Genomic DNA, 57,671 nt, shown 5'->3' on the forward strand with positions numbered 1-57,671 from the left:
CGCAATCCATCGACAACTCCGTTGCCATACGGCCGAATTCCGCCGGGCGGCCGATGCTCGGAACTTCCCCGGTCGCGTTGCGCGGAACACCGGGTTCTCTCTAGCCTCAGCGGGGAACGGTGCGATGAACGCGCCTGAGTGAAAGGAGCGCGACATGCCGGACAGCGCCGCAAGGAAAGCGGATTATGCCAAGGGCTTGGGAGGCGTCTCCTCCTTGGAGTCGGCCCGGAACCAGGTCGAGAAGGTTCAGAACAACGTCGCCGAGATCGCCGCGCGTTCGGGCGTCGGCGGCGACGAGGGCCAGGCCCTGCTGAAGCTCTTCCGCAGCTGGAACAGCGAGGCGCAGAAGGTCGTCGTACAGATCAGCACGATGGTCGACGCGCTCCAGGAGAACGTGACCTCCGCCAACCGTCTGGCGAAGGAGAACCAGGACTTGACCGAGGTTCTGAACAGCAAGACCAGCCAGGGTGTCTTCGAAGCACTGAGCTGACCCCACCGCGGTACCGGCCCCCTTCCGTGCGGCCGGATTGCGTGAGCTTCCCGGGCCTGGCGCCCGGCTTTCGAGAGGAGACGTCATGGCCGACGGCATCATCGACCTGCAATACCCCAAGGTCCAGCACGCCATCGAGGAGTTGATGGAGCAGACCCAGCTGATCATCACGACCCTCAACAACCTGGAGGACGAGCTGAGGCCGCTCGTCACCTCCTGGGAGGGCGCGGACCAGGAGAAGTACCGTGAGGTCCAGGCGGAGTGGGACCAGGCCACCAAGAACATGGCCCGGCTCCTCGGTGACAACGGCGAGCTGATCCGGTCCATCCACGACAACCACTCCCGCGACGAGCGCAAGAGCGCCGACAACTGGGGCGGCGTGCGGGCCCGCTAGATCCTTCCGGAGTACGTCACCGGGCAGGCAGGAGTCTTTGGACGTGCCCGGTGCGCCCACCCGGCACAAGGGCCCGTCCACCGGTCCGGCGGCCGTCCGTACCCGCGACGCCCGCCGGACCACCCCGTGCCCCCGCCCGGCACCGAGCAGCAGGAGAACGTCCCATGGCTGGTGAGAAGGCCGACGTCAAGCACTTTGACCTCAAGCAGATGGAGAACTTCCGGGACAACGAGGTGCACCCGGTGTACACCGCCGCCAAGAAGCACCGCGAAGAGGGCACATCCGACTCCCGTCCGCTCGGCGACCTCATCGACGGGCACACCACCGCGGACAACCTCGACCAGGACAAGCAGCTTCTGCGCGTCGGCAAGATGACCAAGGACCCCCTGGTCTCGGGGCCGAAGCTGATCGAGGACATCCGCACCGCGGCCGAGGCCATCGACACGCTGCTCGGTGACCAGATGGACCTGTTCAAAGAGCTGAAGGAAGCGCTCACCGACACCATCGACGAGGCCAACAAGACCAAGGACAAGAACCTGGACGCGATCGACGCCAAGACGCTGCTCCAGACCTTCGAAGAGGTCGACACACTCACCTCCGGCACCTCCGGCGGCACCGGCAGCTCGGACGACGACGACTCCTGAGCCGACTGAGAAACATCCGGCCGCGCACCCGTACGAGGACGTGGCGCGCCGGCACGGACGACAACCGACTAGAAAGGGTGCCCGGTGGCCACAGGGTACGACGAGAATTCCGGCGGTTACCTGGCATTTGCCACGTTGTTCGGCGGTCCCGCGGACCACGCGACGGACACATGGGCCACCCTGGTCACCCACATCACCGGGTATCCGGTGCCGGACCGTGCCACCGTCTTCGACACACTCCGCTCCGACCAGGGCGGCAAGCTCTTTCGGATGGACTTCCAGGAGCGTGGCCTCAGCACCATCAAGGAATCCGGCCTTGGGATGAACGCGGGCGAGGACTACGACATCTGGTTCTTCGATCGCGGTGACAAGTACGTGATCAAGCAGGCCAGGATCGTCTTCGAGGGCCGCGTGAAATCCGGCGACGAGGTCATCTTCGCCTCTCCCGACTCCGACAACGTGGAAGACGCGAAGGTCCGGGAAGGCAGCGAGTTCACGGACTACAACAAGGACAAGATGAGCACCGTCGCGCTCGCCCGGTACATGAACGGGCCGCGGGCGGCGCTCATGGCCCTGCTCGACGGCAGCACGGCACACGCCCGGTTCAGCGACCTGGGCGTCCCCGACTCCGACGTGGTGGACCTGACCTCCTTCGACGCCGCGGGGCGTTCCTTCGACTACGCCGCGAAGTTCTTCAAGGACCAGGCGCCGGTACTGAAGGAATGGGAGGACCGCTTCGGCGGGGACGACGCGAGCTGGAAGGGCGAGGCGGCGAACGTCTTCCGCGAGTTGCTGAAGAAGATCCGCGAGAACTACGACAACTACGTCGAGACCTTCAACTCCACGACGGGAACCGGCAGCGAGACCGGCACCGGCAACACGGTGTACTCGCGCGCCCTTTCACTGGGCCGCAAGTATCTGGAGGATTCCGCCAGAACGCTGCTCGAAGCGTGGCTGGACTGGGCCCAGTCCCCGTACTACGACCCGCATCAGGTGCTGCGCTACGTCCTGGACGACCTCGCCCGGTGGGTGGACCGGGAAAACGTCGCCAAGACGGATATCCAGTCGACCTCCAGCGCGTACTCGTACGTCATCAGCCACCAGCCACGGGACGGCTTCAGCCAGACCCACCCGGAGTACGGCGACCTCACCGACATGGCGAGCTGGGCCAAGGTCGGTGACAAGGCCGTCAAGACCTGGAACCAAGGCGTCGACATGTACCTGCGCAATGCCGCGGCCAAGGTGCAGTCCAACCTCAACAACCACTTCCTCGACCTCGGCGACGACTTCTCGGACAACGTGCCCAAGCCGAAGTCGACCAGCACCGCCGCGTCGGACTACGCGGACAAGAAGGCGGAGGACGCGCAGGCCGCGGCCGACAAGGCCGCCGCTGATGCCGCCGCGGGCGCGAAGAAGGCGGCTGACGATGCGGCAAAGCAGGCCGCGGATGACAAGGCCTACAACGAGAAGCTGCGGGACGAGGCGAACAAGCAGCGCGAGGACGACAGGGCGTACCAGGAGGAGCTGCGGGACGAGGCGAACAAGCAGCGTGAGGACGACAAGGCGTACGCGGAGAAACTGCGCGCGGAGCAGACCGCGGCGGCGGAGGAGGCCAAGGCTGAGGCCGACGCACAGAGCAAGGCCTTGACGGAGAGCCTCGGCGGCGTCAACGGTCCTGGCGGGGGTGGCCTCAACGGTCCCGGCGGGGGTGAGGGCAACGGTCAGAACCTCAACCTCGACGACCTACTGAACCCGGGCAACCAGAACAACGCGAACAACCCGGTCACCGAGAGCCTTGGCAGCCTCGGCGGCGTGAACAGTCCTGGTGGCGAGGGTGGTCTGAACAGCCCGGGAGGCGAGGGCGGTCTGAACAGCCCTGGTGGCGACGGGCAGCAGCCCGCCACCGTGCCCCCGGCCATCCAGAGCCTTGGCAGCCTCGGAGGGCTCAACAGCGGTGCGGGTACGCCCCTCAAAAGCCCGACCGGCGGCAGCACCCGACTCAACGACGACAAGGTCACCAGCGGCTTCCCGGACGGCAGCAGCACCGCCTTCGACCCCGACAGCGGCACGCTCACCACCACCCGTCCGGACGGCTCGACCACCACGCAGAACCTGGGCGACGGCACCAAGGTGACGAACCCGGACGGCTCGGTGACCTCGCTGGGGGACGACGGCAAGCTGACCACCACCTTTCCCGACGGCACCGTCCAGAGCGTCGACCCCACTACCGGCCAGGCGGTCAACACCGCCCCGGACGGCACCACCACCACCGAGAACCTCGGCAACCTGGGCAACCTCAACGGCGGGAACGGCGGGAACGGCGCGGGGGGCCTGGGCGACCTAGGCGACATCAACTCGCATATGGACACCGAGTCGATCGGTGACCTGGGCGACCTCGGGAACCTCAACAGCCAACAGACCGGCCTGGAGACCCCGACCGGCGGTCACACCTCGCTCGAAGGCGGCGACTTCGCCACCACGTACGCGGACGGAAGCAAGGGCAGCTTCGACCCGGACAACGGGATGTTCACCTCCACCGTCCCGGATGGCACCACGACGCTGACCGACCTGACCCACGGGGCGAAGGTGACCAACCCGGACGGTTCCGTCACCGCTCTCGACAACGGTATGCCGACCACCACCTTCCCGGACGGCAGCAAGCAGGTCATCGACCCGGACACCGGTATCGCCACCGTCACCGACCCGCAGGGTGACACCAGGACGATCGACCTGCACGACCTCAACTCGGCAGGGAACAAGGGCGGCTTCGACCTCCCCAACGGCCTGGGCGGAGGCGGTGGCGGGGGCGGCATCACCACCCAGGACGTGTCCCTGCCCGATCTGGGCAGCGGCGCCGGCCACAGCGTGGGTACCGGTGGCGGCGTGGGTTCCGTCGGTGGCGGCGGAGGCCTCTCCGGGGAGGGCTCCTCGCTGGACGGCCTCGGCGGGGGCGGGGCTGCTGCCCCCCTCTCGGACTCCACCTCCACTTCCCCCTCCACTTCCGCGGGAAGCCCGATCGCTCCCGCCGCCGGGGCCGGCACACCCGGAGCCCCCGGCACGCCCGGATCGCCCGGCATGCCGATGGGCGGAGGCATGGGCGGCATGGGTGGTGGGGGCGGCGAGAAGGGCAACGGCGAGCGGGTGCGCGCCGTATTGGTCGACGCGGTGGAGGAGAGCGAGCGACGCAATCGCCGAAGGCGCAGCTCGTGGAACCGCCAAGAGGACAGCGATACCTTCCTGGCGCCGGCCGCCCGGGTGGCGACCACCGGCGGCGACAACTCCGAAGGGGAGGCGGAGCCCGGCCGTAGGTCCACCACCTCCGCCGACTATCTGGAGGAGGACGCCGACGTATGGGGAACCGAGGAGGGCGGGACCCCGGCCGTCATCGGCCGATGACGGCCGGAGCCCCGGTGCGACCACCGCGGAGAGACGAATCCCATGTGGTCCCCGCTTCCGTAACGGACCCTCACCAGGCAAGATCAAGTGCGCAGTTGATGTACGTGCGGCAGGAACCGGACAGGCGCGGACCGAGCCCGGGCCTGCGGGGATGCCGAGGCGGAAGGGAGGCGTGGGCCTGATGGAACCGTTGGAGAAGCGTCTGGAGAAGGCGATGGCCGAACTCCGGACGGCCCAGGAGGCGATCGCGCGGACCGAGCGCGAGCTGCGGGAGTCGTCGTTCGCCGTGCTCTCATCCGACCGCGCGGTCCGCGCAACCGTGGGCCCGCAGGGCGAGTTGACAGGGATCGACTTCCTGGAGAACAAGTACCGCGACATGTCACCCCAGGAGCTGGCCGCCAGCGTCCTCGAGGCGGCGAACGCCGCGCGCCTGAAGATGAACCGCCATGTGATGAAGGCGATGGCGCCCTTCGCCGAGCCCAGCAGCGACGTGCCCGAGCTGAAGGGCTTCGAGATGGACTGGGAGCGCATCTTCGGTCCCGATGTGCTCCGCGAGGACAACGAGGGCACGGCACGCGGCGCTCAGCCGTCCCCTGCCTGGCGGGACGCGCTCGGCGAGGACGGGGAGAACTGACCATGGGAGAGCGGTACTACGTCGACCCGCAGCGCATCGAGGCCCTGGCGGCGCAGCTGGAGGAGATCGGCTCCCTGGCCAGGAGCATGACCGAGGAGTTCCTCGACGAGCTGGCTCCGACGGTCAAGTGGCCCGGCACGAGCGGCGATTTCGCGGAGAAGGCCAAGCCGCAGGAGCAGAAGGAGCGGCAGACCACCAAGGACACCATGCTCTCCATCCGCGACGCGCTGACGGGCATCACCGATGCCACGGTCAGCCAGGTCCGCATGATGAAGGGCACCCGCGACCGCAACATCGAGGACATCGAGAAGAGCAACAGCCGCCTCGACGCCGATGGGCTGGACGGCGGCGCGGGCGGGCATGGGCGCCGCTGACCACCGCACCGCAGTCCGCACCCGCACTTGCACCAGGCGGGGAGCGGCCGATCGGTCCTGCCCGTACGGTGCCAAGGGCGGCCCGCGATGAGCATTCACGTCTCGCCCGAGGTCAACGCGATGATCTTCATCCTCACCGGGGAGAAGCTCATCGACGCCGACGAGGACCTCGCCTACGAGAGCCGGCAGCCATACTCCGGCCTTGGCCGGAAGCTCGACAGGGTCTCCGCGCTGATCGACAAGTCGGTCCACGACATCGCGGAGTCCATGCCGGACGACCTGGCCAAGTCGTACGCCAAGGCGATGGGCATGCTCATCGACGACGGCGGCAAGAACTACCTGCGCGACTTCGCCGATCAGCTAGAGAAGATCGCCGAAGGCCGCCGCAAGATCTCCATGGACATCATGGAGTCCAAGTGGCAGGTCATCGCCGAAGTCATCCGGTTGCTCATCGAGATCGCCATCTATCTGGCGATGTCCTTCTTCACCGGGGGTGCGTCGGCGAGTCAGATCATGATGGCCAAGCTGCGCAGCCGGTTTATGATCCTCACCACGCTCAGCCACCTGCTCCAGAGGCTGCACATCGCTCCCTCGCTGACCGAGGCGTTCGCCGAGGCGTTCACCACCTTCGCGGTGCGCCTCGCGATGATGAACTTCGCGCCGAACGACCGCCGTCCCGACGGCTTCGACTGGAACGACATCCTCAAGTCAGCGGCGTTCGGCGCCGCCGCGGGTGGCCTCACCAGCATCTTCAACGGCTTCGCGAAGAACATCGTCGACAGCTACGACAACAACTTCCTCAAGAACGGCCCGGACCGCGACTTCAAGAACAACCCCGGCGGGCCGAACACCTCGAACACCTCGAACACCTCCAACATCTCGAACACTCCGGAACCCGACCTCAAGAACAACGGCCCGGACCCCAGGCCGAACCCCGACCCCGCCCCTGGCCCCACACCGAAGCCCGGCCCCACCCCGTACGGGAACGGCCCCAACCTCACGAACAACCCCCTTTCCTTCCTCAACAATCCCAACCTGTGGCGGAACAACAACCTGCTGCTCAACAACTCCGGTCGGCCGGGTGCCCTGGCCGGTCACTACGGGATCAAGGGGACGGCCGACTTCATCGCGGCCGGCTCCGGCGAAGCGCTGGCGGAGATCCTGATCAAGGGGGCCTTCGACGGCGATTGGTCCACCAGCTGGTCCACCTTCGTCGGCGCGGGCATCAGCAGCCAGGTCGAGTCGACGCTCAGCGACTCCGCGGTGAACACCGGCGCCGAACTGCGCAACGCCATCGACAACATGCGCGATCAGCCGCCCACCGTCTCCGGCGCTCCCTCCGACTCCGACACGCGGAACCCGGGCGGCTCCGAGAACTCTCGTGAGGGCGACGGTCCTTCGGGGCGGGGCACCTCGGGCGGTGCGGGATCCGCACTCACCTCGCCTCCACCGGCCACCCAACAGAACACCGGGCAAGGGGAATTCACCGACAGCCAGTCGCCCCCGCCCTACTCCGTCGAGAGCCCGCCGCCGTACACCACCCTGCCCCCGCCGTCCTACTCGCCGGGCCCGCTGCCCGTGACCGCCGCCGAGAACGCGCTGTGGCAGCAGGTCCACCAGGGCCCCGCCGAGGCCCGCGAGCAAGCCCTGCACGACCTCGCCGCCCTGCGTGGCTCTCAGCCACCTGGCAGCGCCGAGATCGGCGTCCGCGACAGCCTGCACGGCAACCTGTCGCAGCTGCCCGAGGTCAGGGTGGTGCCCGCCGGGAACAGCCCCGCCGGACAGATCGACACCGACGAGGTCCGCCGGGCCCTGGGCGGCTTCGGCACCCCGGTCACGGTGGACACCCCGCTCACGGTGGACACTCCGGTCACAACCGCCCCGGAGACCCCGGTCGTGGACGCCCCGGAGAACGACGTCCGGTCCACCCCGGGCGAGGTCGGCGACGAGCAGGGCAACCGCCCGGCTGACGTCACGACCGACGTCCCGGTACAAGACACCGGAGGCCCCGAAGCCTCCCAGAACCCCGCCGCCTCCACCACGCCCGGCCCCGCCAACTCCGCACCACCCGGCGCGGGCACCGGCGCCCTGCCGGGTGGTGCCCCGGCCGTGGGCAGCACCCCCGCGCCCTCCACCGGGCAGCCCCAGGGCGCCCGTACCCCGGCCGGTACGGCCCAGGTGGACGGCTCGCAGAGTTCGGCCGACAACGCCCCGCATACCTCGCAGCCCCTGGAGAACACCCCGCCTCCGGAGACCATCGCACCGGCCGGGAACATCGGTGCACCGGACTCCGCCGAGGGCGCTCTCCTCCCGGATGCCGCCGACGCCGCCGGCGCTCCGGCGAAGGTGAACACCACCGGCTCGTACGCCGACACGGGCGAGGCACGCGAGGTCGGTGACGTACGCGACAGCAGCGGCCCGGGCGACGCGAAGGCCGGCCCCGCCCCAGGTGCCGGACGCCTCTCGCCCACTCAGCCGGTGCCGTTGACGATCGTGGTCTCGGAGGTGCCGCCGCCGGGCGAAGGGGCGCCCGAGGCGGCGGAGTTGCTGGACGGGGCCGGGGTCGACCGGGTCGTCGTACTCGGTCCCGCGGTCGCGCAGGGCGAGGCGGGACGCCCGGTACGCGCTGCCGTAGAGCTGACCCGTGAGGGGCCGCCGGGCGCCCCGGTCCGGGTCCGCCCGCTCACCGGGCCACCCATCGCCGTGAACACACCGGATGCCGCGTTCCCCGGCGCGGACGTCCTGCTGCCGCTCGCCGACGCCCTCGGGCCGGTCCCCTCCGCCAAGGGAGGGCCCGGCACGCAGAGCACCGCGACGACCGGCGGCGACACGATCGCCACCGCCCCTCCCGCGCGCCCGAAGGTCGTCTCGGAGGCGCCAACTCCCTTGGATGGAAAGAGAGGCGGCCCGAACGTCACTGCCATCAGCACCCCCGCCCCCGCCTCGGCCAAGCTCGCCACCCTGTCACGACCCTGGACCGAGACCGCCACCGACCTGCACCTGGAGTCGGGCCGAGCCGACGGCGGCACCCCGCCCCCGCCGCCCACCACGCGGGACGCGGCCACGCTGCCACCGGCGGCGCGGATCGTCGTGCGGCCCGCGAACAGCGGCGATGCCGCCGACGACGTGGACGGCTCCACGCGGCCCGCCGGCGAGCCGGTCGTGACCCCCCTGGACGGCCACGCGGTGCCCGTCGCGCAGCTGCGGCGCTGGGTGCCGGACGCGACCGTCAAGCCTCAACCAGGGCGTGCCGTACAGACGTTGACCATCTCGCAGAGCGCGTCCGAGGACGGTACGGCGCACGGTGCGGGGCGTCGCGCGCTGCTGGGCCAGGACACCTTCCGCGGCGTGCGCACCACATCATCCGATCCGTCTCCGGGGGTCACGGTGGGCCCGCCCGCCCGCCGTACCGTGTTCACCGGGCCGCCTGCCGCCCTGCCCGGCTCGGGCTCAGAACGGGGCGCCGACTACTTCGCGGGGCACGGCACCTCTCGTACCGTCACCCTCGGTACCGAGGACGCGGCGCGCCCCACCGTGAAGGTCAGCGGTGTGCAGCTCGGCGAGGTGCTCAAGTCCTGGTCGGGGGAGGGTGATCAGGACCGGCCGCTGGTGCTGTTCTCCTGCGAGACGGGACGGCAGCCGGAGGTCGCGGGGCTGCCGGTGGCGCAGCACGTGGCGAACCGTACCGGGCGGCCGGTGTACGCGCCCACCACCGAGGTGGGCACGGCCCGGGACAGGGACGGCGATGTCCGCGCGGTGCTCACCGAGGGCCCGGACGGACCGGGGCGCTGGCGGCTCTTCACCCCGGAGCCCAGCGGCGGCGACCTGGACGTGCTCGCGCGCGACGCCGGCCTGCACACGGGACCGGAACCGGCCGACGCCTTCGCCAGGGCCCGCACCCTCCAACAGGTCCGCACCCTCCGCGAAACCCTCGGCCCCGACGCCGAACAGCGCCCCGAGAACCGGGCGTTGCTCGCCGGCCTCGCCTTCGTGGACGGCCTGCGCTGGCTCAGCCCGGACACCGCTGCCCGCTACGGCGACGGCCGGATGACCCCGGACCTGCTGCGCCGGATGGTCGTCGACCGGGCAGGTGCGACGGGCACCACCACCGATCCGGCCGCCGATCCCACCACCGAGCAGTACACCGAATTCCTGCGCGCCGCAGGCGAGTTGCGTGGCACCGCAGGGTCCGGCACCACGCTCGACGCTTTGCTGCCCCCACCACCGCCCACGCTCCCGCCGACCACCCTGGTCTCGCCGGAGGACGTGCGGGGTCTCGCCTACGCGCCCTCCGCGCAGATCACCTGGTCGCTCTCCAACGCCCCGCTGCCACTGTCCGAGCTGGGTCTGAGCTCCGAGGGCACCGCCGAACTCGCCCGCCGCAGGCCCGACCTGACGCCCGCGTCGAGCCGTCCGGAGAGCCTCGCCGAGGATACGACCCTCCTCAGCAAGGACGCGCCCGGCACCACCGCGGACACCTTTCACGCTGACGGCCTGGCCTTCCGGCGTCTCGACACCCCGGGTGGCGGGAACTGCCTCTTCCGGTCGCTGCTCGACAGCGCGCGCAGCCAGGACGTACCGCCGCCGTGGGCCGCGCGGAACGTCGCCGGTCTGCGCCGTCTGCTGAGCGACCGGATCACCGGGACCGAACTGGGCGACACCGCGGCCATGGCGTTCCCTGACCCGGTGTTCACCGTGGTGGACGACCTGCGGATGCGCGCCGTCGCCGGGGTGCGGGACCCGGCCGAGCGGAGCCGGATCACCCAGCTCTGGAACCAGGTCGCGCAGGACGTCGTCAGCGACGGCGATGCCGGCGAGTGGCAGCGGATCCTCCGGGAGAGCGACTACCCGCACCTCGCCGACGTGGCGCCCACCCCGGCCGACGCGTGGCGCCTCGGCGCCGGGAAGCTCGTTGCCTCGGCGGCCGAGCTCCCCGCGCTGTGGGCCTCGCCCTTCGCCGACCTGCTTCCTGAGGCCCTTGCGCACACCCTCGACCTCGACCTGCGGCTCGTCCAGCCCGACCGGCAGGCGCCGGGGAGCACCTTCGTCAACACCCTCAACCCGGCCGGCCAGGGCGGCGCGCTGCACCTGGCCTACAACGGCACGGACCACTTCGACGCGCTGGTCCCGGCCTCGGCCCCGCTCACCCCGACGCCGGACCCGGCCACCACCCAGGACCCGGCTGACCCTGCCCCCACCGCCCCGGACCCGGACGGCTCCGACCCCTTCGGGGAGTGGCTGCGCGGCATGGGCGGAATCGCGAGCCTCGACGAACCCGACGCCGAGGCCCCCGACCGAGGCGACCCGGTACCGCTGGAGACCCAGCTCGAACGGCACCGCCCGGCAAGGCTGCTGACCGGGCAGGACGCACGGCCGCCGGGCCCGGTACCGCACACCGTCGCCTTCGAGGACGGCAGTCGACTGCCCACGGTCCTGATCAGCCCGGACGTCGACCCGGTCGACGCCGCCTCGGGCGGCCGGACCGACGGGACCGCGCGGAGTCGTCCGACCGGCCTCTTCACCGGCCCGGGCAAGACCACCCTGCGCTCGCCCGAGCAGGTGGCCGACGAGATCCTGAGCAAGCTTCCGGACAAGCTGCGCGCCCAGTTCGACGAGGCGGAGCTGCTGCGCCTGCTGACCGAGCAGCCCGGCGCCTTCACCGCCCCGCGCGGCGCGCGATTCGTGGGCCGTGAGAAGTCCGGGGTCGGCCATGAGATGACGGTCGAGGCCATCCCGTACCACCGCTGGGAACGCTTCGCGAACGTGGACGGCGCCACCGTCCGGATCGACACCATGCGACGAGGCCAGGCCGGTACGGGCGGCGGGCGCAGCGTCGGCTTCGGGCGACGGATCGCGGGGGGCCTTGGCATGGGCCCGCCGCTCAACTGGCTGCTGAAGATCGGCTTTTCGCTGGGCTGGACCCGCAGGACCGACTATGCCCAGGGGACGCAGGCGTACAACCAGTCCGAGTGGCGCAACTGGGAGGGCTCGCACCTGCACCTGGACGACGTCCACTACCGGGTGCGGGTGGACCGCGTCACCGAGGCGCCGAAGACGACCGGCCCGGACGACCGGCCCGGCCGGAGCACCGCGCCCGACGTTCGGGCCAACTCGCCTGTATCAAGGCCTGGTTGGCAGCGTTCCCAGGTGCACACCGCGGAGTTCGCGATGCGCGACGGGCTGAGCTGGCGGCTGCCGGACGACCTCACCGTGCCCTACAAGGGTCCCCGGCGGGCACCGGAGACGCTCACCTTCCCGGACGGGATCGAGCCGCGGATCACCGACACCACCGGACTGCACCTGACGGACCCGCCGGAGGACATGGCGCTCGCCGTCTTTGGAGCACGGCCCGGGAGTTCGGCGCACCGCACCCTGGTCTCGTACGTCCGGCCGACGCGGCTGCTCGCCCTGTTCGGCAGGTTCGCCGGGCCGGTCACCGGGCCCGAGCTGACCCGGGGCAGCGGACAGCACCCGCTGGGGCACCTGATCGTGGAGCGTTCGGTGCCGCACCGGGCCACACTGGTCACCGAGTCGGTCAAGGCGGAGGTGCGCGAGCTCACCCAGACCACGTACCAGAACGAGCGTGGCCACGTCCGTGACACCCGCCTGGGCCTCCAGGTCACCGCCGGGCCGAACTACACCCTTGCCGGTGGCGAGACCGACGTACGCATCCAAGGCGGCCCGCTGGTCCGCGCGGACCTCACCACCGGGCGCGGCCACTACCTCGGCACCGACGCGGCCCGGAAGACCACCGGCCGCGTCCGCAATCACCCGGTCGCGCTCTACCGGGTGGAGCGAACCCTGATGGTGCGCAAGCCCGGCGAGCTGCCGTCGGCGGCCCGGCCGGTCCGGGTGGTCAGCCTGGACTGGATCTCCACCCAGGACGCGCGCCGCCTCGCGGGCTGGGACAGCCGCACGCCCGGCCAGGCGGGCCCCGACCCGGACGCCGAGCCGCCGGTGCCGTGGTACCTCACCCGGGAGGACCCGGTCCACCTGAGCGGCCAGGTCCGAGCCGAGGGCTTCCGCGCCATCCGCCCGCAGCCCCAGGCGCAGACTCAACCTCAACCCCAGATCCAGCAGTCCCAGCAGTCCCAGCCGCAGAACCAGCAGTCCGCCCCCCAGGACCCCATGCGCGCCTTCGCGGACTCGGTCCTGGACACGCTGCACAGCTCCTACCCCTCGCTGTTCGTCCCGCCGTCGATGCTGCGGCACCCGCGGCTGGCCAAGTTCTGGTACGGCGACGGGCGAATGCGGACCGCGCTGCACAACGACCGCCAGGTGCGCGAGGCGTTGAACCGGCCCAGCCTCGCGCAGAGCCTGGACGACCTGTCCACCACCGGAGTGCCTGTCACCCTGACCGAGGACGGCAAGGTGCGCCGCGGTCACCACACGCTCATCCTGCGGGCGCGCCTCACCGACCGGCAGTTCGAGAGCACGATGAGCGAACGCTCGCTGCGCAACGGGGTGATCGGCACCGAGGTGTCGGGTCAAGGGCAGCAGGCGTCCACCACCCTCTCCGGCGGTGTCGAGCTGGGCATCTCGCCGCGCGACCACAACAAGGTGCCCGAGGCCGGGCTGCCGCGCCAGGCCGGCAACGTGGCAGTCGGCGTCCGGCACGCCAGGACCGACCAGAAGGCGACCAGGAACACGGTCGCGGTCACCCACGACCACCTGATGTTCCAGACCGGCGCCGACCTCTACAGCTACGAGGTCGAGTTGAGCGCCTCCTTCGAGGGGCACCGCCGCCCGCGCGGCTGGGCCCGGCTCGCCTCGGTCGGCCTGCTCGGCGCGGGTGTCTTCGTCAGCAAGGTCGAGGAAAGGCCGCTGTTCACCCGGGGCCACGAGACCGTGGGCCGGGTGGAGCTGGCCGTGCCCGTCGCGCACGGCTCCGAGCGCCACGCCCCCGCCGACCCGCCGCCCGCGGGTACGGCACCGGCGACCACGGCCCCGGCCGCACCGCGGCAGCTCTCCTCGACCGAGGCGGACCAACTCCTCGACGGCACCCGCCCGCTGCCCAGGACGGACTCGCCCGACCGGCAACTCGCCCACAAGCTGCTGAGCGTCCCGCACGTGGTGCTCAGCGCCGAGGGCGGCCCGCAGCGCCAGCAGCTCGTGCAGGACACCGCCGACCGCGCCTCGGGCACCTCCTGGCACGTCAGCGCGCCCGGCGCCCCCGTGCGCACCGCGCTGCGCCGGGCGATGGCGAACCTCAGTGTGGCCGGTCAACTCGGCCAGTACCTGGGCCCGTTCGGATCCCGCGTCGCCGGACTCAACGGGGCAGGACCGTTCCGGACCCACTACCTCAAGGCGGCGGTCCGCGGCGAACTGGGCAACTTCCGGGTCAAGAGCGACCCGAAGCCGGCCAGTCTCGAAGCCACCATCGGCAACGAGCACCGCGTCATGGGCGGCGCGAGCAGCGTCTCGCACACCACCGTCGGGTTGCAGGGCGCCGACATGCCGCTACAACAGGCCCCGGGGCAACAGGCGGTGGTCGGCTCCTACTCGGCCGCCCTGCAGTACGCCTGGGGCAAGGGCCGCAGCGTCTCGCAGACCCTCACCCGGGGACGCAGCACCACCCTCTCCTACGCGGGGCGGATGTACCTGGTGGTCGCCGACACCGCCGAGACCGTGGCGGTGCGGGACCGCTGGACAGCCGCGATGGGCGCGGTGGGCACCCGCGCCGGGGCCCGTATCAGCTCCGCCGCAGGACGGCTCTCCGGACGCCTCGGTGAAAGCCTCGCCCCGCGCCGGGCCGCCGCCGCGCTCCAGCGCATCCGCGACGCGGTGATGTTCCACCTGCCGATGCAGGACGTGATCGAGGCCGGGCTCGCCCCGGACGGCCTGGGCACCACCACCCCGCACAACCTCGGCGGCGGCTACCGGGTGCCCCCCTACCTGCGCAGCCGCCGCTTCCCCACCCACCCCACCGGCCAGCTCGACGCCGGCCCCGCGGCCCAGCAGCTGATGGGGCAGCTGGAGAAGATCGGGGTGCCCTCGCACGACCGGGAGCAGGTCCTGCAGCGGCTCTCCCCGGACTTCCTCCGCGCCCACCAGCATGAGCTGACGACCGACGGGATGACCCTGCCGGTCCGCTACCGCGCCTGGTCCGACCCGTTCAACCTGCCGGTCGGCGGCAGCCCCGGACAGCTCCGGTTCAAGCTGACCCCGGTCACCACCACCGTGGACAGGCTGCGTACCGGTTTCGAGCTGGAGGACTACCGCAACATCGCCCGCGACGACGCCGACAGCACCTCCCAGGACCGCGGCGCCGACGTGACGCTCAGCGGGGGCCAGCGTGCGGCGGACAGCGGCATTCTCGTCGCCAATCCCTCGCTCCAGGGCACCGCGGCCAAGCAACGGTCGAGCGTAGGGACGCAGACCGCCGGCACCACCGCGATGCCGAACATCGCCACCACCCAGGCGCACGCCGAGATCGTCACGAGCTACACCCTGACCGTCACCATGACCGACGCGACCGGTGATCCGCTCGCCCCCCATGTCGCCGCCGCTCCTGTCGGCAGCCTCCACGAGATCCTCCCGGTGAGCCTGCTCACCCCGGACGGCGACGGCGCCGACGGCGCGCTCACCGAGCAGGACGTGCCCCAACCCGAGCGCGCGGTGCGGATGCTGACCGCCGCTCAGGCCCGCCCGGAGTCCATCGCCGCCTGGCGCACCTCCGCCGGGGACGGCACCGGCGGCGCCGACCCGGACGTCCTGCCCTTCGACGACCGGATCGGTTCCGGCATCCTCGCCGTGGACATCCGCGGCGCGGCCAACGTGCGGGACGCCCTGACCCTCGCCACCGCCCGCGCCGACGGCTCCGGTGACGGCGACCTCGGCAAGCGGCACACCGGCACGACCCTCGACGCGCGCGTACGCATGGCCCGCCTCACTCCGCTCACCGGCGTCGGCACCGCGCCCGCCCAGGCCCAGCAAGAGGCCACCACGCAGGGCGGCCTGACCGCCGGCTTCCGCGAGGCGCTGGGCGCCGGCGGCTCACCGCTGCCCGCCCAGGCCTCCGCCCGCCTCTTCGGTCAGTCCCACACCGCCGACTCCCGCATGTACGCGAAGATGCACCGCCGCGGCGCCCGGCTGCTCGCCGTGGAGAACAAACCGCGCATGGAGGCCATGCAACGGGCGAAGACCTCCGACGCACTGGAGGCCGGCATCACCGACAACGTCGAGGGCGCGGTGGGCACCGCCCCACTGGCGGGCAACAGCAACGCCGGCCTCACCAACCCGGGCGCCACGGTCCCGATCGGCGGCACGAACGACGGCACCACGCTCAAGGGCGCCGCGGACACCACCCTCGGCGACCACATCAAGGTCGTCACCGACCGGAGCATGCTCTTCGCGCTGCCCGTGAGCTGGCTGTCCGTGGCCGAAGTCGACCACCGGGCCACCGACAGCCGACCGTTGCGCACGCTCGGCAAGGCCAGGCGCGGGCCACGCGCCGCCGAGGCCGAGACCATCGCCCTGGTCTGGCTGCGCGAGGACATCGCACGCGACCACGGCCTCCTGGACGACACCACGTTCACCGACGAGGCCGTCGCGGCCTGGGACGACCAGGCCAAGGCGGCGGCCGACCTCGCCGAGGCCGAGAAGGGCTACTACGACGCCCGGGCGAGGGCCCGGGAGACGTGGCTCGACCTGAGCGCACAGGAGCAGGACGCGCTCGGTGACGACAACTCCGGCCCGCCGGCCGACCTGCCGCAGGACGCGGTCTGGTCCCCGGCCCTCATCGCCTGGCAGGCCGCCCGCCAGGAGGTCCACCGCTGGGAGCAGCGCACCGACGCCGCCGCCGATGACCACCACCGGCTGCACCTCGCCGCATCCCGCCTCACGGCCCACTACCAGGGCTCGGCCTTCGTCCCGGTGCCGGACCGGCCGCAGGAGTACGCCGAGCCCACCTGGCGCTCCGAGGCGCCCGAGCCGTACGTCGTCACCGACGGGACCGATTCCGCCCCGCGCACCATCACATCGCCGGACGGCACGACGGTGCGAGAGGTGCACGACATGCCGCACGACGGCGCCTCGTTCTTCCACGCGCTGCTCGCCGCCGCCGACCGGGGCCGGCTGCCCCACCTGCTCGGCACCGAGCTCGCCGGCCGGTTCGCGAACGCCCCCCATGACCCGGCGGTCACCGAAGAAGCCATCGGGGCCGCCCGCGACTGCCTCGCCTGGGAGTTGGGCGAGGACGGTAACGAGGACCTGCTCGACGCTCTCGCCCTGGACGCCGCGGACACCTTCACGCAGGACGAACTCGACGCCGCGGGGGTGGAGTTCACCCCCGCCCAACAGGCCGAGTTCGACGCGTTCGGCCGGCTCCCGCAGACCTTCTGGCCCACCCCCGCGCAGCGGGTCGCGCTTGCCACCGCCGCTCTGTCCCGCCCCTTCGCGAGCGAGCCTTCCGCCGGCGAGTCCGCGCCGAACGACACACAGCACCCGGACGGCGAATCCGCCCCGCCCGAGCGCCGAGCGGGCGACCACGGGGGAGCCGACCTGCTGCCCGCTCTCGCCGCCCGCGTCCTGGGCACCCCGCTCACCGTGGTGACCGGCGAGGGCCGCGAGCAGCTCTTCCTCCCGCACGGCACCGACCCGGCCACCGTCGACCCGGCCGCCGACCCGGTCCTCTTCGCCACCGGCGGCTTCTTCTCCGCCGCGCTCCCGCCCGGCACGCCACCCCCGGCCGCCACCCCGCTGCCTGCCCCGACGACCGCCACCGGATCCGGTACGGAGACCGGGACTTCGGGCACCGACTCCACGAGCCCGGCACCGGAGCGGCAGACCCCGAAGCCGCCCGCGCACCGCAGCCACGCCACCCCGCCCTGGCTCCCGCCCGGCGACAGCACCGGCCCCCGCTACCGCCTCGACCGCGACGGCGTTCTCACCGCACCCGACGGCGCCACCTACACCCAGGGCACACCCACCGGCCGCGGCAACGGCTTCTTCGGCGCGCTGTCCACGACCTTGCGCCGGGCGGCGGAGCAGCCGGGACTTGACCGCAACGAGATGGGGCGGCTGCGCAACCGTGCCGGGGCGTCACCTGCCCAGCTGATGCGCCTGAACGGCCTTCCGGGCGACCCGGCAGAACGCGACTCGCTCTTCACACCCCCGCCCCTCCGGCCGCGCCCGGGCATGCCCGCGCCGAGCCAGGAGGCCCACGACGGCCACCTGCGCCGCCACCTCGCCGAGGCCCCGTGGGGCCCTGACGCGGACCGCGCCGTGTCCGAGTGGGCGGCAGCGGCGACCGCCACCACCGTGACCCTGGTCGACGAGAACGGCACCGTCCACACCTATCCCGGTCCGTCCCCCGACAGCCCCCACCTCCGGCTCCGCCGCCGCGGCGGCGACTTCGTCCCCCTGCTCCCGCGCACCCCGGCACCCGCGCCGAAGGCTCCCGAGCAGAAGGGGCCCGCGCCGAAGGGGCCGGAGACACAGGAGGCGTACGAGCTGAGCACGCTGTCCGGCACCGGCGCGGACTCGGACGCCGCCCTCGGTTCGGATGCGGTGCCCGCCGTGCCCGCAGTGCCGGAGCCGGTTCTTCGTCCTTTCAAGTTGGGGAATTTCGAGTTCACCAATTTGAATCAGACGGAGAGGTATCTGGACAAGGCGATCCGGATCATCGAGTTGCTCGATGAGCACGGCACCATCAAGGACTATGTCGATGGCCGTCCTGTCCGGATCACGTTGCATGTGCGGACGACCGAGACACCGGCCGATGTACGTGACTTCGGCGAGCGGGGCGTTGAGATCGCGCTGGCGAGTTACTACTTCGAGAAGTACGACATCGGTTACATCATGGGGATGCTGGCCCATGAGATCGGTCTGCATCCCCTGGCCTCCCGCAATGCGAAGATCCCTGAGGAGGAGGAGTTGTACCGGGGCATGCCGCTGCTGGTGCCGGGACTGGAGACCTTGAAGACGCCGCGTTTCATGAACACCGAGGGCGCGGGCCAGGAGGACCATGTGATGGCAGCCTTCCCGCACACCCTCCGGCACGGCATCTACCGCGACATCGTTGTGGAGATGGCAGGGGTGCTCGCGCAGCACGCGCGGGTGGGCGTGGCGGGCGCCAAGGCCAAGGACGTCACCGACCTGATCGACACCTATCTGATGGACCTTGCCTCCATCGCGGTCACCAACGACCACCGGGCGAGGGCGATCACGGACCCCAGCTACACGGCAAGGGTCTACAACGCCTACAAAGCCCAGTTGGCTGAGCACCTCGCCCAGGACAGTCCCGTCCGCGCCCTGCTGCCCGCCGACAAGGGACGGTTCGGCGTCCTGGGAGACTTCGCCGCACTGGCCGCCGCTGTCGGAACGAACAACCGTGGCGACAGCATCCAGCGACCCCTCACGCAGGGATAGACCGGCGCCAACATCGGCGAGGCAAGCTCACGCCCGGGATCCTACTGGTGGGGGAATACGGAGCCCGTGCCTGAACCTTTGAATGCGGTGGCACGGTCCGCCGCCGACGCTCTCCGGCATGTGACCGTCCGAGCCTTGTCCGGACGACGAATTGCGGTGATCACGCGATGCAGGCAGTGCGATTTCACGAGTACGGCGGGATCGATGTGCTGCGGGTGGAGGAGGTGGAACGGCCGGTGCCCGGTCCTGGGCAGGTGCTGGTCGAGGTCCGCGCGGCCGGGATCCAGCCCGGCGAGGCACATATCCGCATGGGCGCGCTGCACAAACGCTGGCCGGCGGCGTTCCCCTCCGGGCAGGGCAGCGATCTGGCAGGGGTCGTGGTGGAAGCCGGCCCGCAGGTGCGCGGTTTCCAGGTGGGGGACGAGGTTCTGGGCTTCACCCATCGGCGGGCCAGCCATGCGCAGTTCGTCGTGGTCGACGACGTGAATCTGGTCTCCCGCCCGGCGGGTCTGGCATGGGACGTGGCCGGATCGCTGTACGTGGCCGGCACGACCGCCTACGCCACCGTGTTCGCGGTGGACCCCGGACCCGACGACACGGTCGTCGTCTCCGGTGCGGCAGGCGGCGTCGGATCGCTCGCCGTGCAGCTCGCGCGGCGCCACGGAGCCACGGTGATCGGGCTGGCGAGCGAACGGAACCACGCCTGGCTGAAGGATCACGGCGTTCTTCCGGTCGAGTACGGGCCGGGTGCAGCCGATCGGATCCGACAGGTGTCGGGCGGGAAAGTCGACGCGTTCATCGACACGTTCGGCGACGGCTACGTGGCGCTGGCGGTGGAGCTGGGCGTGCGGCCCGAGCGGATCAACACGATCCGCGACTGGCAGGCCGCGGCCAAGGTCGGTGCGCAGACCCACGGAGAAGGCGCGGCGGCGTGCGCGGTCGTGCTCGGCCAGTTGGCCCGGCTCGCCGAGCGTGGCCGGCTGGAGGTGCCGATCGCCCGCACCTATCCACTGGACCAGGTGCGAGACGCGTTCCAGGAGCTGGAGCAGCAGCACACCCACGGCAAGATCGTGCTCCGCCCCTAGCCCCGGCTGCTGCGGTCAGTGCGCCGCTTGGCCGGCGCGGTGGTGTTCGGCGTTGATGCGCTGTGCTTCTTGGAGTTGGTCTTCGAGGATGACGATGCGGCAGGCGGCTTCGATGGGGGTGCCTTGGTCGACGAGTTCGCGGGCGCGGGCGGCGATGCGCAGTTGGTAGCGGGAGTAGCGGCGGTGTCCGCCCGGGGAGCGCAGTGGGGTGATGAGGCGGGCTTCGCCGATGGCACGGAGGAAGCCTTGGGTGGTGCCGAGTATTTCGGCGGCTCGGCCCATGGTGTAGGCGGGGTAGTCGTCGTCATCGAGACGGCCGAACGAGTCGTCTGCTGTCATCGCACCTCTTCTGTTCTCTGTGGAACGCGTGGAGGGGCCCGGGTGCTGTATCCGCACCCGGGCCCCGAAGGAACTGCTACACCATCTGCCGACCCTTGTCCTGCGTCGGCCTTCTGTTTCCGCCGACCCGACCGAACTGCTGCCGGGGTTGCGGGGATCGCGGTTGCTTGACCGGAGACCACCTCACTATCGATGTCCTGCGGTACCCGGGCCCAAGACTTCCGCCCGGGCGATCCTGATGGCGCCTGGCTCCTCCGTTCTTTCCCTCTGAACCAGTTACCTGTCGAACCTGTACTGCTCGTGGTGGCCCCTGATCACTGCGGGCCACCCGGTCCGGTCGTCAGTCCCGTCGCCGTCCTGCAACTGCTCTGGCTTCGAAACTCCACCACCGCACCGTCCTGCAACTGCACTTGCGGGTACTGCTGCCCGGCAGTTCATCTCTGCCGGGCCCTGCTCGATCTCGGCTACGAGAGAAACCATAACCACACCACCACCCAATGTCTACTCCAGCCACCATAGATTTTCGGGTGTTCGACAGTGAGGTAGTCGGCTCCGAGCGGTGGCAGGGGCAGGGACAGGGGTGGCCGCGGCTTGTAAAGTGCCTGATGGTGAGGGCAGTTGACCTTGCGGCAGCGCCCCGAGCCGCATATGACGTCGGGTCAGCGGGCCTGGGTGACGGAACTGAGAGGGAGCGCATGAGGGTTGAACTTCCGCCGGAGCCGGTGCACTTCGTCAACCGTCACGACGAGCGTGAGCGGGCGCTGCGCGCGGTGGAGGAATGGCGGGGCCGCTCCCGGCCGCTGGTCGTGTCGTTGAGCGGACCGGCGGGGCTCGGCAAGTCGGAGCTGGCGTATCTGATCGCCCGGACCGTGCGTGACCGGTACTCCGATGGGGTGCTGTCGGTCGACCTCGACGACTTCCGGCTGGACGGCGTGCTCGATCCCGGCGATGTGCTGGCGCAGCTCCTGCAGTCCCTCGATGTGGAATCCGGCCTGGTGGCCCGGCAGTTCCAGTCGCGTTGCAGGCAGTACTGGCGCAGGACGGCGGATCTGAAGCTGGTGCTGATCGTCGACAACGCCCGGTACGCCTCGGAGATCGTCCCTCTGCTCCCGGCCTCGGGCGCGAGCCTGGTGATCGTCGCGAGTCACGGCCCGCTGTACGACCTGGAGGACGGCGCCGCGGTCGATCTGCAGCTGAGGCCGCTGGTGGAGCAGGCGGCGACCGAACTGTTGGGGTTGATTGTCCGCGACGACCGGCTCGCCGCCGACCCGGCGGCGGTACGTGCACTGGTGAGCCTGTGTGACGGCCTACCCGCTGCCTTGCACGTCGCGGGCCGCTGGATCCGCTCGCACCGACTGCGGGCGCTGTCCCGTCTGGTCCCGGAACTGCGAGGGGAGTGGGACGAGAAGGGAGTGCCGGGCGTCGAGCGTGTCTGGGACGCGGCGTACAACGCCCTGTCCGACGTGGCGGCACGGCTGTACCGGCTGTTGCCCCACCACCCGGTGGCGTCCTTCACGTTGGATTCGGCCACGGCTCTGCTGGGGCTTGGGCCGGACGCCTGTCAGGAGGCGCTCGAAGAGTTGGACCGGGCCGGAGTGCTGGATCTGCGCGCGGTGCCCGGTGGCGGGGAAGGCCGCATGCGTCTGCCCGGGCCCTTACATGCGCATGCCCTGCGCAGGTCGCGCTGCGATGCGGGGGCGGGCGAGGTAAGAGAGGCACAGATCCGGGTGCTGCGCTGGTACGTCCGGCAGGCCCAACGGGCCGATCTCTTCGCCGCCGGGCCTCGTCTGGTGGTGACGGACCGTATCGGCGTCGAGGCGGACGCCCCCGACGTGGCCCTGCCGGATCCGCGGGCGGCGCCCGACGACGTATCCCGCACCGCGGCCGTCGAACGCGCGACCCAGTGGCTGTTCGAAGAACGGCATGCCCTGTTCGGCTGTGTTCGCCTCGCCCACGCGCTCGGCATGGACGCGGAGGCCGTGGCCATGTCGGAGCCCGTATGGACACTTGCCCTGGACCATCCCGGCCAGGCCGAGGTTGTTGAAGTGGTCCGGCTCGCCGTCGATGCCGCGGTCCGCCACGGCGGCAGCGCGGCCTGGATCGTGCGCACGCGGTGCCAACTCGCCCGGCCGCTTTGGGAGTCGGGCGAGTTCGCCGAAGCCGGGGACCAGCTCGACGCCGCCGCGGCGGCCGCGCGGCTGCTGGGCGCGACGGAACGGGACCGCAAGCTCGCCGCGTCGGTGATCGAGTTTCAGGGGATGCTCAAGGGAGCGCGCGGACACTGGGCGGCAGCAGTGGGCGACTTCGCCGATTCCCGCGACGTACATCGCGCGATCCCCAACCCGTACGGCGTCATGCTGCAGACCTACCGGATGGGCGAGGCCACCGCGCGGCTCGGTGAGACAGAGGCCGCGCATCGTCTGCTGGCCGAGGCGCACCTGGCGGCCCGCGAGCAGCGTCGTGAGCGGATGACGCAGCGAACCGGGTTCGCGCTGGCCGGCGTACTGAGGCGACTCGGCAGGCTCACCGAGGCGCAGCGCCTGTACGAGGAGGCTCTCGAGGGCGCGCGAGGCCGGGGCTCCGGGTTCGACCAGGCACGTGTGCATGATGCGATGGCCGACCTGGCCGCCGAGGACGGGCGGCCCGGGGATGCGGAGGAGCACCGCGAGGCCGCACGCGGGATTCGGCGGCGCAACGGCCTGGCCTAGCCGCTCTCCTAGATCTCTTGCTGGGTTTCCTCGGCCGTTGCCGGGCGCAGGCGAACAGGTAAGGCCCGCTCACCGATCACGCACGTCAGCAGCGCCGCCTCGGCCGCCGACCGGACTTCGTGGGAGCTCAGCCAGGCGTGCACGGCCGAGGTGGCGGTGGCCGGGTCCACGTGCGCGTTGCGGCCGTTCTCGGGAAGGGGATCGACTTCGACGGCGTACGGCCGGTCGTGACCACGCACGCGCAGCAGGCATCGTCCAGGGGCGAGGATGGCCGCGACAGTGCGACAGCCCGGGTATTCGGACAGAGTGTGCCGAGCCCACCCGTCGAAGGTCCATGCCAGGTCAGCGCCTTGGACGGGGTGGCCGAGCGGGCGGCGGTACAACAGGCCGGCAGAGCGCGCGAGTTGCTCGCCCGCCATGCCGTACTCCACGGCGAGGTGATGCCCCGGCGTGCCCATTCCGGCGGGATGGCGCGTGATGTGGATCCCTTCGGCGGTGAACTCGGCGTGCACGTCGAACGCGGAGGGAGCGCGGGCAGGCGGTGCGGGGGGAGGCAGCGGCCGGCCGGGGCTGTGGAAGGCGGGCGGGGCGAGGTCGAGCAGGGAGTACAGCTCGGCGCGCAGCCGTCGAAGGGCGTCGCCCTGGTGGCTGAAGGCGGCCCGGGCGGCCGCATGCGCGAGCCCCGGCCGGTAGGCCCGGAGAGCGTCCTCGGTTTCCTCGGCCGGACCCAACTCCGGTATGCCGTTCAGGAGTACGTCCATGGGGCTGCCGTGGATCAGTTCATCGCCGCCCCGGCACGCGGAGATGACGGGTCTGTCGCCCGCGGCCGCGTAGTACAGCGCCGTTGAACCGTGATCGGTGACCAGGGCGTCGGCGGCGATCAGGACGGACGCCCACTCGTCACGAGGGCGTGGCAGGAGCATTCCTGCGGCGAGGGCGGGTTCGAGCCGCTGTGTCATCTCGTACGAACCCAGCCTGCTCCACTCGTTGGGATGGACGATGAGTGCCAACTGGTATTCGTCTTGGGGGAGTTGAGCGGCGAGCTGTGCGGGAAGGCCAGGGCGTCGCCGGATCAGGGACTCGGGTCCCCAGGTGGAAGTGAGGGCGAGGAGAGTGCGAGAGCCTGTGCCAAGCGCGGCGCGGTAGAGGTCGCGGCGCGAGCGCGAGGCGAGGACGCGTTCCACAGTGGGGTCGCCGATGACCTTCGCGTTACGCGCCGCCTGCGGGGCCACCGCGGTGAGGCGGGCGATCTGGTCGGAGTGGGCCAGCACGTGCAGAGCGATCGGTGTGGCGTCGTCGGATCGGCGCAGGTACGTCGGGTCGAGGCCGGATGCCGAGTCCGCCGAACCCTCGTACGGAATGGATTTGTTGAACCCCGCTCCGTGTGGCAGGAGGACATGCGCGCCGCGCAGCTGTCCCAGCTCTCCCTTGGGGCTCGCAGCGATGACCAGGTCGAAGGTGTGTTCCTGGGCTTCGCTCCAAGGTACGGTCCGGCCGCCTACGGCCTCGATGACGGACAGCGCGTCGGCGCCGAAGTCCGAGCCGGGAAGCAGAGTGAAGAGGCGGGTGATCCGGTCGTCACCGGACAGGGTGGGAATCACGTCGAGCAGGCGATAGAGCGCTACTGCTGACCGCGCGGCAAGGAGCACGGTCCTCTGCCCGTCGCCCGTCGCCCGTCGCCCGTCGCCCGTCGCCCGTCGCCCGTCGCCCGCTAATTCTCAATTCTAGGGGGGATGGTGGGGCGGCGAAGTCGTTTTCGCAGATCGGAGGTGGTTCTTGTGCGTCGTCCGGCGACATGATCCGATCCTACCGTCGGGCGTTCATCGGGAACTGGGCGAGGGGCAGGGGCCCGGGAGGGGAGCGATATGAGCGAGTGGGGAGTTGCGCTGATCGCCGCGGGATCGGCGGTGGCCGGCAGCGTCGTCACGGGCTGGTACGGCCGAGCCGCCGGGATCCGCCAGGCCGAAGCGGCTCGTCACGCGGGGGACCGGCAGGCGGAGGCGCTGCTCGCGTCGGTTCGGATGACGCTCGGGGCGGAGGCCGGGCGACGTGTTCATGATCTGCGGCGTCAGACGTACGCCGAATTCCTGGCAGCCGCGGAGAGCCGCCTGCTCGCCGAGCGGACGGGCCATGGGCACAGCGATGACGAACTGCTGTTGTACACAGCGTTGAGTGCGGTGGCCCTGGCGGGCCCGGCAGAGGTTACTGAAGCGGCGCGCCGTCTCGTCGACTCTCTGCGTCGGCACGAGGGGCCGGATGAGCTGCAGCGTGCGAGGGAGGCCTTCATCTCGGTTGCGAGGGCGGAGGTGAGTGGGCCCGAGGGCTGAAACGGAACTGGCCGGGGGGTCTTTGGGCCAGGGCCCGCGTCGTGCTCACGCACGGCAGCGTGGACAGGCGAGGGGCCACGGCGTCAGCGGCTCGGCTCACGCCGCGTGCCCGGCGGAATGGTGTGTCAGGTCATGGCGAGTCGGTCCACCAGCAGCTCCACCCTCGGTTCGATGTCCTCCGGCGGTAGCCGTCCCGCCCGGGTCAGGGTCGCCAGGCCGTGCAGGGACGCCCAGAACACCTCGGTGAACAGCCCCGGGGCGACGCCTTCCCCGGCGACCTCGCCCAGGCTCTCGAGGAGCGCGGCGAAGGCGTCCTTGAGAGGTTCCGGGGTGTCCTCGTCCGCGAAGGCCAGGCCGCCGTCGAGCTGGAACAAGGCGTCGTAGACAGCCGGGTTGCGTGCGGCGAAGTCGAGGTAGGCGCGGGCGAGGGCGGCGACCCGCTCGCGCGGGCTGTTCGCCGTGGAGGCCGCGGCCCGCACCGCCACTGCCATCTCGGCGGCGCCATCGAGGGCGACGGCGCCGATGATCTCCCGTTTCCCGCGGAAGTGGCTGTAAAGGACGGGCTGGCTGTATTCGATGCGCTCGGCGAGCCGACGGGTGGTGACCGCGTCCCAGCCCTGCTGCTCTGCGAGTTCGCGGGCTGTCGCCACGATGAGGCGCTCGCGCTCCGCCCGTTCGCGCTGCTTGCGTTCCTGTACCGACATGATTCGATCCTAGCATCGCTAGACAAGCGAGCGGCAGTAGTACTAGCGTTGCCTCATCTGCTAGCAACACTAGATTTCAAGAGGGTCATCATGCTCAACGCACTTGAGGTCGTCACCACCGTGGTCGTCGGCGTGATGGTGGGGGTGGAGTTCTCCGTCGCCTTCGTCATCAACCCGATCCTCAACGCACTCCCGGAGGACAGCGGCCAACTCGGCCGCGCCCACGGGGGCCGGATGCTCGGCGCCGTGATGCCGGTCTGGTACATCACCTCGCTCGTTCTCGTCGCGGTCTGGGCCATCGCCGGATGGCACCACCACGGCACCGGCCTCGTCATCACCGCCGGCGCGCTGCTGATGCTCAGCGTGATCATGTCGATCCTGCTCCTCGTCCCGATCAACAACCAGGGCAAGACCTGGACCCCTGAGAACCGGCCCGCCGACTGGAAGGAGCAGATGAACCGCTGGGACCGCTTCCACTACGTCCGCGTCGCCGTCATCATCGCCGCCTTCGCCCTGCTGGTCGCCGCCCTCACCTGAGACCGCGGGCTCACCCGCCCGGTCGTCAGCCGCGACCGCTCGGCCGTGCGCTTGAAGTGCGGCACCCCAACCTCCAAGCGGGCGCCGACCACACCCACTGATCCATAGCGAGAGGAAGTGCCGAGAATGGCCAAGCTGCAGAGTCTCGACCCGCACACGCCGATGTTCGCGCAGTTCAAGGAGCGGACCGGGCCCATCGTCCTGGCCAACACCTTCTTCGTCCCGAAGGAGAGGACTGAATCGTTCCTGGCCCTCTTCCGGGAACAGGCCGAGTTCATGAAGGCGCAGCCGGGGTTCGTCTCCCTGCGGATGCACAAGGGAACGGCGGACAGTCAGCTTCTGATGAACGTCGCGGTCTGGGAGTCGACCGAGGCGCTCGCCACGGCATTCGGCAACCCGGAGTTCCAGCGCTTGGCGGCCGAGTTCCCCGACGACGTCGTGTCGTACCCGCACATCTTCGAGCAGATCGACGTATGACACGGCAGTTGTAGTCGCAGGAGGACAGCCGGAGAAGCCGATCCGCCGGTGGCGCACCTTCCGCGGGGCGCCCGACTCGCAAGGAGAGAACAATGTCGCTGAAGAACATCAACACGGTCCTGGCATCCGCCTTCATCCTCTTCATCCTCTGGTTCGGGACGGAGTTCATACTGAGCCCGGAGATGACGGCGCCGAACTTCGGCCTGTCGAGCTGGCCGTCCGGCGACGGCGACGGTTTCCTGATCGTCAAGGGAATCCGCGACGTCGTCTTGGCCCTGGTCCTGGGCATCCTGCTGGTGACGGGCCACCGCCGGGCGCTGGGCTTGGCGCTGCTGGTGGAGGCCCTCGCCGCGTACGGCGACATGACCACCGTCCTGGCCCACCACGGCTCCGCTGCCACCGCGTTCGGCGTCCACGGCCTGACCGCGACACTGATGGTGGTCAACGGCCTGCTGATCATGCGCGAGACCCGCAAGGTCGCGGCCGCTCCGGCGATGCCCGCCTATTCTGTGTCTACAGTGAAGTAGTCGGTCTGCTTCGCCGTGGACGATCGGTGGGAGGAGAGTGCGATGACGGACAGCGCCGGTGAGCGTCGGCCTGCGGGGGAGCTCGAGGCCAGCGTTCTGGCCGCACTGTGGGCAGCGGGGAAACCGCAATCGGCGGCCCAGATAAGGACGTCGATACCGCAGTCGCTGGCCCGCACCACGGTGGCGACCCTCCTGGCCCGGCTGCACGAGAAGGGGGTGGTCGACCGCCGGCCGGGCGGGCGCGGCTTCGTCTATTTCCCGGTGGAGGACTCGCACGGCCTTACGGCCCGCCGGATGCACCGTGAGCTCGACCAGGACGGCGACCGCAGTACGGTATTGGCCCGGTTCGTGGAAGGGCTCAGCTCGACCGACGAGGCGGAGCTCAAGCGCCTCCTGGAGGGAGACGGCCAATGATCGCCCTGCTGCTGATCCCCCTCGCCTTGCCGTGGATCCTTCCACCGCTCGCTCGACGGACAGCCGATCGTGTGCGGCCCCGGATCGCCCTCTGGGCCATCACCGTCGCCGCTGCCACGCTGGCCGTCGGGGTGGTGGCCTGCCTGGGTGCGTTGCTGCTGCCCCTCGCCCTTGCAGTCCCTCAGCTGGCTCCCATCACCGAAGTGGTCCAGCCGCTCCGGGCCGGTCCGCAGCTGTTGGTCCTGGGCGTTTCCACGCTGGCCGCCGGTCTCCTCGCGGTCACCTGCGGCACCGTTGTCCGGCGCACGGCATCCGAGGCGCGGCGCCTGCGTGCTGTCCATGGCGTTGTTGCAGGCCTCCCGCACGCGGGAGGCCTGTGTGTCCTGGACGACCCCCGCCCCGACGCCTACGCCCTCCCCGGCAGCCTCCGCGGCCCGGGACGGATCGTGGTGACCACCGGCATGCTGCGCGTTCTGGACCGGTACGAACGCCACGCCCTTCTCGCCCACGAACGTGCCCATCTCGCTGATCGTCACCACCTGTTCCTCGCCACCGCCAAGCTCGCGGGCTGGTGCCATCCGGCGCTGGCAACGGTCTTCCCGCAGGTGTCCTTCGCCGCGGAGCGAGCCGCGGACGAGGCCGCAGCTCGGGTCGCCGGCGACCGGAGGGTCACCGCGCGGGCCGTGGGGAGGGCGGCCATGGCCACCACCCGGAGCCGCGAGCAGACCGGGCGGCCCCTTCTCGCGGCCGGTGCCGCTACGGGGCCTGTCCCCGCCCGGGTCAAGGCCCTCCTCGCTCAGGCACCGGCCCGGCGCGTCGTTCCCGCGCTGCTGGCCATGGTCCTGCTGTGCGCGGCAGCCGGCACCTCCTCTCTGGCAGGGGCCGATCTCCTGCACCGTGGCGTCGAGGTCGCCCAGGGCGAGCAGCCGTCCGGCTGAACACTGGCGGAGTGGGCGCGCTTCCCGCATGGTGGCGCGGCGGCTGCGGGAGGAGCCCGGTCGGCCGGAGGGGTGGCGGACGTATCAACCGGCCCGGCGGCGACGGGGCAAGGGCTGGTATGTGGTCGGCCTGGTCGCGGTCGGCCTTGCCCTGACGGTGGCGGTGGCCCCGGAGAGCGTGACGGCGTGGTTCGGGGGCGTCGGGGGCGCACCGCGCGGCAGAGTCGGGTCGTCCGGGGCAGCCTCCGGCGACGGAGGCCGCGGCCCAACGGCCCACGCTGGACGAGCCGTCGCACGGGCGACGGGCTGGATGAGCCGGGCGCAGGTCGCACACGCCCTCACACGGACCCGGGACTTTCTTGTGGCCTCCAGTCTGGATCCTGGGGTGCTGCGCGGGGAGCGGCCCGGCAAGGCGATCGCGTTGATCAATCCGCATCAGGCCGATTCGAGAAGTCGAAGGTGCGACTCGTCGGGGACGTGGTCAGGACGCGGGGCCGGATCACCTTGCGGGAAGGCAGTCGTACGCGCCGAAGCGGGCAGCGAGGAAGTCGCCCGTACCATCGTGCGCCGCGAGACCGTCATGAGCTGGGACGACCCGGCGAAGGTGGTCACCGAGGCGGGAACGTTCTCCCTCGTTTCCTACAAGGTCGACACCACCAACGGCGGCTGCGACACCTTCACCGGCTACTTCACCCCCCCAATTCAGCGCCGAGCGCCGTGCGGCCGGTGAGCTTTCCCGAGCCCGGGCGGACGGAGCCCAAGCCGACCGGGCCCAGGTCGACCGGGCCCAGGTCGGCCTGGCGGATCAGCGCAGTCCGGCGAAGAGATCGTTCTCGGGTACCGCGGCGCTGGTGGCGTCCTTGACCCGTACGTAGGTCTCCATGCCCATCAACTCGCCGAACCTCTCCTTGCCCATCTTGAGGAAGAAGATGTTCTCGCCCTGACTGGCGTGCGCGGCCAGCGCATCGAACTTCTGACCGCTGAACGCGGTGGTGTCCACCCATGTGGTGATCTCGTCGTCGGGGAGGCCGATCTCGGCCATCGCGGCGGCCTCGGCAGGATCCGGCTCCGGCATGTCCGGATGGAACTCGCGCATGATCTCACCGAACCGCTGCATCGCCGAGCGGGGCATCGTGGTCCAGTACACCTTCGGTGTCAGCGTGGTCATCTCCAGCGCTGCCATCGTGATGCGGTGGGCCTGGATGTGGTCGGGGTGGCCGTAGAAGCCGTTCTCGTCGTAGGTGACGACCACATCGGGGCGGTAGTGCCGCATGAGCTCGGCGAGTCGGGCGGCGCCTTCCTCCACGGGGGTCCGCCAGAAGGAGCCGGGGGCGTCGTTGCTCGGCCAGCCCACCATCCCGGAGTCGGCGTAGTCCAGCGTCTCCAGATCGCTGATCTTCAGGACGTCACAGCTCGCCTCGAGTTCTCGACGGCGCATCAAGGCGACGGCCGCCGGATCGTGCCCGGGATCGCCCGGTTTGACACCCCCCGGTCCGTCACCGCAGCCGCCGTCGGTACACGTCACGAGAACCGTCCGGATGCCCTCCGCCGCGTACCGCGCGAGGACTCCTCCGGTTCCGGTGGCCTCGTCGTCGGGGTGGGCGTGCACTGCCATGAGCGTCAGGGGCCGGTCAGTCATGAAACAGTCCTCCGGTAGAAAGTAGAAATACGTCTTGATCCAAGTGCGCGGCGGGCGTACCGCGGTCCTGGGGCCCGGATCCCGGCGGGGCGGACGACCCGGTGGTCTCCGTGTTCCCCGCCGTGCGGCGCCGGCCCCTCGGTCGATGCAACCGCGCCGACCGGACCGGATGTTCCCACCGCGGCCGGCCGGCTTGCCAGGCACGGCCCGGAGCCGAGCCGTCCGCCCGGGATGACTCGCACCGGCCGGGTGGGCGTCCCACCGCGGCTCATGTGGGTGACATCTGGGGTGAGGCCGTGTCGCCGACGCCGGAGCGGTTGATGCATCAAGAGCATCGACACGTACCGGTGCACTGGGACTCGTTCCCGCGGCTGGGCGTACGGCTCGTCCGGCGCCGTACCGCCGTCGGCTCGATGGGTCCCGGGTACCCCTCCCATCTCTAGGAGACATTCATGCGTCGCATTGCGATCGTTCTCGTCGGCATCACAGCTGCCGGGTTCCTGTCGACCGTCCCCGCAGCCGCCAATGACGGCCCCTCGGGCCACATGGGCTACGCGACCCACAATCTGGGTGGCCCCGCCGGGATCACCGACACCGCAGGATTCGCTTCCTTCAGCGACTGGATCGGCCACGACGGCAACTTCGGCGACGGCTCGTAACGACGCCTGAGCCCTCGCATACACGACGAAACCCCGGCGGGGAGATGCTCGCCGGGGTTTCGCCGTGCGTGGCCCTCACCGGTTTCCCCGGGCAAGCGATCCAGAACCAAACATCCGGATTGTTGGTTAGGGTGGCCTTGGCCCGATGGGGACGGCCCTTGCGGGCCAAGTCAGGTACGACGGGGCGCCGTTGGTGGGGAGTTCCCGGGACGCGGTATCGCGGTAGCGGCGGGTGACATGGCGTCAACGACCCTGAGGGGAGGGGAAGGTGCATCGCATCTGCCGGATGGAGTGCGAGTGCGGCGGTGTGCGGGCCTTTCTCCGTCTCGGACCGCGCGCGGTGGGCCTGTGACCCGCCGGTCGTCGCCCGCGGTGCTGCCCCCCTCGCTGCGCGCGTGGCTCGGGCCGATCGCCGCCCTTGCCGCCTTGGTGGTCGTCGTGCTCGGAGTCCTGTACGCCGGTCACAGCGAGCCAGGCAGGGTGGACCGGTGGATCATCCAGCCGACCGCGGACAGTGTGCGGCCGCCGTGGCGGAACGTCGCTCTGGTCACGGACTTCTGGGGAGAGCCCGCCGGAGCGGCGATGCTCGTCGTGGCCGCCGTGATGGGCTGCCTGCTGCTTCGGCGTCCTCGGGCGGCGGTGCTCATCGTTGTCGGCGTCGGCGTGACCGTGGGGACGACCACGCTGCTCAAGTTCCTGGTGGGACGCACCATCCACGGTGACGACAACCTGTCCTATCCGAGCGGGCACGCCGCTTTCCTCACCGCGCTCGCCCTCATGGTCGCGCTGCTCGCGACCGGCCGGCTCGGCCTCGGCAGGACGGCCGGTACGTCACTCGTGCTCGCCGCGGCGCTGGTCGCCGGCGCCGCCATGGGCTGGGCGCAGGTCGCCCTGGGCGCGCACTACCCGACCGACGTCCTCGGCGGCTGGTGCACCGCGCTCGCGGTGGTACCCGCGACCGCGTGGCTGGTCGACCGGACGGCCGACCAGCGGGGCGATCGGATGGCCGACGCCGGTCGGCAGCAGGAAGGCCGCTGACGTCACGTCACGGCACGTCACGCCGTGCGGCGGAATACCGGCTTCACCGGCCGCCCGCCCACCCAAGGCGTCGGGTCCGCGGCGTCAAGTGCCTTCCGGTACACCGCACATGCCTGGGCCACCACGTCCACCGTGCGGTCGATGTCGGCCTCGCTGAGCGCGCTGCTCACCACGAACGACGGTGCGAGCACCCCGCCCGCCAGGAGCCGGCGCAGGAACAGGGTGCGGTACTCCTGCGACGGCTGCCGGTTCTCGTCGAGGGTGGCGTAGACCAGGTTGCTGGCCCGGCCCCGGACGACGATGTGGTCGTCGACGCCCGTGTCGGCCGTGGCCTCGCGGACACCGGCGGCCAACCGCTCGCCGAGAGCGTGCAGCCGCGCGGTGACGCCGTCCTCGACGTAGGTCGCCTGCACGGCCATCGCGGCGGCAAGCGAGTGCGTTTCCGCACCGTGCGTCGTGGACAGCAGGAACACCCGCTCGCGGGAGTGGCGCAGCCCGCCCAGCTCCATCAGCTCGCGGCGCCCGGCAAGCGCGGAGACCGCGAATCCGTTGCCCAGGGCCTTGCCGAACGTGGAGAGGTCGGGGACGACGCCGTACAGACCCTGCGCGCCCGCCTCGGACCAGCGGAAGCCGGTGATCATCTCATCGAAGATCAGTACGCAGCCGTGCCGGTCGGCCAGCTCGCGCAGGCCCGCGAGGTAGCCCGGCGGAGGCTCGGTGTGGCCGGCGGCTGGTTCGAGGATCAGGCAGGCGATCTCGCCCTGATGGCGAGTGAGCAGCTCCTCCGTGGCGGCCAGGTCCCCGTACGGGAACGCCACGGTCAGTTCGGTGGTCGTCGCCGGAATACCGGCGGACATCGGCGTGGTGCCGATGAACCAGTCGTCGACGGAGAAGAACGGATGGTCGCCGCAGATGGCCACCCGCGGGCGCCCGGTGGCGGCGCGGGCGAGGCGCACCGCGGCGGTGGTGGCGTCGGAGCCGTTCTTCGCGAACTTCACCATCTCGGCGGTCGGTACGGTGGCCAGGAAGCGTTCCGCGGCCTCGACCTCCACGATGGAGGGCCGGACGAAGTTGCTGCCGCGGTCGAGTTCCCGCCGCACCGCCTCGGTCACGCGTGGGTGGGCGTGGCCGAGGCTGACCGACCGCAGGCCGGAGCCGTACTCGATGTAGCGGTTGCCGTCGATGTCCCACACGTGGGCGCCGCGGCCGTGGCTGATGACCGGGGCCAGGTCCTCGGGGTACTGGTCGTCGCCCTTGGCGTAGGTGTGCGCGCCCCCGGGGATCATGGCGTGCAGCCTCTCGTTCGCCGCCCGCGACCGGGGGAGGCCGAACTCTTCGGTGTCCACGCGTACTTCACCCTTCCTTGTGCTTCAGGACCTCGGCGAGGCTCGGCGCCGCCCGGTCCGCTTTGGACATCAATGTGACCGGCAGCGGCCAGGGAATGGCGAGCTCCGGGTCGTCGAAGGCGATCGTCGTGTCCTCGGCCGGATCGTGCGGGCGGTCGATCCGGTACGAGATGTCAGCGGTCTCGGTCAGCGCCTGGAAGCCGTGCGCGCACCCCGCCGGGATGTACAGGGTCACCTGCGTCTGGCCGGACAGCTCGAAGAAGGCCCGGTTGCGGTGCGTCGGCGAGTCCGTCCGCAGGTCGACGACGACGTCGAAGATCTTCCCGTACGAGCACCGCACCAGCTTGGCCTCGCCTGCGCCGGAGCGCAGGTGCAGGCCGCGCAGCACGCCCTGGACCGAGCGGGACACGCTGTCCTGGACGAAGACGTTCGGGTCGAGGCCCACCGAGCGGACCACGTCGGCGTCGAACGTGCGGCAGAAGAAGCCGCGCTCGTCGGCGTACGGCGTCGGTTCGAACAGGTACGCGCCGTCGATCGCCGGGACTTCGGTCGCTTTCATGGAGTCTCCTGCGTGGCGTGTGCGTGGGTGTGGTCAGTCGCCGGGAAAGCGGCCGCGGTCAAGGCGGTGAACTGGTGCTCAAGGCGCCGGGTGGCGGCCAGGTTCCGCTCGACGAGAGTCCGCCGCAGCTCGACCGACCGCTGCTCCAGCGCCCGGAACTGCTCGAGCAGCCGGTCGGCGTCGACCTCGCGGGCCGGGTGGCAGTAAGCGGCAAGGCCCATCTCAGCCATGAGCGCGTCGCTCTTCGCCGCATAGCTGAGTGCGAGCGTCGGCGTGCCGACCTTCAGCGCGCACACCAGGTTGTGGTACCGGGCCGCCACCACGGAGTCGGCGGCCGCCATCTCCTTCATCAGTTCGGCGAGCGAGGCCGCATCGGCGGCGGTGACCAGCGGTGAGTCCACCGCGTCGAGGATCGCGTCGACCACCGTCCGGTCGACCTCGTCGCCGATGAGCAACCGGACAGGTCTGCCGTCCTCGACCAGCGTCCGGACGAAGCGGGTCGTCCCGTCGAGGTAGCGCCGGTGGATCTCCTCGGCCCGGGCACGGTCGTCGTCGCCGCCGTGGAAGGCCATGACCCCGACGCAGACCGTGCCCGGCGGACCCGATGGCTCGCCGGCCCGCAGCGTCGGCGACGTCGGCAGGGCGAAGGCGAGGTCCGGGTGGACCTCGTCGCGTGCGGTGTCCACGCCCATCGCCCGCATCGCGTCGCGGGACAGCTCGTCCCGGTACGACCGGTAGGTGGCGAGCCGCGCCGACCAGCGCACCAGGGCCCGGGTCGCCCGGTTGCCGATCGGCCCGGCGCCCACGCCGACCAACGCGACCCGGGTGCGCAGCAGCCGGCCACTCGCGCAGAGCAGGAACAGCGAGTACGGGAACCCCCACGGCCGCAGCGGCAGCGTGGCCTCAAGGACGCCCATGCCCGGCACGATCACCACGTCGTGCCGGCGCACCCAGGCGGCGGTGCGGACGACGTCGACGAGTTTGCCAAGACCCTTGCCCGCGACCGCGCCCGCACGTGACGCGGTCCGGTACTCGCCGCGGTACCAGTGCAGCCGCGTCGCGGGGATCCGGTACCGGGCCGTGACGACCTCGGGTCCGCCGCACAGCGCGTCCACGACCGCCTCCGGGTGCTCGGCGCGGAGGTACCCGAGCACGGCCTCCAGTGATCCGTCGTTGCCGAGGTTGCCGGAGCCGAGCAGGCCGAACACCCCTACGCGGGCGGCGGTCACGCCTGCCGCCCTTCGCGACTCTCACGACCGGCGACAAGGGCGTCGACGGAGACAGTGAGTTGGTCCATGTCGGCCGGGATCCTGTCCTCGACCCGCTCGCCCGCGCCCGGCCGGGCGCGGCTGGTCATCCACGCGGCCAGGTGGCCGTAGCACGCGCGCCGGTCGGCGGCGGACAGCGGCGCCCGCCGGATCGCCGCGACGAACCCCAGGACGTACTCGGCGAGCAGCCGGGGCGTCGGGTGCAGCGGGCCTGCCCGGCGTGGGTCAAGGTTGACGCACCGGGAGCGCTTGGAGGGGTTCGCCCGCTCGGCGCGGTTGGGGTGGTCGCGGCGGAAGTACAGCAGCTCCGGCACCTGGTGGAAGGGCCCGTGCAGGGCGATCTCGGCGACGAACGTGCGATCCGCGTGGTGGTAGCTGTCCATCCGCTTCACCCGGCGCAGCACGTCGGCCCGCATCACCCCGTAGAAGTCGTCGCCACCGGGCTCGAACAGCAGACTGCGGAAGCGCTCCGGCGCATGCGGGGAGTCGGTGGCGAGCCCGTACTCGTAGGGAACCTTCACCTGGCCGTCGCCGTCGATGACCGCCTGTCCGCTGTGCGCGAGGATCATCTCCGGCCGCTCGTCCAGCGCCTGCACACAGCGACGCAGCAGGTCGCGGGCGTAAAGGTCGTCGTGCGATGCCCACTTGAACAGCTCGCCACGGCACTCGTCGAACACGTAGTTGTGGTTCGGCGTGGCGCCGAGGTTCCGGGGCAGTCTGATGTACCGGATGCGCGTGTCCTGCGCGGCGTACTTGCGGCAGATGTCCTCGGTCCCGTCGGTCGAGGCGTTGTCGGAGACGACCAGCTCGAAGTCCTCGTAGGTCTGGCCGAGCAGGGCGTCGAGCGACTCGGCGAGGTACTCCTCGCCGTTGTACACGGGCAGGCCGATGCTCAGCCTGGGTTGGGCGGTCATGGCGTCCTCACTTCGGGGATGGGGTTGTGATGGCGCTCGCGCAAGGCGGACCGCAGTTGCAGCCACCACACGGCCGAGCCGCTGACGGTCGCGGCGGCGACGCCCCAAGCGGAGCCGACCGTCCCGGCGAGAGCCGCACCGCCGAGCCCGCCGCCGACGTAACAGGCGGAGGCGAACAGCTGGCAGCGCAGGCTGCGCCGGGCCGCGCCGAGCGCGCGAAGACCGGCCGCCGCGCCGGTGCCGAGGCCCGCGCCGGCGACGCTGAAGGTGACCGGCACGATGAGCTCCGATGCGGAGCTCCAGACGCTGCCCAGCACCAGCTCGCCGAGCGAGTCCGTCACCAGCAGCAGTGCCATGCCCCAGAGCAGCGCGGCGGCAGCCTGTCCACCGCCGAGGAGGAGGCAGAACCTGCCGAGGCGATGCGGGGCGTGTCGTAGCACCCGTGCGGCCTCCGGGACGGTGACCAGCGAAAGACCCATCAGCACGGCGAGGAACGGGCCGAGCAGCAGCTCGGCGCCCCGCACCGCACCGACCGCGCCGACGCCGACGATCGCCCCGAGCCCGTACGCCCGCAGCTGGCTCGCGCCGCTGAGGCTGACGTTCTCGATGAGGTACCGGGTGCCGAGATCGCGCTGCTCGCGCAGCCACCCGCGCACTTGGGCCAGCCGCGGCCGGATGCCGGACTGCAGGCAGCCGTACGCGGCGGCCACCGTGGCGGACGCGCCCCAGGCGAGCACGAAAGCGGCCACGCTGCCCACGCGGGCCGCCACGACCATGGCAGGGACGAGCGCGACGCCCCACACGACGTCGTTGACGAACGCCTTCCGCCCGGTGCCGGCGGCGAAGAACGAGAACCGCCAGGCGTCCTGAAGGAGCAGCCCCGGCAGCACGACGCCGAGGCAGGCGAACGCGGGCCCAAGCCGTCCGCCGAGAGCAAGCCCGGCCACCAGACACGCCGCGCCGATGGCGGAACCGATACAGAGCGCGGTACCCGTCGACCGGGCCACCGCCCCGCGCCAGGACGCTTCCGAAACGGCACTGAAGCGCACCACGAGCGGGTCGGTGGCAAGGCCGCGGGAGACGTTGAGCACCACGCCGTACGTCACCCAGGCGAGGCTGAACACGCCGAAAGCGGTCAGCCCGAGCGAGCGGGCCACGTAGATGCCCACCACGAAGTTGCTGATGCTGGAGGCGGCTTGGTCGGCGAGGCCCCAGGACAGCCGGCCGACAAGGGCCCGCTTGGCGGATCCGGCCGGTGCCGTCGTCTCCTCCTTTTCGGTGGGCATCGCCGTCATTCCTTGAGCAGCCCGGCGCCGTGCAGGGCGTCGGCCGCGGCGGCCACGGTACTGAACGGCAGTCCGGACCGCTCGGCGACGTCCAGCAGACTGTGCTCGCCGTCGGAGATGCTGAGCATCCAGAGCATGGCCATCTGGGCCTGCTTGGTGTCGCTGCGTCCGCCGAGAGCGTCGTACAACCCGCGTCGGCCGAGCTGTGGTTCGCCGTACGGGCTGAGGTTGACGTAGCGCCGGTTGCGGTCGAGGACGGCGAACGCCTCGCCGCAGACGGCGAGCGTGTCCGCCATCGCCTGCGGGGAGACGAAGTCCGGGTTGTCCGCCGAGGTGTGGTACTCGGGGTACCCGGAGTACGGGGTCCGGCTGAGCGAGCCCACACCGAGATCGAACCCGGGGGAGCAGTACTGCCGCTCGTCATAGCCGTACGGCGTGAACTCCGTGACGCGGTGCGGGCGTTCGGAGGCGGTGAGGACGTGCCGCATCACCCGGTCGATCTCCGCGTCGCCGCGCCTGCTCTGCTTGTACGTCAGGTCGCCCCGGTCGCCGGCGCAGGCCAGCACAAGCCCGTGCTTGACCTGGTCGATCCGCTCCGCGTTGCGCGCCAGCCAGGTGATCGCCCCGACGGTGCCGGGCGCGAAGATGAACCGGTAGGTGTAGTACGGCGTCTGCTCCGCAAGCGTCCGGGCCAGGAACGTCGCCACCGCGATGCCCGCCAGGTTGTCGTTGGCAAGCGACGGATGGCAGACGTGGCAGGAGACGATCACCTCGTCGGCGACCTGCCCGGGGACCACGTGTTCGGCGTAAGTGAGGTGGCCGTCGGCGAGGGTGGAGTCGACGCGGACCTCGTAGTCGCCGTCCGGCAGCGCGTCCAGGGTCTCCTGGGCGAGGCAGAACCCCCACTCCGGCTTGTAGTAGCTGGTGCGGTACGGCACCCAGGACGGGTGGTCCGGCAGCGTGTGGAGGTGTTCGCGCAGCTCGGAAAGCGGCATGGTCCGCGCCACCGGCACGCTGTAGCCGAGCACGTGCAGGCTGGACGCGGTGAAGTCGACGACGCGGTTTCCGGCGCTGTCCGCGACGTACGCGTCCCGGATGTTCCACTCCTGCGGCACCGTCCAGTCGAGCACCTGAGTCCCGGTCGGCACCTCGTGCACCGTCAGCGGGATGTACTCGCCGACGATGTCCAGGGTGGCGCGCACACCGTCCCCGGTGATGCTCCGGCACAGCGGGTACAACCGCTCCACCAGGGCGTGCATCTGTTCGCCAGGATCCGTCATGCGCGCCACCGCAGGGTGTCGTCGACGGCGCCGGCTTCGGTGGCCGCGCGCAGCACGGCGAGGCGGGTGAAGCGCCGCTCGAAGTCCTCCCGGGTAAGACCGAACTTCCGGTAGGCGTCGGCGAGTTCGAGTGCGCCCTGCTTGACCGTCCACTCGCAGTCGAAGCCGGGAATCGCGGCGCGGAACCGGGAGAAGTCCACCCGGTAGGACCGCGGATCGGCTCCGTTCTCCCCGGTGATCACCACCTTGGCGCCGGACACCGCCTCGGCGACCTGCTCGGCGATCTCGGCGACCGTGACGTTGTTGACCTCGCTGCCGATGTTGAACGCCTGGTCGTGCACCGCTTCCCGCGGCGCGGTCAGCGCGGCCGTGAAGGCCCGTGCGATGTCGGCGGCGTGCACGAGCGGGCGCCAGGGGGTGCCGTCGGAGAGCACGAGCACCTCGCCGGACAGGAGCGCGTGGCCCACCAGGTTGTTGAGCACGATGTCGGCGCGCAGCCTGGGGGAGTAGCCGAAGGCGGTGGCGTTGCGCATGAACACCGGACTGAAGTCGCCGTCGGCCAGGGCGTGCAGGTCGTCCTCCACCCGCACCTTGGACTCCGCGTACGGCGTCACCGGGCGCAGCGGGGCGTCCTCGGCCACCAGGCCGCTGCCGCCGGAGGCGCCGTAGACCGAGCACGTCGACGCGTACAGGAAGCGTTTCACCCCGGCCTCGCGGGCCAGCCGGGCGAGGTGCACGGACGCGTGGTGGTTGATGTCGTAGGTGAGGTCCGGCGCAAGCGCACCCAGCGGGTCGTTGGAGAGCGCGGCCAGGTGGATCACGGCGTCCACCCCGGCCACATGTTCGGCCGTGACGTCACGCAGGTCCACCCGGTGCCCCGGCGGGTCCGCGGGCGGCGGGCCGAGGACACAGTCGGCGAACAGGCCGGCGTCAAGGCCGACGACCTCATGCCCGGCCGCCGTGAGGACCGGGGCCATCACGGTGCCCAAGTAGCCCTGATGTCCGGTCAGTAGTACGCGCAAGGTTCATTCCCCCAGGTTGAGCGTGAGTTTGGTGACGGCGAACGCCTCGGCGTATCGCTCGTGGCATTCGATGCCGCGGATGCGGGCGAGACCGAGGAATGCCTCCCGGTCGTACCAGGGCCGGTGCCGCTGCGAGGCATAGTGCTCCTGCAGCAGCCGCACCTTCCGTTCGGCGACCTCCATCGACAGCGGCTGATACGCCGCCGGGCGGCCGAGATCGCCGTCCCACTTGACGATCTCGTAGCCGAGTACGAGGTGGTCGCGGAACGCGGTGGTCATCAGCTTCGCCAGGCCGCGGTGGTCCTGGTGCGCGTCATCGGTACGCGGGGCGAGCACGAGATCCGGCTCGGTCCGCGCCCGCAGCTCCTCGACCGCGGCCTTGGCCTCTTCCCACTGCGCGGGCATCCGGCCGTCCGCCAGCTTGAGCACGGTGAGGCGCAGATCGGCGCCCGGGCAGAAGGCGGCGAGCGCGGCCTGCTCCTCCTGCTCCCGCTCGCTGCCACCCCCGGAGAGCACCATTACGTCGACGCGGATACCCGGCCGCGCCAGGCACAGCGTGAGCAGCGTGCCGCCGGCGCCGATGGCGACGTCATCGCAGTGCGCGCCCACCGCGACGATCCTGTTCAGGGGCCCGGCCCCGAGCCGTATCACGCCCGCGCCCCCGCGCCGTCCCGCTCCCACACGGCCCACGGGCGATCGCCCCGGGCGTAGCCGGCGTCGAGCGCGGCCCGTTCCTTCACGGTGTCGGTCGGCTTCCAGAAGCCGCGGTGCTGGTACGCAACCGCCCGGCCGCGCTTGGCCAGTTGGGCGCATCCGTCAGCGACCAGGTCCCCGTTCTCCGGGATGTGGTCGAAGACCTCCTGGCGGAGCACGAAGTAGCCGCCGTTCTCCCACAGCGGCAGTTCGCTCACCGCGGTGATGCCCCCCACCAGGTTGTCATCGCCCAGGTCCACGACGTGGAACGAGGACTGCGGCGGCACCACCATCATCGAGGCACCGGCGTCGCTCCGGGCGAACCGGTCGATCATCTCCGGCAGCGGGGCGTCGGTGAGTACGTCGGCGTAGTTGGCGAGGAACATCTCGTCGCCGTCCAGGTGGTGCCGCACCCGGCGAAGGCGTTCCCCGATCGGTGACTCGATGCCGGTCTGCGCGAACGTGATCGTCCAGTCCGAGATGTCGGTGGACAGCAGCTCGGTCCGCCCGCCCCGCAGCACGAAGTCGTTGGACGCCGTCTCCTCGTAATTGAGGAAGAAGTTCTTGATGTGGTGCGCCCCGTACCCGAGACACAGGATGAACTCCGTGTGGCCGAAGTGCGCGTAGTAGCGCATGACATGCCAGATCAGCGGGCGCGGACCGACCATCGCCATCGGCTTGGGCACGTCGTCCGCCGCGCCGCTGCGCATCCGCATCCCGTAACCGCCGCAGAACAGTACGACCTTCATGCTGTCACCTCTTTCAAGGACGCGGCCTCGACGATGCTCAGTTCCGGGATGGGAAAGACGAGCCGGCCGCCCCACTCGTGCACGAACGACAACTGCTCGACCAGCTCGGCCCGCAGGTTCCACGGAAGGACGAGGACATAGTCCGGTTTGTCGGCGGCTATCCGCTCGGGCGGCAGGATCGGGATGCGCGTGCCAGGCGTGAACCTGCCGTGCTTGTAGGGGTTGCGGTCGACCGTGTACGCGAGCAGGTCGGGCCGGATGCCGCAGTGGTTGAGCAGGGTGTTGCCCTTGCCCGGAGCGCCGTAGCCGACGACCGTCTCGCCGCGCTCGGCCGCTGTGATGAGGAACTTGAGGAGGTCCCGGCGCACCTTGGCCACCCGGGCGGAGAACTCGGCGTACCCCGACAGCTCCTGGAGCCCGGCGGCCTTCTCCCGGGCAAGCACGTCGGCCACCCGCTGACTCGGCTCACCGGCCACCTCGGCAGGGCGGGCCCACAGCCGGATGGAGCCGCCGTGCGTGGACAGCAACTCGACGTCCACGAGGGCGAGTCCGCCGCTCGCGAGCGCCCTGATCGCGGACGCGACGGTGTAGTACTGGAAGTGCTCGTGGTAGATCGTGTCGTACTGGTTCTCCTCGATCAGGGTCAGCAGGTGCTGCACCTCGATGGAGACCCAGCCGTCGTCGGCGACCAGGGCGCGAAGCCCCTGGGTGAACCCGACCACGTCGGGGATGTGCGCGTACACGTTGTTGGCCACGACCAGGTCCGCCGGGCCGTGCTCCTTACGGACGGCCGAGCCGGTGTCCGGGCTCAGGAACTCCGTGACCGTGGGAACACCCGCCTCCCGCGCCACCGCGCCGACGTTCACCGACGGTTCGATGCCCAGGCAGCGGATCCCCCGGTCCACCATGTGCCTCAGCAGGTACCCGTCGTTGCTCGCGACCTCGACCGCGAACGCGTCGGGGCCAAGACCGAGCCGCTGGACGGCGTCGGCGACGAACGTGCGCGCGTGCTCCACCCAGGAGGTCGAGAAGGAGGAGAAGTACGCGTACTCGCTGAACGTCTCCTCCGGCGTGATCAGCGGCGGGATCTGCGCCAGCCAGCAGTCGGTGCAGACCTGCAGGTGCAGCGGGTACGCCGGCTCCGCCTTGTCCAGTTGGTCCGCGGCGAGAAAGCTCTCACATGGTGGCGTCGCCCCAAGGTCGACGACGCTCGCCATAGCTTCTGAGCCGCAGAGTCGGCATCGTGTCATGTGCTTTTCCCATCCCCCCTGCTCGCGCGGGTGTTTCCGCCGCGAGGCAGTGCTGACCGACCCGCGATCGCGGCTCGGTACTCCTCCAGCAGGCGCTCAAGCCCGACAGTCGGGCTGAAACCCTGTTCGTAACGGCGCCGGGCGGCCTCACCCATCTCCTTGTTGCGGGCAGGATCGGCCGCGATCCGGCGTATGCGGGACGCGAGCGAGGCGGCCTCGCCCGGCTTGTGAAGGAGCCCGGTCACGCCGTCCTCGACGAGTTCGACGAAGGCGCCGTGACCGGCGGCGACGGCCGGGACCCCCGCCGCCATCGCCTCCACGACCACCAGGCCGAACGCCTCGAGCCACGTCGAGGGGGCCACCACGGCGACCGACCGGGCGATGGCCTGCCGGCACTGGTCCGGGTCGTACAGGCCGACGTATCGCACGTCGTCCCGGCCGGCCGCCCAGGCGGTCACCTCTTGTTCCAGCGGCCCCGTGCCGGCGATCACGAGCGGCACGCCCACACCGCCGTCCGCACCGATCTCGTCCCACGCGGCCATGAGCAGCCGCACGCCCTTGACCTCCGCGAGCCGGCCGAGATAGAGCAGGTGCTCGCCGTCGCCCACTCGGACTGCGCCCGGATCGGGCACGAAGTTGTGCTTCACCGCGAGGCGTTCGGCCGGCATGCCGGCCTTGACCAGGACGTCGCGCTGGGCCGCGGAGATGCAGAGGAACCGCTCCACGCCGGACCACCACCGCCGCCGGTTGACCGACAGGCTGACCGCGAGCGGCACTGTCGCGAGCCGGGAGTTCCGGTAGCAGCCGTGCCGGACAGCGGGCAGGGGTGCGGAGCCGACGCACTCGGTGCACGGCCGGCCGTCCCGCTGGAGCGTGCCGGGCGGGCAGACCTGGGTGTAGTTGTGCAGCGTGGCCACGGCGGGCACGCCCGCGTCGGCACAGGCGGCGAGCACCGCGGGCGACAGGAGCGGGAAGACGTTGTGTACATGGACCACGTCCGGCCGCTCGGCGCGGAGCCGGGCGGCGAGTTCCGTGCGGACCGCCGGGTTCCACGGCACGAGGAGCGGCACCGCGGCCTTGGCGAGGAGGGACAGGGCGGCGATGTCGTCGCTGCGCCGCTCGAACACCTCGACCCGGTGGCCGGCCGCGCGCAGCAGCTCCACCTCCTGGTCGACGACCTTGTTCTCCCCGCTCGGCTGCGCCGAGGAGTAGCGGTTGTGTACTACGAGGACACGCATGCTCAGAGTCACCTCCTGGCCCATCGCGGGACACGTCGTCGAGAAACTTCGGCCATCGGCAGGGGAGTTGCCGCGACGGGTACCGCGAGCAGTGAGGCGGCAAGCGCCAGATGCAGCAGATACGGCGAGGCGTCGCCAAGACCGGCCTCGGTGTACGACGCGATCGCGCAGTAGCTGATCAGGAAGATCGCACAGGCCCTCTCCAGCGACGGGGGCCGCAGCAGCGCGACGCCGCCGAGCACGGCGATGAGCGTCGCCACCAGTGCGACACCGACCAGACCCTGCTCGTTGTAGACGGCCAGCCAGCTGTTGTCGATCGGCAGCCCGCCGAACGACTTGTCGCCGAGGCCCACGCCGAACACCTGCTCCGAGGCCGTCCGGGGCGCGGCAAGGAGGGCGTCCCAGACCTTGGCCCGGCCGGTGAGGCTGGACAGGTTCTCCTCGCTCTGTCCGCGCAGGAACCACGTCTGCAGTGCGGAGGCGAACCCCACCGCGGCGACCGCGGCGATCACCACCGCCCAGGTGAAGAAGCGGCGGGCGGCGGCACTGGTCAAAAGGAGCGAGCCGATTGCCAGCGTGAGCCCGACGATCAGGCCGAGCGTGGCCGTGCGGGTATGGGTCAGCGCCAGCAGGACGAGTGACGGCACGATGACCACCGTCGCGCTGGTCCTGTCGGTCCTGCGGCCCAGTACGAGCAGCACGGTGAGCCCGATGATCACCGCGGCGTACTGGCCGATCTGCGGTGGGGTGAGCGGCCACAACGCGCCGACGAGCCGCCCGCCGTAGATCTCGGGCAGGGCCGCGCCCGGTGAGATGACCAGGCCGGCGGCCACGGAGCCGAGCACCGCGAAGTACACCCGGATGTGGTGCCGGACGAACGTCAGATCGCCGTTCCACCAGCGGCTGAGCAGCCACAGCGTGCCGACGAAGAGAGCAAGCCGTGCGCAGCGGAACAGCGCGCCGAACCCGGACTCCAGATGCACGCTGGAGAGCACGCTCGGTACGAGCAGCAGGGTGAGCAGGAACAAGAAGGCGCCCGCCCGGATGCGCAGTTGGAGATTGACCGCGAGCGCCAGCGCGAACGCGGCGACCAGCGCGGCCATGGTGACCATCTGGATGAGGGAGCGGGGCAGCGGGATGATGGTCTTCGCCCCGGCGGAGCCGAGCGTGTTGAGGATCAGCAGGCCCCAGGCCGTCCCGACGAGCTTCGGCGTGTGGTCCGCGCCCACCTCAATCACCGTCCCGTATGCGGAAGGTGCTGCCCGTGTCCTGCTGGTACGGGCTGGACTGCCACTGCCTCACGTCGAGTACCCGGCTCGGGTCGTGGGCGACGAACTTCCATGGTCCGAGGTAGACGTTGTCGCGCCAGCGGTTGTGCTGCTTGCGGGTGATCGCCTCAGCCACCCGCTCGCCCTGGTACGGCGACCAGTCCGGATAGGTGCCGTAGTTGGCGAGCACGGCCATCCGGTCGCACTTCACCGTGCACTTGACGACGGACTTGTCGAGGACGAAGCGGTTGTCATGGATGTCCACCCGCTGGGTCTTCCACCGGCAGTCGGCGTAGAGCGGGGCCTTGGCGATCGCCGGCTTCGCGCAGCGGTCGGTGTTCTTCACCAGCAGCGTGCAGTCGCCGGACGAGGTGTTGGCCGGGCTGTTGCAGAACCGGTCGGCGTTCTCCCACAGGGTGATTCCGGACCAGTTGTTCTCCAGCACGTTTCCGTAGAACTCGATCTTGTCCGTACGGGCTTTGACCCGTGGTTCGCCGCCGGACTCGGACAGGTAGATGGTCGCGAACGGGAAGTTGTCGCCGCGCTCGGCGTATCTGCGGCCCTCGACCCAGTTGTTCCGCCGGATCGTGTTCTTCCGGATGACCGCGTTGTAGCTGGTCTCGTAGATCAGCGCGGCACCGTCGTTGGTCTCAAGGACGTTGTTCTCGATGCGGAAGTCGTTGTTGTTGGTGTCCGCCCACAACCCGGTTCCGCGGTTGTCGTGTACCCAGTTGCCGCTGATGTCGGCGCCGTTGACGGCCCAGAACTTGATGCCTCCGGTGCAGCCGCAGCCCTTCCGCCGCCGCTCCCAGTTGCCGGTGTTGTTGCCCACGATCTCGTTGCCCTCGACCACCAGGCCCTTGATGGAGTCGCCGGACTTGTACGCGTTCATACCGTACTGCCCGTTCTCGCGCAGGCAGTTGGCGCGGACCTTCTGCTGGGAACCGGCCATCAGTCCGGCGGCGGAGTTGTTCTGGATCGTCGAGTGCTCGATCACCCACCTGTCGGCCGAGTCATGGTTGACCACGCCCTCGTCGTGCGGCGCCACGAAACGTTGCACGGTGAGGTAGCGGATGGTGACGTCGCGGGCACTGCCGCCGAACGCGTACTGATTGGTCTTCCGTCCGTCGAGCACCGCGCCGGGCGCGCCGAGGTAGCGGTTCCCCTTCTTGGGGATGACCTGGGAGTAGCGGTCCGGATCGAGCCTGTGCTTGCCCGGCCGTAGCCAGAACGTCGTCTTCGGGGGGCTGCTCTTGGTCTTCGCGGCCAGGTCACCGACCTTGCCGGGGTCGACCGTCACCGCGCCCGCCGGTGCCTTCGCAGGACCGGCCGCGGGCTTGGCGCACACCCGGGCCACGGCCTGGACGGCCCCGGACGTGGATGGCTGGGCCTTCGGTTCCGCCGCTGGGGCGTCCGGCGTGCTGTCACAGCCGGTCACCGCCAGCAGGGCCAGCGCCAGCGGTGCCGCCGGCAACGCCCAGTGCCGCCACTTGATCATCACGTGTTCTCCCTAGCCGCGGAACCTGAGCACGGTGGTGAACCCCTCCGTGCCGTCGGCGAATCCTGTGCCGATCAGCGTGGTGGCGGGTTCCTTGCGCCCGAAGCCTGCGGAGTACCAGCCCAGCGGCGGGTCGCTCTCACCGCGGTGTGCCTGCCAGCGCAGCTGCCCGGGCAGGTCGAGCACCGCGAAGCGGTCCTCGCCCTCGCGGGTCCAGGTGAGCACCGCCCAGTTCCCCACCAGGTCCGCGACGATCGCCGGGCCGAGGTGGAACGCCAGGCGCACGGCCCGGCGCGGTCCGCGCACCTCGTCGATCACCTTCAACTCCTGGGTCGCGGCCGTCAGTTCCACCCGGCGGCGGTGCACGGTGCGCTGGTAGCCGTCGTGCTCGGCACACCAGCGGGCCGTCCCCCCGTCGGAGGTGTCGGCTGTGTCCGCGACCAGTACCCGGCTGCGGGCATGCCGGGTCCAGAGGAACGGGCCGCCGGAGACGGACTGGTCAGCGCCGTCCACTTGCAGCGTGTTGTGGCCGAGCGTCGACCGGAAGTACTGCCGCCACTCGGGCTGCCCGTGGTAGCAGAACGTCCCCGGGTCGGCGAGCACGTCGACCCCGTCGTGCCGGACCTCCACGGACAGCGCGTCCGCGTGGGCGTGCGCGGCGATGGACAGGAAGCCGTGCGGACCACCGTCGCAGCGGCACCAGATCCCTTCCGGGCCGCGCAGGATGGTGAGCCCCGCGTCGGGGAAGTGGGCCGGTCGGCTCGCCGGGCGGGTCACGGACAGTTCCGTGGGCTTGACGAGCGCGGCAAGCAGCGGGGTGCGCACATCGGTTCCGGTCACGTCCGGCCACCAGTCGCGCCGGCCGAACACGGCGTCCCCGGTGGCGAGCAGGGAGGCCCATCGGTCGGTGCCCGCGCCGTCCACGATCAGACCGTGCCCGTCGTCCGCGTCCCCCTGGCGCGGCGGCCGAAGCCGGCTGTCCACGATGGCCGCGAGCGCATCGGTCATCCGCAGCAGCACAAGGCGGATCGACGGGGGGACCGGCACGTCGGCGGCGTCCGCCTCGGCCACCGCCGCCAGGCCGAGCTCAAGGACGAGTCCGTGGTACTCGCTTGCCAACTCCCGGTTGAGGCCGGAGGCGAACGTGTTGCCGCGCAGATGCCGCTCAAGGGACCGCAGCGCGTCGGCCCGCCAGCGCGCCGACGACGGGAACCACCCGAAGGCGCACGCCCCGGCCAACTGCCCGGCGGCCTCGGCGATGACGTGGTTGTTCGCCGAAGACCCCCGGCTGGGGAAGGCGGCAAGCCAGCGCTGGTGGTGCCAGATCTGGTTCAGCGCCACCGGGTTGTCCTCGAACAGCTCGGTCACGCCCGGCCAGCCGTCGAGCAGCCTGCGGACCCACACCCAGGAAAGCAGCCGGATGCCCAGCTCGATGCCGCTGATCCAGTGCACGCCGCGCAGCGGCGGGTTGGCCGCCCACCACGACCGCAGGTGCTCGGCCACGCGCTCGGCGTACCGCTCGTCCCCGGTGATCGCGTAGGCGCCGGCGAGCACGGTGAGGTACTGATGCCGGGACAGCTCCCAGATCTGCTTGATGTCCCCGACCGCGTCCTCGTCGCGGTACGGCACGTCGAAGGCGTACCCGAAGGGAGCCCGGCGCCCGGTCTTCGGGTCGTACCACCAGTCCGGGTCGGCCAGGTCGTCGCGGGACACCCCGAAGTACTCGGCGTGCCCCTCCATCAGCCGATCCGCGTCGGCGACGAGACGTTTCGCCGCGTCCGAAGGCACCGCGGCGATCGTCCCGGCGGGCAGTACCGCGGTGAACCGGGCGCCGGTCACGCTCGGGCAGCCCGGCCGCGCCGAACGCCACCGGCGCCTGCGCACCGCGTCGCCCGCCCGGCCGCCGACCTCCCGCGGCCCCATCCGGGAAAGCCGCCGCAGGTACCAGACGGCGCTCATGGTCATCGAGCGCCCGCCAATGTCACGGGGGCGCCGCCGACCAGGCCGGCCTGCACGGCGAGGGTGGCCGCCGTGGTGGCGACGAGGGACTCCAGCGGCACCGGCATCGGCCCGCCGGTCCGCACGGCCCTGACGAACGCGGCCAGCTCGGCGGCCTGACCCTTGTCCCGGGCCTTGGGCAGCCGCGAACTGACCCACCGCTTGCGGCCGTCGTAGACAGAGGCACGGACGAAGTCGTCGAGCCGCAGCGCACGGCCGTCCGCGACCAGGTCCAGCGTCTCCTTGGGGAAACCGGCCGGGCCGGAAGTGACGTAGCTGATGGTGGCGGTGGACCCGTCCGGGTAGCGCAGCATGACCTGAAGGTCCTCGTTGCCGGACGCGGCGACCGCGTACACCGACACCGGGTCGGCCCCGAGCAGCCAGCTCACCGTGTCGATGAAGTGCCCGCCCTCGCCCGCGAACCGCGAGCCCTGGGTGCCTTGTTGGAGGTACCAGCTGCCGTGCTCGAGGCGGCCCGCGTTGACGAGGTAGCGGACGTTCGCCGGGCCGGTCCGGGCGCCGAACCGCTTCCTGGCCTCCTGCAGCAGCGGCGCGAACCGCCGGTTGAAGCCCACCTGGAGCCGGTCGTTGCCGGACTCCTCCACCGTCGCAAGGACGCCGGCCAGCTCGTCCTCGTCGAGAGCCAGCGGCTTCTCCACGAACACCGACTTGCCGGCGAGCAGTGCCTTCCGCGTCAGTTCGGCGTGCGAACTGTGCCGGGTGACCACGAACACCGCGTCGATGGACTTGTCGCCGAGCACGGAGTCGAGATCGGTGGTCGCCTCGGCGAAGCCGAACTTCCGCTTCGCGTTGGCCGCGGACAGCGCCGTCGTGGTGACGACGGTCGACAACTCGACGCCCTCGCGCTGAGCCAGATGCGGCAGCAGCATCGACGTCGCGTAGTTTCCCGCGCCGACGAACGCCAGGCGCACCGGCGCCTTGGCGGCCCGGGCCGGGGTGGACCTCGCGCCGCTGGGCCGCTTCACCGCGGGCACGGCCACCGACGGCGCTTCCATTTCCGCTCTGTCCTCAGCGGGGCCGGGGTACCGGAACAGGACAGCCACGGCCTTCAAGTCGCCGTCCTTCAGGCTCCGGTACGTCTCGACGGCTTCATCGAAGTCGGCGACGTGGGAGACCAGGGGCTCCACGTCGACGCGGCCACGGGCGAGGAGATCGAGGAAGCACGCCAGGTTGCGGCGCTCGGTCCAGCGCACGTAGCCGATCGGGTAGTCGCGCCCCTCCAGCTCGTACGCCGGGTCGTAGCGCCCAGGACCGTACGAACGGGAGAACCGGACGTCGAGCTCCTTCTCGTAGTACGCGTTCCACGGCAGGTCCAGGCGGCACTTGCCGATGTCGACGACCCGGCCCCGGTCCCGGCAGAGCCGGGCTGCCAGCTCGACGGGCTGGTTGCTGTCGCCGCCCGCGGCCAGATACACCTGGTCCACGCCGTGACCGCCGGTGAGCTCGGCGACAACAGTCTCCACGGCCGCGGAGGAGGGGTCGCCGCAGGCCGCGGCGCCCAGGCGCTCGGCGAGCTCGCAGCGCGCCGGGTCGGGGTCGACCCCCACGACGCGGACGCCCGAAGCGGTGAGGAGCTGCGCCACCAACTGCCCGATAAGGCCGAGGCCGATGACAAGCGCCACCTCACCGAGCCGTGATTCGCCCTGGCGGACGCCCTGCATCGCGATCGACCCAACGGTGCCGAAGGCCGCGTGCCGCGCCGCGAGGCCGTCGGGCACCGGGGCGTAGAGGTTCTTCGGCACCCAGTTCAACTCGGCGTGCAGCGCGTGCTCGTTGCCGGCGCAGGCCACGAGGTCGCCGACCTTCACGTCGTCGATCCCGGCGCCGACCTGCTCGACCACCCCGCTCAGCGAGTAGCCGAGCGGCGTGTAGGAGTCCAGCTTGCCCATCACCTTGCGGTAGGTGGCGGGCACCCCGTTGGTGGCGACGCTCTGTACCACCTTGGCCACCTGGTCCGGCCGGGAGCGGGCCTTGCCCACCATCGACAGGCCGGCCTCCGACACCTTCATGAGCTCGGTGCCTGTGGATATCAGCGAGTAGGCGCTGCGGACAAGGACACCGCCCGGCTTGCATCCCGGCACCGGCACGTCGAGCAGCGCGAGCTCGCCACTCTTGTAGTTCTGCACAACCTGTTTCACCGAAATCCTCTTGCTCTCTACTTGCTCTCTACGCCGTCAGGGATGAGTTCTGGCCGGTCCCGGAGGTCGCGCCGCGATACCAGTACTCAAGGGTCAGCACATGCCACAGATGCTTGGAGTAGTCCCGGTGCCCGGCGGCGTCCTCGGCGACCATCCGTGCAAGCGCGTCGCGGTTCAGGAACCCGGAACTGACGAGCACGCCGTCGTTCACCACCTCGCGCACCAGCGGTGCCAGATCCCGGCTCATCCAGGCGCGCAGCGGGGCGCTGAACAGGCCCTTGGGCCGGTACACGATCTCCCGGGGCAGGACCGACGTGGCCGCCTCCTTGAGGGCGGCCTTGCCCTGCCGCCCGACGATCTTGCGATCACCGGGCACGGCGAACGCTGCCTTGACCACCTCGACGTCCACGTACGGCACCCGCACCTCGGTCGACGCGGCCATGCTGGAGCGGTCCGTGTACGCGAGGTTCAGGCCCGGCAGGAACATCCGGGAGTCGCCAAGGCACATGCGGTTGACGAAATCGTCGAGGTCGTTGTCCTCGTAGATGTCCGCGTGCTCGGTCAGTACGTCGTCGACCGTCCCGGCCAGGTCCGGATTGATCAAGCCGAGCAGCTCGTCCTGGTCGTACATGGTGTAGCTGCGCCGGAACGCGGTCTCCTCCGGCAGATCGGCGAAGGAGAGGAACCGCTTCGCGAAGCGCACCGACCGGTAGCCCCGGCGGGCCGTGGCGACCGGCAGCCGGTCCACCACCCTGGACAGGCCACGCCGCAGGGGCCGCGGAACGCGCTGGTAGCGCAGCGCGAGCGTGTTGGCCAGGTGCTTGCGGTACCCGGCGAACAGTTCGTCGGCGCCCATCCCCGAGAGCATCACCTTGACCCCGGCCTCCTGGGCGGCCGAACAGATCAGGAAGGTGTTGATCGCGGCGGGGTCACCGATCGGCTCGTCCAGGTGGTACGTCATCTGAGGCAGCAGGTCGAGCACGTTCGGGGCGATCTCGATCTCGTGCAGGTCGACGCCGAACCGCTCGGCCACCTGCCGGGCATAGCGCAGGTCGTCCGGCATCGCCTCGAACTTGGCGTCCTCGGGGCGGAAGGCGATCGTGTACGCGGAGATCCCTGGCTGGTGACGAGCCGCGAGGGCGGTCAGATAGCTGGAGTCAAGGCCTCCGGAGAGGAAGGTCGCCACGGGTACGTCGGAGAGCATGTGCTGCCGGGTCGACTCCTCGACGATGGCGGCCAGATCCGGCAACTCTCCGCTCCTGGCCCGCTCCTGGCCCTCGGAGGCGACGTCCTTCAGGTTCCAGTACTGCCCGCGCTCCACCCGGCCATCGGGCCGGCACCGCAGCCAGCTCCCCGGCGGCAGCTTCTCCGCCTCGCGGTACGCGCAGCGCGAGTCCGGCACCCAGTAGTAAAGGAGCGAGGCCACAAGCGCCGCATGGTCCACCTCTAGCGACCCGCCGGTCACGGCGGCGAGCGCCTTGAGCTCGGAGGCGAACACCAGACCCCCGCCGCGCCGGAGCACGAACAGCGGCTTGATGCCCAACTGGTCGCGGGCGATCACCAGTTCACCGGTGCGCTCGTCGAAGATCCCGAACGCGAACATGCCGCGCAGCCGGGGCAAGCAGTCCGTGCCCCAGCGCCGCCAGGCCTCCAGGAGAACCTCGGTGTCGGAGGTACCGCGAAAGCGCACCCCGGCGGCCGTCAGCTCGCCGCGCAGCTGCGGGGCGTTGTACAGCTCGCCGTTGTACGTGAGGGAGAGGCCGTCCGAGACCATCGGCTGGGCGCCGGTCTCGGACAGGTCGATGATGGACAACCGGCGGTGCCCGAGGTGCACTTCGCCGTCACCGACGGGATGGCTGTACCGGCCCGCCCCGTCGGGGCCGCGGTGGGCGAGGATGTCGGTGAGCCGGTCGGTCACGACCTTCCCCTCCGGCCACCGGTAGGTGCCTGCGATGCCACACATGTCTTACCTTGCCTCCTGGTCGCTGTCCGGGACTCGTGCGGCCCAGCTCGGCTGCCGCTCCGTCTGGAGCTGGCCCTCCCCCACGGCCTCAACGGCGTGGGAGGTACCCCCATCGTTCTGCCGGGCCGGCCGCTCGCTGTGCCCCCGCAGCGCGATGTGCAGCCCGTCCCACAGCGTGCCGTCGGTCCGGTCGCGCGGATCGGGGTCAATCAGCACCACACCGAGCACGGGAATGCGCTGGTCGGCGAGTTGCCGCGCCACGGTGTGCAGCCATGCGGCGCTGCCGTGCCCGGCGCGCACGACGAGCACGGTCTGGCCGCCGAGGTACTGGAGGTCGGTCCACGCCGTGCCGGGCGCGACCGAGCCGACGCCGAGCCGGCGCACCTGATGCGCCACGGCCGCGGCACGCTCGCCGCTGACCACGGCCGGGTCCCCTGGGTCCCGGCGGCCGTCGGCGAGCTGCGGTCCCGGCAGACCGTCGACGATGACCACCGGCCCGTCCGCCGCCAGCGCCCTTGCGACGTCCAGGGCGATCACGCTCGTGGTGCGCGCACAGCCCAGTTCGAGCAGCGACACCGGTTCCGCGGAGCCGCGCACGATGCGGGCAAGGGTCGCGGTGAGCCGTTCGCGTGCCACCCGGTTCCGTCCGCCCCGCCACAGCCTGGCCGGCCGGCGGGTCGTGCGGCGCAGCTCCGCGATGACCGAGGCGCCCAAGTTCGCCGCGATCTCCCGGCGCAGCACGGGGCGGCCCGCCACCACCGCGCCGACCGAGGCCACCGCGAGCCCGAGGACGAGCCCGAGGAGGAGCCCGATCACGGCGTTGGTGACAGCGGCCTTGGGCAGGGACTGCCGCACCGCGCGGGGGGCGTCCACGATCTGCGTGCCGGCGATGATCTTGGGTGTGCCGGTGCGCGCCTCCGCGGCGCGCTGGTCGAAGTCGGCGATCCGCGAGTTGAGCTCGGCCCGGCGGGCGTAGAGCGACTCGATGGTCGCCGACGCTTTCGGGTCGGTTTCCGGCGACTGGTCGCCGATCGACTTGTTGACATCGGCGAGCTCGCCCCGCATGCGGTCACGCTGGTCGAGCAGGGCCTTGGACTGGGCTTTCGCGGTCTCCCGCATCCGCCGCACATGGTCCGCGACGAACGCGTCGGCCAGCGCCTTGGCCCTGGCGACCGCTTGCGCGTCGCTGTCACCCGTCACATCGATCTGCAGCAGGTTGTTGGTCAAGCCGGTACCCCGGTAGTCCTGCATGAAGTCCTCCGGTTTCTCCGAGGACTTGAGGGACCGCAGGGCCTTGTCGGCGATGCGTGTCGTGCCGAGCAGCTCGACGTCGGTGCGTATCAGCGTTCCGGTGTCGTTCGCCTGGTCCTCCTGGTGTGTGACGAGGACCTTGGTCACCGCGGTCGGCGGGGGCGGCAGCAGGACCGCCACCGCCGCGCCGAGAAGGAATCCGATCAGCGCAAGGGAGCACCACAGACGGCGGCGCCTGCGCACCGCCGCCACCAGCGACTGCAGATCGAGGAGCGGAGCCGCGGCCGACGGCTCCGAAGTCTTGCTCGTCGTCACGCTGAACCCCTCCTCGCGTCGTCGCCGACCGCCATCGCCGGCGTGGCGTGACGCGGACCAAGGCCGGCGGTCCGCGTCGGACGGGCCCGGACCGTTCCGGCGATGACGATGCCGGCGACCTCGTGCCCCGCGTCCGTACACGCCTCGGCGATGCCGGCGAGCTCCCCCGCGGTCCAACTGCCCGCGCTGAGCACGACCAGGGCACCTGACTCGGTGTCGCGGTCGGGCACCATCGGCCTGTCCACCGAAACCTCCGTCATTCGCAGCATGGGGTATCCCTTGCTCGAAGAGGACGCGGAAGGATCGTTCTCGGCCTCGGCGACGAGCTGCCCGGCGGCCCGGCGGGCGACCTCGTCGCCGTCCGGTACGACCACCAGGAGCCGCCGGGCGGCAGGCAGCTGGTTGCGCAGGCGAACGCACACCCGCCGGTAGCGGGTCTGCCTGCTCGCCTCGTCGCCGGACGCCTGCGGGGCCGGTGTGTCCCACCGCGTATCGACGCCGAGGAACCGGCGGAGCCAGGTCTGTCGGCCACCGCCCTGTGTCCGGTGCGCTCCCCGTTCATCGGGTACGTCGACGGTGCCGAGCAGCGTCGAGCCAAGCGCAGCGGCGATCTCCGGCTCGGTGCGCAGCCGACGGTTCATCCGCGCCGCGGTGAGATGGCCGACGACCGCGAGCAGGAAGAACAGCAGCGCCCCGGCGACGATGAACTGCGTCCTCGTCGGCGGTGCCTCGCCGGTCGGCCGGGCCGCGGGACCCATGACGACCATGTTGGCCTTGTTGGTCGCCAGGTCCGTCTCGTCCAGCTTCTTCATGGCCCCTTGCAGCGCGGTGCGCAGCTTCTCCAGCTCGGTGCGGGCCGCCACGCTCTCCACGTTCTGCCCCGGATCGGCCGCATTGGCCAGTTCGGTGATGCGGCGGTTGGTCTGCATCACCTTCTTGCGCAGATCCTCGGGACCCGTCGACGTCTCGGGGGCGGTGTCGTCACCCGCGATGCGCACGGCGAAGGCGACGAACTGCTTGGCCACCTCGTCGGAGAGCCGCTGGGCCCGCCCCGGGGAGTCGGCCGTACCGGAAATCTTGATGATGTTCCCGTCGGTGGCCGTGGCGCTCACCTGATCCCGCAGCTCGGTGCCGCTGACGCCGGACCAGTGGAGCTGGGTCGCCGCGCGGTCGACCACCTCCGAACTGCTCGCGATCTCCCCCTGCGTCAGCAGCTCGCGTTCCTCCCACTGCCCCGGCATCAGCACCGATGCCGACGTCGTGTAACTGGGCGGGAAGAGCAAAGAGGTGCCGTAGCCGACGAGTGCGCCCAGCACGGCGACAATGGCGAGAAGTCGCCATCGCCGCCGGAAAATCCGCCCGACCGTGACCAGACGTATCGTGTCGTCGCTCATCGGCGTCGCCTCCGGCCCGTCCGGCCCGCGCCGCCCGCCGACACCGGAGTCCGGTCATGGCAGGCAGCGGCATAGGCGGCGAGCAGCGACGCCTGCGAGTTCTTCCAGGAAAGCTCACCGCTGATCCGCTCCTGACCGACCTTGCCCATACGGGCTCGCTGCTCGGGGTCGTCCATCAGCACCGCGATGAGTCCGGCGAATGCGGCCTCGTCGTTGGCGGGCGCGTAGAGGGCGGCGTCACCGGCGGAGACTCTCGCCTCCCGGAGGTCGAACGAGACGATCGGCCGTCCCATCACCATGTACTCCAGGACCTTGTTCATGGTCGAAACGTCGTTGAGCGGATTGTGCGGGTCGGGGGAGAGGCACACGTCAGCGGTGGACAGATAGCGCACCAGGTCGGCGTCCGGGATGCGCCCGGTGAACTCCACCTGCTCCGAGAGCCCGAGCTTCCGGGACAGTTCCACCATCGCGTCGAAGGTGTCGCCCGCGCCGACGAACACCGCGTGCCAGTCGGTACGCCCGAGCTCGTCGCGCAGTTTCGCGAGGGCCCGCAGGGCGTAGTCGACGCCGTCCTGCGGCCCCATGACGCCGAGGTAGCACAGCAGATGAGGCTTGCCGCGCTTCAACTCCGGTTCGGGCGGCACCGGGTGGAACCGCTCGATGTCGGGCGCGCTGCGCACCACGAAGACGTCCGCGGGCCGCCGGCCGCCACGGCGCACCGCTACGTCCCGGTAGCTCTCGTTCGTGGCGAGCACCACGTCCGCTGCCCGGTAGGTCATCCGTTCCAGCGCGCACACGGCGCGGTAGAGCACGTCCTCACCGCGGTCGAACCGCGAGAGGTACAGCTCGGGTACCAGGTCGTGCTGGTCGAAGACGAACCGCGCGCCGCGCCGCTTGAGCCACTTCGCCGGCAGGAACAGCAGGTCCGGCGGGTTGCAGGCGTGCACCACGTCGACCGGACCGACCTTCCGGGCGAGGCGGACCGTGTGCCACAGCGCCGATCCGTACTCCCGCAGGTAGCCGGCGGGACCGCCGGTGGCCGCGCGCAACGGGTAGCGGTGAATCCGCACCCCGTCGATCTCCGCCTCCGCTTCCGTGTCCCGCTTCTCCCCTCGGGGACAGATGACGTGCACTTCCCAGCCCGCGTCGCGCAGTGTCGTGCACTCCTGCCATACCCGCCGGTCGAACGGCACTGACAGGTTCTCCACAAGGATCAGCGCGCGCCGGTCCTGCCGGTCGTCGCTGGTCGTATTACCAAGCAAGGCCCACGTACCCCGTTTCGGACCGGCGCGTCTCGGCGTCGGGAAGGCGGATGAGGTCGACGATCACGGGTCCTTCGCCATGGGGCAGCGCCGCGAGCACGGCCGGATCCTTGGCCCCGACCAGACACACCTCAGCGTGTTCGAGCACCTCGTCGACGGAGTCCACGAGCAGCTGCGCGATGTGCGGCAGCCGGGTCTCGATGTACTCGCGGTTCGCGCCGAGCAGCCGGGAGAGGCTCACATTGGCGTCGTAGATCTTCAGG

At 70.8% G+C, this 57,671-nt stretch carries 42 protein-coding genes (1 of these 42 cut by a window edge); 18 read left to right on the top strand and 24 right to left on the bottom strand.

The window, feature by feature from the left end; all coding sequences use genetic code 11:
- Positions 1–154 precede the first annotated feature (154 nt).
- From ACGFX9_RS30625 to ACGFX9_RS30660, 8 genes are all read left to right on the top strand, one after another.
- Complete coding sequence (locus ACGFX9_RS30625; RefSeq protein WP_393479819.1) at positions 155–490, top strand: hypothetical protein; 336 nt, start codon at positions 155–157, stop codon at positions 488–490.
- A gap of 85 nt (positions 491–575) precedes the next feature.
- A complete protein-coding gene (locus ACGFX9_RS30630) occupies positions 576–884 on the top strand; it encodes a WXG100 family type VII secretion target (RefSeq protein WP_393479823.1) in 309 nt (102 codons plus the stop codon).
- A gap of 164 nt (positions 885–1,048) precedes the next feature.
- Positions 1,049–1,528 carry a type VII secretion system-associated protein gene (locus ACGFX9_RS30635; protein WP_393479826.1) on the top strand — a complete coding sequence of 160 codons (480 nt, stop codon included), beginning with the start codon at positions 1,049–1,051 and terminating at the stop codon, positions 1,526–1,528.
- A gap of 84 nt (positions 1,529–1,612) precedes the next feature.
- Complete coding sequence (locus ACGFX9_RS30640) at positions 1,613–4,924, top strand: AAWKG family protein (protein ID WP_393479830.1); 3,312 nt, start codon at positions 1,613–1,615, stop codon at positions 4,922–4,924.
- A 178-nt stretch (positions 4,925–5,102) separates the two neighbouring features.
- Positions 5,103–5,558 (top strand): YbaB/EbfC family nucleoid-associated protein, encoded by a 456-nt coding sequence (locus ACGFX9_RS30645; protein ID WP_393480427.1) that lies wholly within the window; start codon positions 5,103–5,105, stop codon positions 5,556–5,558.
- Between the two features lie 2 nt (positions 5,559–5,560).
- Positions 5,561–5,932, top strand: a complete 372-nt coding sequence (locus ACGFX9_RS30650) for a hypothetical protein (protein ID WP_393479833.1) — start codon at positions 5,561–5,563, stop codon at positions 5,930–5,932.
- An 87-nt stretch (positions 5,933–6,019) separates the two neighbouring features.
- Positions 6,020–19,303, top strand: coding sequence for a hypothetical protein (locus ACGFX9_RS30655; RefSeq protein ID WP_393479838.1), 13,284 nt, complete (start codon positions 6,020–6,022; stop codon positions 19,301–19,303).
- 167 nt (positions 19,304–19,470) lie between these two features.
- Entirely contained in the window at positions 19,471–20,388 is a 918-nt protein-coding gene (locus ACGFX9_RS30660) for an NADP-dependent oxidoreductase (RefSeq protein ID WP_393479843.1), read from the top strand.
- A gap of 15 nt (positions 20,389–20,403) precedes the next feature.
- On the opposite strand, the gene ACGFX9_RS30665 is transcribed toward ACGFX9_RS30660, so the two are convergent.
- The gene (locus tag ACGFX9_RS30665; protein WP_393479847.1) at positions 20,404–20,727 is read right to left on the bottom strand and encodes a MerR family transcriptional regulator; all 324 of its coding nucleotides are present in this window, start codon (positions 20,725–20,727) and stop codon (positions 20,404–20,406) included.
- 695 nt (positions 20,728–21,422) lie between these two features.
- On the opposite strand from ACGFX9_RS30665, the gene ACGFX9_RS30670 reads away from it, so the two are divergent.
- Complete coding sequence (locus ACGFX9_RS30670) at positions 21,423–23,435, top strand: tetratricopeptide repeat protein (protein WP_393479853.1); 2,013 nt, start codon at positions 21,423–21,425, stop codon at positions 23,433–23,435.
- 8 nt (positions 23,436–23,443) lie between these two features.
- Here ACGFX9_RS30670 and ACGFX9_RS30675 read toward each other — a convergent pair whose 3' ends face one another.
- The gene (locus ACGFX9_RS30675) at positions 23,444–25,036 is read right to left on the bottom strand and encodes a translation initiation factor 2 (protein ID WP_393479859.1); all 1,593 of its coding nucleotides are present in this window, start codon (positions 25,034–25,036) and stop codon (positions 23,444–23,446) included.
- Positions 25,037–25,300: 264 nt separating this feature from the next.
- Between ACGFX9_RS30675 and ACGFX9_RS30680 the strand changes: the two genes are divergently transcribed.
- Positions 25,301–25,762 (top strand): hypothetical protein, encoded by a 462-nt coding sequence (locus ACGFX9_RS30680; protein ID WP_393479863.1) that lies wholly within the window; start codon positions 25,301–25,303, stop codon positions 25,760–25,762.
- A gap of 125 nt (positions 25,763–25,887) precedes the next feature.
- Here ACGFX9_RS30680 and ACGFX9_RS30685 read toward each other — a convergent pair whose 3' ends face one another.
- The gene (locus tag ACGFX9_RS30685) at positions 25,888–26,466 is read right to left on the bottom strand and encodes a TetR/AcrR family transcriptional regulator (protein WP_393479866.1); all 579 of its coding nucleotides are present in this window, start codon (positions 26,464–26,466) and stop codon (positions 25,888–25,890) included.
- A 90-nt stretch (positions 26,467–26,556) separates the two neighbouring features.
- Between ACGFX9_RS30685 and ACGFX9_RS30690 the strand changes: the two genes are divergently transcribed.
- From ACGFX9_RS30690 to ACGFX9_RS30715, 6 genes are all read left to right on the top strand, one after another.
- Positions 26,557–27,003, top strand: coding sequence for an anthrone oxygenase family protein (locus tag ACGFX9_RS30690; protein WP_393479869.1), 447 nt, complete (start codon positions 26,557–26,559; stop codon positions 27,001–27,003).
- A gap of 126 nt (positions 27,004–27,129) precedes the next feature.
- Positions 27,130–27,480 carry an antibiotic biosynthesis monooxygenase family protein gene (locus ACGFX9_RS30695; protein ID WP_393479872.1) on the top strand — a complete coding sequence of 117 codons (351 nt, stop codon included), beginning with the start codon at positions 27,130–27,132 and terminating at the stop codon, positions 27,478–27,480.
- 92 nt (positions 27,481–27,572) lie between these two features.
- Positions 27,573–28,007, top strand: coding sequence for a DUF4267 domain-containing protein (locus tag ACGFX9_RS30700; RefSeq protein WP_393479875.1), 435 nt, complete (start codon positions 27,573–27,575; stop codon positions 28,005–28,007).
- A gap of 42 nt (positions 28,008–28,049) precedes the next feature.
- A complete protein-coding gene (locus ACGFX9_RS30705) occupies positions 28,050–28,421 on the top strand; it encodes a BlaI/MecI/CopY family transcriptional regulator (protein WP_393479878.1) in 372 nt (123 codons plus the stop codon).
- Positions 28,418–29,359 carry a M48 family metalloprotease gene (locus ACGFX9_RS30710; protein ID WP_393479881.1) on the top strand — a complete coding sequence of 314 codons (942 nt, stop codon included), beginning with the start codon at positions 28,418–28,420 and terminating at the stop codon, positions 29,357–29,359. Before ACGFX9_RS30705 ends, ACGFX9_RS30710 begins: the two co-directional genes overlap by 4 nt.
- Before the next feature lie 562 nt (positions 29,360–29,921).
- A complete protein-coding gene (locus tag ACGFX9_RS30715; protein WP_393479884.1) occupies positions 29,922–30,089 on the top strand; it encodes a hypothetical protein in 168 nt (55 codons plus the stop codon).
- A gap of 75 nt (positions 30,090–30,164) precedes the next feature.
- On the opposite strand, the gene ACGFX9_RS30720 is transcribed toward ACGFX9_RS30715, so the two are convergent.
- Positions 30,165–30,998, bottom strand: a complete 834-nt coding sequence (locus ACGFX9_RS30720) for a PIG-L family deacetylase (protein ID WP_393479888.1) — start codon at positions 30,996–30,998, stop codon at positions 30,165–30,167.
- Between the two features lie 452 nt (positions 30,999–31,450).
- Here ACGFX9_RS30720 and ACGFX9_RS30725 point away from each other — a divergent pair, with 452 nt between their 5' ends.
- The gene (locus tag ACGFX9_RS30725) at positions 31,451–31,657 is read left to right on the top strand and encodes a hypothetical protein (protein WP_393479893.1); all 207 of its coding nucleotides are present in this window, start codon (positions 31,451–31,453) and stop codon (positions 31,655–31,657) included.
- Between the two features lie 348 nt (positions 31,658–32,005).
- Positions 32,006–32,695, top strand: coding sequence for a phosphatase PAP2 family protein (locus tag ACGFX9_RS30730; RefSeq protein ID WP_393479898.1), 690 nt, complete (start codon positions 32,006–32,008; stop codon positions 32,693–32,695).
- 17 nt (positions 32,696–32,712) lie between these two features.
- Here the strand turns inward: ACGFX9_RS30730 and ACGFX9_RS30735 are convergent, their stop codons facing one another.
- The 20 genes in view from ACGFX9_RS30735 to ACGFX9_RS30830 are tightly spaced (at most 28 nt apart) and all read right to left on the bottom strand, a layout consistent with a single transcriptional unit that may run on beyond the window.
- Positions 32,713–34,041 carry a glutamate-1-semialdehyde 2,1-aminomutase gene (locus ACGFX9_RS30735; RefSeq protein ID WP_393479903.1) on the bottom strand — a complete coding sequence of 443 codons (1,329 nt, stop codon included), beginning with the start codon at positions 34,039–34,041 and terminating at the stop codon, positions 32,713–32,715.
- Positions 34,042–34,048: 7 nt separating this feature from the next.
- Positions 34,049–34,600, bottom strand: coding sequence for a dTDP-4-dehydrorhamnose 3,5-epimerase (gene rfbC, locus ACGFX9_RS30740; RefSeq protein WP_393479907.1), 552 nt, complete (start codon positions 34,598–34,600; stop codon positions 34,049–34,051).
- The gene (locus tag ACGFX9_RS30745; RefSeq protein ID WP_393479910.1) at positions 34,597–35,829 is read right to left on the bottom strand and encodes a polysaccharide pyruvyl transferase family protein; all 1,233 of its coding nucleotides are present in this window, start codon (positions 35,827–35,829) and stop codon (positions 34,597–34,599) included. The genes rfbC and ACGFX9_RS30745 overlap by 4 nt, the downstream gene beginning before the upstream one ends.
- Positions 35,826–36,782, bottom strand: coding sequence for a glycosyltransferase family 2 protein (locus ACGFX9_RS30750; protein ID WP_393479915.1), 957 nt, complete (start codon positions 36,780–36,782; stop codon positions 35,826–35,828). Before ACGFX9_RS30750 ends, ACGFX9_RS30745 begins: the two co-directional genes overlap by 4 nt.
- A complete protein-coding gene (locus ACGFX9_RS30755) occupies positions 36,779–38,077 on the bottom strand; it encodes a hypothetical protein (RefSeq protein ID WP_393479919.1) in 1,299 nt (432 codons plus the stop codon). Before ACGFX9_RS30755 ends, ACGFX9_RS30750 begins: the two co-directional genes overlap by 4 nt.
- Positions 38,074–39,348 (bottom strand): DUF4910 domain-containing protein, encoded by a 1,275-nt coding sequence (locus tag ACGFX9_RS30760; protein ID WP_393479923.1) that lies wholly within the window; start codon positions 39,346–39,348, stop codon positions 38,074–38,076. The genes ACGFX9_RS30755 and ACGFX9_RS30760 overlap by 4 nt, the downstream gene beginning before the upstream one ends.
- Positions 39,345–40,370 carry an NAD-dependent epimerase/dehydratase family protein gene (locus ACGFX9_RS30765; protein WP_393479927.1) on the bottom strand — a complete coding sequence of 342 codons (1,026 nt, stop codon included), beginning with the start codon at positions 40,368–40,370 and terminating at the stop codon, positions 39,345–39,347. The genes ACGFX9_RS30760 and ACGFX9_RS30765 overlap by 4 nt, the downstream gene beginning before the upstream one ends.
- 3 nt (positions 40,371–40,373) lie before the next feature.
- Positions 40,374–41,021 carry a PIG-L deacetylase family protein gene (locus ACGFX9_RS30770; protein ID WP_393479930.1) on the bottom strand — a complete coding sequence of 216 codons (648 nt, stop codon included), beginning with the start codon at positions 41,019–41,021 and terminating at the stop codon, positions 40,374–40,376.
- Positions 41,018–41,812 carry a glucose-1-phosphate cytidylyltransferase gene (locus ACGFX9_RS30775; RefSeq protein ID WP_393479937.1) on the bottom strand — a complete coding sequence of 265 codons (795 nt, stop codon included), beginning with the start codon at positions 41,810–41,812 and terminating at the stop codon, positions 41,018–41,020. Before ACGFX9_RS30775 ends, ACGFX9_RS30770 begins: the two co-directional genes overlap by 4 nt.
- The gene (locus ACGFX9_RS30780) at positions 41,809–43,062 is read right to left on the bottom strand and encodes a class I SAM-dependent methyltransferase (protein ID WP_393479941.1); all 1,254 of its coding nucleotides are present in this window, start codon (positions 43,060–43,062) and stop codon (positions 41,809–41,811) included. Before ACGFX9_RS30780 ends, ACGFX9_RS30775 begins: the two co-directional genes overlap by 4 nt.
- Positions 43,059–44,300, bottom strand: coding sequence for a glycosyltransferase (locus ACGFX9_RS30785; RefSeq protein WP_393479946.1), 1,242 nt, complete (start codon positions 44,298–44,300; stop codon positions 43,059–43,061). Before ACGFX9_RS30785 ends, ACGFX9_RS30780 begins: the two co-directional genes overlap by 4 nt.
- Before the next feature lie 8 nt (positions 44,301–44,308).
- The gene (locus ACGFX9_RS30790; RefSeq protein WP_393479950.1) at positions 44,309–45,529 is read right to left on the bottom strand and encodes an O-antigen ligase domain-containing protein; all 1,221 of its coding nucleotides are present in this window, start codon (positions 45,527–45,529) and stop codon (positions 44,309–44,311) included.
- Position 45,530: 1 nt separating this feature from the next.
- A complete protein-coding gene (locus tag ACGFX9_RS30795) occupies positions 45,531–47,066 on the bottom strand; it encodes a right-handed parallel beta-helix repeat-containing protein (RefSeq protein WP_393480432.1) in 1,536 nt (511 codons plus the stop codon).
- A 12-nt stretch (positions 47,067–47,078) separates the two neighbouring features.
- Positions 47,079–49,031 (bottom strand): alginate lyase family protein, encoded by a 1,953-nt coding sequence (locus ACGFX9_RS30800; protein ID WP_393479955.1) that lies wholly within the window; start codon positions 49,029–49,031, stop codon positions 47,079–47,081.
- On the bottom strand, positions 49,028–51,223 hold the full coding sequence (locus ACGFX9_RS30805; protein WP_393479960.1) for a bi-domain-containing oxidoreductase: 2,196 nt from the start codon (positions 51,221–51,223) through the stop codon (positions 49,028–49,030). The genes ACGFX9_RS30800 and ACGFX9_RS30805 overlap by 4 nt, the downstream gene beginning before the upstream one ends.
- Positions 51,224–51,251: 28 nt before the next feature.
- On the bottom strand, positions 51,252–53,186 hold the full coding sequence (asnB, locus tag ACGFX9_RS30810) for an asparagine synthase (glutamine-hydrolyzing) (protein WP_393479966.1): 1,935 nt from the start codon (positions 53,184–53,186) through the stop codon (positions 51,252–51,254).
- A gap of 3 nt (positions 53,187–53,189) precedes the next feature.
- Complete coding sequence (locus tag ACGFX9_RS30815) at positions 53,190–54,752, bottom strand: Wzz/FepE/Etk N-terminal domain-containing protein (protein WP_393479972.1); 1,563 nt, start codon at positions 54,750–54,752, stop codon at positions 53,190–53,192.
- Positions 54,749–56,146, bottom strand: a complete 1,398-nt coding sequence (locus ACGFX9_RS30820; RefSeq protein WP_393479978.1) for a Wzz/FepE/Etk N-terminal domain-containing protein — start codon at positions 56,144–56,146, stop codon at positions 54,749–54,751. The genes ACGFX9_RS30815 and ACGFX9_RS30820 overlap by 4 nt, the downstream gene beginning before the upstream one ends.
- Positions 56,143–57,408, bottom strand: a complete 1,266-nt coding sequence (locus tag ACGFX9_RS30825; protein ID WP_393479982.1) for a glycosyltransferase family 4 protein — start codon at positions 57,406–57,408, stop codon at positions 56,143–56,145. The genes ACGFX9_RS30820 and ACGFX9_RS30825 overlap by 4 nt, the downstream gene beginning before the upstream one ends.
- On the bottom strand, positions 57,398–57,671 hold the 3' end of the coding sequence (locus ACGFX9_RS30830; protein WP_393479987.1) for a nucleotide sugar dehydrogenase. The gene runs 1,043 nt beyond the window's last position; only the last 274 of its 1,317 coding nucleotides appear in the window; the start codon falls outside the window, past its right edge; it ends in the stop codon at positions 57,398–57,400. The genes ACGFX9_RS30825 and ACGFX9_RS30830 overlap by 11 nt, the downstream gene beginning before the upstream one ends.

It is taken from the genome of Streptomyces sp. NPDC048436 (genome assembly GCF_043200355.1).
Taxonomy (GTDB): Bacteria; Actinomycetota; Actinomycetes; order Streptomycetales; family Streptomycetaceae; genus Streptomyces.

Coding starts and splice junctions, on each gene's coding strand:
- ACGFX9_RS30695 (WP_393479872.1), top strand. CDS start 27,130: ATGGCCAAGCTGCAGAGTCTCGACCCGCACACGCCGATGTTCGCGCAG.
- ACGFX9_RS30690 (WP_393479869.1), top strand. CDS start 26,557: ATGCTCAACGCACTTGAGGTCGTCACCACCGTGGTCGTCGGCGTGATG.
- ACGFX9_RS30705 (WP_393479878.1), top strand. CDS start 28,050: ATGACGGACAGCGCCGGTGAGCGTCGGCCTGCGGGGGAGCTCGAGGCC.
- ACGFX9_RS30630 (WP_393479823.1), top strand. CDS start 576: ATGGCCGACGGCATCATCGACCTGCAATACCCCAAGGTCCAGCACGCC.
- ACGFX9_RS30650 (WP_393479833.1), top strand. CDS start 5,561: ATGGGAGAGCGGTACTACGTCGACCCGCAGCGCATCGAGGCCCTGGCG.
- ACGFX9_RS30800 (WP_393479955.1), bottom strand. CDS start 49,031: ATGACCATGAGCGCCGTCTGGTACCTGCGGCGGCTTTCCCGGATGGGG.
- ACGFX9_RS30720 (WP_393479888.1), bottom strand. CDS start 30,998: ATGACTGACCGGCCCCTGACGCTCATGGCAGTGCACGCCCACCCCGAC.
- asnB (WP_393479966.1), bottom strand. CDS start 53,186: ATGTGTGGCATCGCAGGCACCTACCGGTGGCCGGAGGGGAAGGTCGTG.
- ACGFX9_RS30785 (WP_393479946.1), bottom strand. CDS start 44,300: ATGCGTGTCCTCGTAGTACACAACCGCTACTCCTCGGCGCAGCCGAGC.
- ACGFX9_RS30780 (WP_393479941.1), bottom strand. CDS start 43,062: ATGACACGATGCCGACTCTGCGGCTCAGAAGCTATGGCGAGCGTCGTC.
- ACGFX9_RS30760 (WP_393479923.1), bottom strand. CDS start 39,348: ATGACGGATCCTGGCGAACAGATGCACGCCCTGGTGGAGCGGTTGTAC.
- ACGFX9_RS30625 (WP_393479819.1), top strand. CDS start 155: ATGCCGGACAGCGCCGCAAGGAAAGCGGATTATGCCAAGGGCTTGGGA.
- ACGFX9_RS30820 (WP_393479978.1), bottom strand. CDS start 56,146: ATGAGCGACGACACGATACGTCTGGTCACGGTCGGGCGGATTTTCCGG.
- ACGFX9_RS30670 (WP_393479853.1), top strand. CDS start 21,423: ATGAGGGTTGAACTTCCGCCGGAGCCGGTGCACTTCGTCAACCGTCAC.
- ACGFX9_RS30725 (WP_393479893.1), top strand. CDS start 31,451: ATGCGTCGCATTGCGATCGTTCTCGTCGGCATCACAGCTGCCGGGTTC.
- ACGFX9_RS30685 (WP_393479866.1), bottom strand. CDS start 26,466: ATGTCGGTACAGGAACGCAAGCAGCGCGAACGGGCGGAGCGCGAGCGC.
- rfbC (WP_393479907.1), bottom strand. CDS start 34,600: ATGAAAGCGACCGAAGTCCCGGCGATCGACGGCGCGTACCTGTTCGAA.
- ACGFX9_RS30710 (WP_393479881.1), top strand. CDS start 28,418: ATGATCGCCCTGCTGCTGATCCCCCTCGCCTTGCCGTGGATCCTTCCA.
- ACGFX9_RS30775 (WP_393479937.1), bottom strand. CDS start 41,812: ATGAAGGTCGTACTGTTCTGCGGCGGTTACGGGATGCGGATGCGCAGC.
- ACGFX9_RS30700 (WP_393479875.1), top strand. CDS start 27,573: ATGTCGCTGAAGAACATCAACACGGTCCTGGCATCCGCCTTCATCCTC.
- ACGFX9_RS30750 (WP_393479915.1), bottom strand. CDS start 36,782: ATGACCGCCCAACCCAGGCTGAGCATCGGCCTGCCCGTGTACAACGGC.
- ACGFX9_RS30660 (WP_393479843.1), top strand. CDS start 19,471: ATGCAGGCAGTGCGATTTCACGAGTACGGCGGGATCGATGTGCTGCGG.
- ACGFX9_RS30795 (WP_393480432.1), bottom strand. CDS start 47,066: ATGATCAAGTGGCGGCACTGGGCGTTGCCGGCGGCACCGCTGGCGCTG.
- ACGFX9_RS30665 (WP_393479847.1), bottom strand. CDS start 20,727: ATGACAGCAGACGACTCGTTCGGCCGTCTCGATGACGACGACTACCCC.
- ACGFX9_RS30655 (WP_393479838.1), top strand. CDS start 6,020: ATGAGCATTCACGTCTCGCCCGAGGTCAACGCGATGATCTTCATCCTC.
- ACGFX9_RS30680 (WP_393479863.1), top strand. CDS start 25,301: ATGAGCGAGTGGGGAGTTGCGCTGATCGCCGCGGGATCGGCGGTGGCC.
- ACGFX9_RS30755 (WP_393479919.1), bottom strand. CDS start 38,077: ATGACGGCGATGCCCACCGAAAAGGAGGAGACGACGGCACCGGCCGGA.
- ACGFX9_RS30635 (WP_393479826.1), top strand. CDS start 1,049: ATGGCTGGTGAGAAGGCCGACGTCAAGCACTTTGACCTCAAGCAGATG.